The 57,671-nt window shown below is 70.7% G+C and carries 50 protein-coding genes and 1 pseudogene (2 of these 51 cut by a window edge); 30 read left to right on the top strand and 21 right to left on the bottom strand.

Translation table 11 applies throughout. The annotated features are described in order from the left end of the window. Positions 1-971: the end of a serine/threonine-protein kinase gene (locus OIE67_RS41420; protein ID WP_326630792.1), read on the top strand. The gene continues 1,210 nt to the left of window position 1, outside the view; 971 of the gene's 2,181 nt are visible here — the last part of the coding sequence; its start codon lies beyond the left edge, outside the window; it ends in the stop codon at positions 969-971. Between the two features lie 58 nt (positions 972-1,029). Continuing rightward, positions 1,030-2,016 (top strand): malate dehydrogenase, encoded by a 987-nt coding sequence (locus tag OIE67_RS41415; RefSeq protein WP_106236313.1) that lies wholly within the window; start codon positions 1,030-1,032, stop codon positions 2,014-2,016. Between the two features lie 128 nt (positions 2,017-2,144). On the opposite strand, the gene OIE67_RS41410 is transcribed toward OIE67_RS41415, so the two are convergent. After that, complete coding sequence (locus OIE67_RS41410; RefSeq protein WP_181307144.1) at positions 2,145-2,297, bottom strand: hypothetical protein; 153 nt, start codon at positions 2,295-2,297, stop codon at positions 2,145-2,147. 38 nt (positions 2,298-2,335) lie between these two features. Then, positions 2,336-3,283: a UDP-glucose 4-epimerase GalE gene (gene galE / locus OIE67_RS41405; RefSeq protein WP_326630788.1), complete on the bottom strand. Its 948-nt coding sequence runs from the start codon at positions 3,281-3,283 to the stop codon at positions 2,336-2,338. A gap of 86 nt (positions 3,284-3,369) precedes the next feature. On the opposite strand from galE, the gene OIE67_RS41400 reads away from it, so the two are divergent. Both OIE67_RS41400 and trpS read left to right on the top strand, forming a co-directional pair. Further along, positions 3,370-4,683 carry a hemolysin family protein gene (locus OIE67_RS41400; RefSeq protein ID WP_326630786.1) on the top strand — a complete coding sequence of 438 codons (1,314 nt, stop codon included), beginning with the start codon at positions 3,370-3,372 and terminating at the stop codon, positions 4,681-4,683. Positions 4,684-4,697: 14 nt separating this feature from the next. Beyond that, the gene (gene trpS, locus OIE67_RS41395; protein ID WP_181307146.1) at positions 4,698-5,702 is read left to right on the top strand and encodes a tryptophan--tRNA ligase; all 1,005 of its coding nucleotides are present in this window, start codon (positions 4,698-4,700) and stop codon (positions 5,700-5,702) included. A 101-nt stretch (positions 5,703-5,803) separates the two neighbouring features. Here the strand turns inward: trpS and OIE67_RS41390 are convergent, their stop codons facing one another. From OIE67_RS41390 to OIE67_RS41380, 3 genes are all read right to left on the bottom strand, one after another. After that, positions 5,804-5,998, bottom strand: a complete 195-nt coding sequence (locus tag OIE67_RS41390; RefSeq protein ID WP_146178077.1) for a hypothetical protein — start codon at positions 5,996-5,998, stop codon at positions 5,804-5,806. Positions 5,999-6,135: 137 nt separating this feature from the next. Next, positions 6,136-7,302, bottom strand: a complete 1,167-nt coding sequence (locus OIE67_RS41385; protein ID WP_326630782.1) for a helix-turn-helix domain-containing protein — start codon at positions 7,300-7,302, stop codon at positions 6,136-6,138. Positions 7,303-7,522: 220 nt separating this feature from the next. After that, positions 7,523-8,032, bottom strand: a complete 510-nt coding sequence (locus tag OIE67_RS41380) for a MarR family winged helix-turn-helix transcriptional regulator (protein ID WP_326630779.1) — start codon at positions 8,030-8,032, stop codon at positions 7,523-7,525. A gap of 61 nt (positions 8,033-8,093) precedes the next feature. On the opposite strand from OIE67_RS41380, the gene OIE67_RS41375 reads away from it, so the two are divergent. Beyond that, positions 8,094-9,368, top strand: a complete 1,275-nt coding sequence (locus OIE67_RS41375; protein WP_326630777.1) for an amidohydrolase family protein — start codon at positions 8,094-8,096, stop codon at positions 9,366-9,368. A 38-nt stretch (positions 9,369-9,406) separates the two neighbouring features. Next, positions 9,407-10,444, top strand: coding sequence for a YihY/virulence factor BrkB family protein (locus OIE67_RS41370; protein ID WP_326630775.1), 1,038 nt, complete (start codon positions 9,407-9,409; stop codon positions 10,442-10,444). Between the two features lie 6 nt (positions 10,445-10,450). On the opposite strand, the gene OIE67_RS41365 is transcribed toward OIE67_RS41370, so the two are convergent. Continuing rightward, positions 10,451-11,569, bottom strand: a complete 1,119-nt coding sequence (locus OIE67_RS41365) for a D-alanyl-D-alanine carboxypeptidase family protein (protein WP_326630773.1) — start codon at positions 11,567-11,569, stop codon at positions 10,451-10,453. Positions 11,570-11,652: 83 nt separating this feature from the next. Here OIE67_RS41365 and OIE67_RS41360 point away from each other — a divergent pair, with 83 nt between their 5' ends. Then, entirely contained in the window at positions 11,653-11,913 is a 261-nt protein-coding gene (locus OIE67_RS41360) for an SCO4848 family membrane protein (protein WP_326630771.1), read from the top strand. Here OIE67_RS41360 and OIE67_RS41355 read toward each other — a convergent pair. Then, positions 11,885-13,237 carry a peptide ligase PGM1-related protein gene (locus OIE67_RS41355; protein WP_326630769.1) on the bottom strand — a complete coding sequence of 451 codons (1,353 nt, stop codon included), beginning with the start codon at positions 13,235-13,237 and terminating at the stop codon, positions 11,885-11,887. The genes OIE67_RS41360 and OIE67_RS41355 overlap by 29 nt on opposite strands. A gap of 534 nt (positions 13,238-13,771) precedes the next feature. On the opposite strand from OIE67_RS41355, the gene OIE67_RS41350 reads away from it, so the two are divergent. Beyond that, a complete protein-coding gene (locus OIE67_RS41350) occupies positions 13,772-14,995 on the top strand; it encodes a M20 family metallopeptidase (RefSeq protein WP_326630767.1) in 1,224 nt (407 codons plus the stop codon). A 133-nt stretch (positions 14,996-15,128) separates the two neighbouring features. Here the strand turns inward: OIE67_RS41350 and OIE67_RS41345 are convergent, their stop codons facing one another. Further along, positions 15,129-17,024 carry a Xaa-Pro dipeptidyl-peptidase gene (locus OIE67_RS41345; protein ID WP_326630765.1) on the bottom strand — a complete coding sequence of 632 codons (1,896 nt, stop codon included), beginning with the start codon at positions 17,022-17,024 and terminating at the stop codon, positions 15,129-15,131. Between the two features lie 289 nt (positions 17,025-17,313). On the opposite strand from OIE67_RS41345, the gene OIE67_RS41340 reads away from it, so the two are divergent. From OIE67_RS41340 to OIE67_RS41315, 6 genes are all read left to right on the top strand, one after another. After that, positions 17,314-18,381, top strand: coding sequence for a BMP family lipoprotein (locus OIE67_RS41340; RefSeq protein ID WP_326630763.1), 1,068 nt, complete (start codon positions 17,314-17,316; stop codon positions 18,379-18,381). Positions 18,382-18,468: 87 nt separating this feature from the next. Next, positions 18,469-20,076, top strand: a complete 1,608-nt coding sequence (locus tag OIE67_RS41335; RefSeq protein WP_326630761.1) for an ABC transporter ATP-binding protein — start codon at positions 18,469-18,471, stop codon at positions 20,074-20,076. Beyond that, entirely contained in the window at positions 20,076-21,218 is a 1,143-nt protein-coding gene (locus OIE67_RS41330) for an ABC transporter permease (RefSeq protein ID WP_326630759.1), read from the top strand. Before OIE67_RS41335 ends, OIE67_RS41330 begins: the two co-directional genes overlap by 1 nt. Continuing rightward, positions 21,215-22,495: an ABC transporter permease gene (locus tag OIE67_RS41325; protein ID WP_326630757.1), complete on the top strand. Its 1,281-nt coding sequence runs from the start codon at positions 21,215-21,217 to the stop codon at positions 22,493-22,495. The genes OIE67_RS41330 and OIE67_RS41325 overlap by 4 nt, the downstream gene beginning before the upstream one ends. Beyond that, positions 22,492-22,887: a cytidine deaminase gene (locus OIE67_RS41320; protein ID WP_106236335.1), complete on the top strand. Its 396-nt coding sequence runs from the start codon at positions 22,492-22,494 to the stop codon at positions 22,885-22,887. Before OIE67_RS41325 ends, OIE67_RS41320 begins: the two co-directional genes overlap by 4 nt. Beyond that, complete coding sequence (locus OIE67_RS41315) at positions 22,887-24,167, top strand: thymidine phosphorylase (RefSeq protein WP_326630754.1); 1,281 nt, start codon at positions 22,887-22,889, stop codon at positions 24,165-24,167. Before OIE67_RS41320 ends, OIE67_RS41315 begins: the two co-directional genes overlap by 1 nt. A gap of 91 nt (positions 24,168-24,258) precedes the next feature. Here OIE67_RS41315 and OIE67_RS41310 read toward each other — a convergent pair whose 3' ends face one another. After that, complete coding sequence (locus tag OIE67_RS41310) at positions 24,259-24,645, bottom strand: MarR family winged helix-turn-helix transcriptional regulator (RefSeq protein WP_326630752.1); 387 nt, start codon at positions 24,643-24,645, stop codon at positions 24,259-24,261. An 87-nt stretch (positions 24,646-24,732) separates the two neighbouring features. Here OIE67_RS41310 and OIE67_RS41305 point away from each other — a divergent pair, with 87 nt between their 5' ends. The 5 genes from OIE67_RS41305 to OIE67_RS41285 all read left to right on the top strand — a co-directional run bounded on the left by OIE67_RS41305 (position 24,733) and on the right by OIE67_RS41285 (position 29,005). Next, complete coding sequence (locus tag OIE67_RS41305) at positions 24,733-26,142, top strand: MFS transporter (protein WP_326630750.1); 1,410 nt, start codon at positions 24,733-24,735, stop codon at positions 26,140-26,142. 92 nt (positions 26,143-26,234) lie between these two features. Continuing rightward, on the top strand, positions 26,235-26,864 hold the full coding sequence (locus tag OIE67_RS41300) for an AMIN-like domain-containing (lipo)protein (protein ID WP_326630748.1): 630 nt from the start codon (positions 26,235-26,237) through the stop codon (positions 26,862-26,864). 4 nt (positions 26,865-26,868) lie between these two features. Further along, positions 26,869-27,219 (top strand): cupin domain-containing protein, encoded by a 351-nt coding sequence (locus OIE67_RS41295; RefSeq protein ID WP_326630746.1) that lies wholly within the window; start codon positions 26,869-26,871, stop codon positions 27,217-27,219. 104 nt (positions 27,220-27,323) lie between these two features. Then, the gene (locus OIE67_RS41290) at positions 27,324-28,397 is read left to right on the top strand and encodes an adenosine deaminase (RefSeq protein ID WP_326630743.1); all 1,074 of its coding nucleotides are present in this window, start codon (positions 27,324-27,326) and stop codon (positions 28,395-28,397) included. Next, positions 28,394-29,005, top strand: coding sequence for a PH domain-containing protein (locus tag OIE67_RS41285; RefSeq protein ID WP_326630741.1), 612 nt, complete (start codon positions 28,394-28,396; stop codon positions 29,003-29,005). Before OIE67_RS41290 ends, OIE67_RS41285 begins: the two co-directional genes overlap by 4 nt. A gap of 54 nt (positions 29,006-29,059) precedes the next feature. Here OIE67_RS41285 and OIE67_RS41280 read toward each other — a convergent pair whose 3' ends face one another. From OIE67_RS41280 to OIE67_RS41270, 3 genes are read right to left on the bottom strand one after another with little or no spacing between them, the layout of a single operon-like run. Then, positions 29,060-29,791 (bottom strand): enoyl-CoA hydratase/isomerase family protein, encoded by a 732-nt coding sequence (locus OIE67_RS41280; protein WP_326630739.1) that lies wholly within the window; start codon positions 29,789-29,791, stop codon positions 29,060-29,062. Beyond that, positions 29,788-31,341 (bottom strand): AMP-binding protein, encoded by a 1,554-nt coding sequence (locus OIE67_RS41275; RefSeq protein WP_326630736.1) that lies wholly within the window; start codon positions 31,339-31,341, stop codon positions 29,788-29,790. Before OIE67_RS41275 ends, OIE67_RS41280 begins: the two co-directional genes overlap by 4 nt. Further along, positions 31,301-32,002, bottom strand: coding sequence for a TetR/AcrR family transcriptional regulator (locus OIE67_RS41270; protein ID WP_326630734.1), 702 nt, complete (start codon positions 32,000-32,002; stop codon positions 31,301-31,303). The genes OIE67_RS41275 and OIE67_RS41270 overlap by 41 nt, the downstream gene beginning before the upstream one ends. 180 nt (positions 32,003-32,182) lie before the next feature. Here OIE67_RS41270 and OIE67_RS41265 point away from each other — a divergent pair, with 180 nt between their 5' ends. Further along, positions 32,183-32,668 carry a GyrI-like domain-containing protein gene (locus OIE67_RS41265; RefSeq protein ID WP_326630732.1) on the top strand — a complete coding sequence of 162 codons (486 nt, stop codon included), beginning with the start codon at positions 32,183-32,185 and terminating at the stop codon, positions 32,666-32,668. A 23-nt stretch (positions 32,669-32,691) separates the two neighbouring features. Here the strand turns inward: OIE67_RS41265 and OIE67_RS41260 are convergent, their stop codons facing one another. The 6 genes from OIE67_RS41260 to OIE67_RS41235 form a co-directional block, all read right to left on the bottom strand. Beyond that, a complete protein-coding gene (locus OIE67_RS41260; RefSeq protein WP_326630730.1) occupies positions 32,692-33,678 on the bottom strand; it encodes an ATP-binding protein in 987 nt (328 codons plus the stop codon). An 80-nt stretch (positions 33,679-33,758) separates the two neighbouring features. Continuing rightward, a complete protein-coding gene (locus OIE67_RS41255) occupies positions 33,759-34,475 on the bottom strand; it encodes a hypothetical protein (RefSeq protein ID WP_326630728.1) in 717 nt (238 codons plus the stop codon). A 163-nt stretch (positions 34,476-34,638) separates the two neighbouring features. Further along, a complete protein-coding gene (locus OIE67_RS41250) occupies positions 34,639-36,312 on the bottom strand; it encodes a phospho-sugar mutase (protein ID WP_326630726.1) in 1,674 nt (557 codons plus the stop codon). Further along, a complete protein-coding gene (locus OIE67_RS41245; RefSeq protein ID WP_326630723.1) occupies positions 36,309-37,133 on the bottom strand; it encodes a purine-nucleoside phosphorylase in 825 nt (274 codons plus the stop codon). Before OIE67_RS41245 ends, OIE67_RS41250 begins: the two co-directional genes overlap by 4 nt. A gap of 2 nt (positions 37,134-37,135) precedes the next feature. Next, positions 37,136-38,440, bottom strand: a complete 1,305-nt coding sequence (locus tag OIE67_RS41240; protein WP_326630721.1) for a M20/M25/M40 family metallo-hydrolase — start codon at positions 38,438-38,440, stop codon at positions 37,136-37,138. Beyond that, positions 38,437-39,462 carry an Lrp/AsnC family transcriptional regulator gene (locus tag OIE67_RS41235; protein WP_326630719.1) on the bottom strand — a complete coding sequence of 342 codons (1,026 nt, stop codon included), beginning with the start codon at positions 39,460-39,462 and terminating at the stop codon, positions 38,437-38,439. The genes OIE67_RS41240 and OIE67_RS41235 overlap by 4 nt, the downstream gene beginning before the upstream one ends. A gap of 111 nt (positions 39,463-39,573) precedes the next feature. Here OIE67_RS41235 and OIE67_RS41230 point away from each other — a divergent pair, with 111 nt between their 5' ends. Then, entirely contained in the window at positions 39,574-40,878 is a 1,305-nt protein-coding gene (locus OIE67_RS41230; protein ID WP_326630717.1) for an MFS transporter, read from the top strand. A gap of 3 nt (positions 40,879-40,881) precedes the next feature. On the opposite strand, the gene OIE67_RS41225 is transcribed toward OIE67_RS41230, so the two are convergent. Further along, the gene (locus tag OIE67_RS41225; protein WP_106236366.1) at positions 40,882-41,331 is read right to left on the bottom strand and encodes a gamma-glutamylcyclotransferase; all 450 of its coding nucleotides are present in this window, start codon (positions 41,329-41,331) and stop codon (positions 40,882-40,884) included. A gap of 70 nt (positions 41,332-41,401) precedes the next feature. Here OIE67_RS41225 and OIE67_RS41220 point away from each other — a divergent pair, with 70 nt between their 5' ends. The 7 genes from OIE67_RS41220 (at position 41,402) to OIE67_RS41190 (ending at position 51,771) form a co-directional block, all read left to right on the top strand. Further along, entirely contained in the window at positions 41,402-42,790 is a 1,389-nt protein-coding gene (locus tag OIE67_RS41220) for an NAD(P)H-quinone dehydrogenase (protein ID WP_106236368.1), read from the top strand. Between the two features lie 125 nt (positions 42,791-42,915). Continuing rightward, positions 42,916-45,201 carry a TIM-barrel domain-containing protein gene (locus OIE67_RS41215; protein WP_326630712.1) on the top strand — a complete coding sequence of 762 codons (2,286 nt, stop codon included), beginning with the start codon at positions 42,916-42,918 and terminating at the stop codon, positions 45,199-45,201. Between the two features lie 17 nt (positions 45,202-45,218). Beyond that, a complete protein-coding gene (locus OIE67_RS41210) occupies positions 45,219-46,526 on the top strand; it encodes an ABC transporter substrate-binding protein (protein WP_326630710.1) in 1,308 nt (435 codons plus the stop codon). After that, positions 46,527-47,390 carry a carbohydrate ABC transporter permease gene (locus OIE67_RS41205; RefSeq protein ID WP_326630708.1) on the top strand — a complete coding sequence of 288 codons (864 nt, stop codon included), beginning with the start codon at positions 46,527-46,529 and terminating at the stop codon, positions 47,388-47,390. It abuts the gene before it with no gap. Continuing rightward, complete coding sequence (locus OIE67_RS41200; protein WP_326630706.1) at positions 47,387-48,208, top strand: carbohydrate ABC transporter permease; 822 nt, start codon at positions 47,387-47,389, stop codon at positions 48,206-48,208. Before OIE67_RS41205 ends, OIE67_RS41200 begins: the two co-directional genes overlap by 4 nt. A gap of 70 nt (positions 48,209-48,278) precedes the next feature. Next, positions 48,279-51,131, top strand: a complete 2,853-nt coding sequence (locus OIE67_RS41195; protein ID WP_326630704.1) for a glycoside hydrolase family 3 protein — start codon at positions 48,279-48,281, stop codon at positions 51,129-51,131. A gap of 148 nt (positions 51,132-51,279) precedes the next feature. Next, positions 51,280-51,771, top strand: coding sequence for a DoxX family protein (locus OIE67_RS41190; RefSeq protein WP_326630702.1), 492 nt, complete (start codon positions 51,280-51,282; stop codon positions 51,769-51,771). Between the two features lie 40 nt (positions 51,772-51,811). Here the strand turns inward: OIE67_RS41190 and OIE67_RS41185 are convergent, their stop codons facing one another. Further along, on the bottom strand, positions 51,812-52,582 hold the full coding sequence (locus OIE67_RS41185; RefSeq protein ID WP_326630700.1) for an SDR family NAD(P)-dependent oxidoreductase: 771 nt from the start codon (positions 52,580-52,582) through the stop codon (positions 51,812-51,814). A 194-nt stretch (positions 52,583-52,776) separates the two neighbouring features. Here OIE67_RS41185 and OIE67_RS41180 point away from each other — a divergent pair, with 194 nt between their 5' ends. Then, the gene (locus tag OIE67_RS41180; protein ID WP_326630698.1) at positions 52,777-55,440 is read left to right on the top strand and encodes a cellulose binding domain-containing protein; all 2,664 of its coding nucleotides are present in this window, start codon (positions 52,777-52,779) and stop codon (positions 55,438-55,440) included. Between the two features lie 82 nt (positions 55,441-55,522). After that, positions 55,523-55,726: pseudogene (locus OIE67_RS41175) on the top strand (acetamidase/formamidase family protein); the annotation flags it as partial. A 9-nt stretch (positions 55,727-55,735) separates the two neighbouring features. Here the strand turns inward: OIE67_RS41175 and OIE67_RS41170 are convergent. Next, on the bottom strand, positions 55,736-57,671 hold the 3' portion of the coding sequence (locus tag OIE67_RS41170) for an AAA family ATPase (RefSeq protein ID WP_326630696.1). 938 nt of this gene lie beyond the right edge of the window; the window shows 1,936 of its 2,874 coding nt (coding positions 939-2,874); its start codon lies beyond the right edge, outside the window; it ends in the stop codon at positions 55,736-55,738.

Genomic DNA, 57,671 nt, shown 5'->3' with positions numbered 1-57,671 from the left:
AGGCGGGGGCGGGCGCGCCGTACGCCGGGCCCGCGCCGCAGGAGGGAGGCGGGCCGCCGTACCCGATGGGCGAGCCCGCCGGGCCCGAGCGCAGCCGGCGGGCGCGGGTGTGGCTGGCGGTGCTCACCGCAGTCGCGCTGCTGGCCGCCGCCGCGATCGCGCTGTTCGTGAACGGCTGGAGCCCGCTGGCGTTCACCGGGGACACGACCCCGGACCGGACGTCCGGCAGGGGTCCAGGCACCGGCCTGTCCTCGGTCGTGGACAAGGTGGCCGAGACCGGGAAGATCGTCATCGGCGTCAAGGGCGACCTGCCCGGCGTGGGGCTGCAGAACGGCGACGCCTTCCAGGGCTTCGACGTCGAGATCGCCAAACGCCTGGCGACGGGGCTGGGGGCCAAGGAGACGACGTTCGTCAGGGTCGGGCGCGACGACCGCGCGTCGTCGCTGGCCGAGGGCGAGACCGACCTCATCGTCGCCACCTACTCGATCGACAAGAGCCAGACCCAGTTCGCCGGCCCCTACTACCTCGCCCACCAGGACCTCCTCGTCCGCGCGGGCGCCGGCATCGACGAGATCGGCGACCTGAAGGGCAAGCGGATCTGCGCGCCCAACAGCCCGTCGGTCGGCGCCGTCCAGGACCGGGTGAAGGTCCAGCCGGTGGTGACCAGCGACTACGCCGCCTGCATGGACCTGCTCAGGAGCGGCAAGGTCGACGCGGTGCCCGGTGACGACCTGATCCTGGCCGGCTTCGCGGCCAGGGAGAACATGCGGTACAAGATCCTCGGCGCGAAGCTCACCAACGAGCGCTACGCCGTCGGGATCAGGGACGGCGACGTGAAGACCTGCAAGGCGGTGAAGGCGGTGATCGCCGACCTCTACGCCAAGGGTGTCGTCGAGCAGCTCCTGACCAGCCATTTCGGCAAGGTCGACTTCAAGGCGGAGCTGAAAGTGCCCGCGATGGAAACCTGCTGATGACGAGCGGGTAACATCCCCAACGTCAACGAATCACGCTGCGAGTTAGGGGAAGGCCATGGCGTCGTCAGCCACTGTGCCCGTCAAGGTGACCGTCACCGGAGCCGCCGGCCAGATCGGCTACGCACTGCTGTTCCGCATCGCGTCGGGGCAGCTGCTCGGCGCCGACGTGCCGGTCAAGCTCAGCCTGCTGGAGATCCCCGCGGCGGTGAAGGCGGCCGAGGGCACCGCGATGGAGCTGGACGACTGCGCGTTCCCGCTGCTGTCCGGGATCGAGATCACCGACGACCCGAACGTCGCCTTCACCGGCGCAAACGTCGCGCTGCTGGTCGGCGCCATGCCCAGGAAGGCCGGCATGGAGCGCGGCGACCTGCTCGGCGCCAACGGCGGCATCTTCGGCCCGCAGGGCAAGGCGATCAACGATCACGCCGCCGACGACATCAGGGTCCTGGTCGTGGGCAACCCGGCCAACACCAACGCGCTCATCGCCCAGCAGAACGCGCCCGACGTGCCGGCCGACCGCTTCACCGCGATGACCAGGCTCGACCACAACCGCGCGCTGTCGCAGCTGGCGGCCAAGCTCCAGGTGCCGGTCACCGAGATCAAGAAGATGACGATCTGGGGCAACCACTCCGCCACCCAGTACCCCGACCTGTTCCACGCCGAGGTGGGCGGCAAGGTCGCGGCCGAGCAGGTCGACTCCGAGTGGCTGAGCGGCACGTTCATCCCGACGGTGGCCAAGCGCGGCGCCGCCATCATCGAGGCCCGCGGCGCCTCGTCGGCCGCCTCGGCCGCCAACGCCGCGATCGACCACGTCTACGACTGGGTCAACGGCACCGAGTGGACCTCGGCCGCCGTGGTCTCCGACGGCTCCTACGGCGTGCCCGAGGGGCTCATCTCGTCCTTCCCCGTCAGGGCGGCGGACGGCAGGTTCGAGATCATCCAGGGCCTCGAGATCGACGCCTTCTCCCGCGAGCGCATCGACGCCAGCGTCCGCGAGCTGGCCGAGGAGCGTCAGGCGGTCAAGGAGCTGGGCCTCATCTGAGCGTCAGGCGGCACGAGGAGCCGGGCCTCGGCTGAGCGTCCCGTCGTCGCATCGAGCGCGCGCGTCCCGTCGGCGGGGACGCGCGCGTTCCGCTGTGCGGGAGACCGCTCTTGCCGCGCGGAGGCCGGTCATCCTGGGCTCGCCTCGTCGCAGGGCCACGGGAGGATCGCCGCGGCGGACTGGGGAGTGGCGAAGATGACGCCGGCCGCGGCCAGGAGGCTGCCGGCCACGATGAGGGCGCCGAAGATCAGCTTCGTGACTCTAGGTGAAAAGGTCCTCACATTTCGGTATCACAGCACACATTGCCCTGCCGTATGACTCATTTCCCGGAAAGCGCTCCCCAGGCGTCCGAGACGATGTCGCGCAGCGACGCCCGTTCCGGCTTCCAGCCCAGCTCGCGCTGGATCCGCGCGGACGAGGCGACCAGGACGGCCGGGTCGCCGGGACGCCGCTCGCCCACGACGGCCGGGATCTCGTGCCCGGTGACCTCGCGGCAGACCGAGATCACCTCCTGCACGGAGAAGCCGGTGCCGTTGCCCAGGTTGTAGATCCGGTGCTCGCCGGGAGTGATCGCGCCGAGCGCCAGCAGGTGGGCCCTGGCCAGGTCGGACACGTGGACGTAGTCGCGCACGCAGGTGCCGTCGGGGGTGGGGTAGTCGGTGCCGAACACGCTCACCGACTCGCGCTCGCCGGTCGCGACCTTGAGCACGTTCGGGATGAGGTGGGTCTCGACGGCGTGCCGCTCGCGGAAGCGGCCCTGGGCGCCCGCCACGTTGAAGTAACGCAGGCTCACCGCGCCCAGCCCGCGCAGCCCCGCGTAGGCGCTCAGGGTCGTGTCCACGGCCAGTTTCGAGGCGCCGTAGGGGTTGGTCGGGTGCGTCGGGTCGTCCTCCTCGATCGGGGAGCGCTCGGGCTCGCCGTACGTGGCCGCCGTCGAGGAGAACACGATCGAGCCCACGCCCGCGTCGCGCATGGCGTCCAGCAGGGCCAGCGTGCCGCCCAGGTTGTTGGCCCAGTAGAGCCCCGGCTGCCGCACCGACTCGCCCACGAGCGACTTGGCAGCGAAGTGCAGCACCGCGTCCACACCGGCGAGCGCCGGCCCGGCCTCGTGGATGCCGGCCCGGACGAACCTGGCGCCCTCCGGCACCGCGTCCTCGTGCCCGGTCGACAGGTCGTCGAGCACGGTCACCTCGTGTCCCGCCTCGACGAGCTGCGCGGCGACGACACTGCCGACGTATCCGGCACCACCGGTGACCAGCAGCCTCATGTGTACTCCTGTTCAAATATGTTTGATTTTGTACGGCTTGCCGTTCAGCATACGCGGGAAATCCGGCGAGTACGCTGCCAACCACCATGTTTGACACCGTCGCGGCCAACATCGCCCTGGTCCTGCTCTTCATCCTGATCGGGGGCTTCTTCGCCGCCGCAGAAATCGCCATGGTCTCCCTGCGTGACAGCCAGGTCCGCAAGCTCTCGCAGCGCGGGCGCCGGGGCGAGCGCGTGGCCAAGCTCGCCCGTGACCCCAACCGGTTCCTGTCGGCCGTGCAGATCGGCGTGACCGTGGCGACCATGCTGTCGGCCGCGTTCGGCGCCGACCGGCTGGCCGCGCAGCTCGTCCCCGTGCTCACGGGCTGGCGGGTGCCCGAGGCCGTGGCGCCCGTCCTCGCGCTGGTGCTGGTGACGCTGGCCATCTCGTACGTGTCGCTGGTGCTCGGCGAGCTGGCGCCCAAGCGGCTGGCCCTGCAACGGGCGGAGGGCCTGTCCCTGTACGTGGCGCCCTTCCTCGACCGCATCGCCTCCCTGTCACGCCCGATCATCTGGATGTTGTCGAAGTCCACCGACGGCGTGGTCAGACTGCTCGGCGGCAACCCGAACGCCGACCGCGAGGAGGTCACCACCGAGGAACTGCGTGACATGGTGGTCGGGCACACCGACCTGACCGCCGACGAGCGCAAGCTCATCGGCGAGGTGTTCGCCGCGGGCAAGCGGCAACTGCGCGAGGTGATGCTGCCGCGCACGGAGGTGGAGTTCATGGAGGCCGACACGCCGCTGAACGACGCCGCCAGGCTGGCCGCCACGCTCCCGCACTCGCGCTTCCCCGTCTACCGCGGCTCCTACGACGAGGTGGTCGGCTTCGTGCACGTACGCGACCTGCTCGACCCGGAGCTGATCGGGCGGGTCGAGCCGATCAGCGCGGTCGTGCCGATCAGGGCGGCCAAGTTCGTGCCCGCCTCCAAACGCCTGCTCACCACGCTCAACGAGATGCGCGACGAGGGCCAGCACCTGGCCATCGTGGTGGACGAGTACGGCGGCACGGCCGGCATCGTCACCATGGAGGACCTGGTCGAGGAGCTGATCGGCGACATCAGGGACGAGTACGACGTCGAGGAGGACGTCGTCATCCTGCCCGCCGGTGAGATCGAGATCGACGGCCTGACCAACCTCAACGACTTCGCCACCGAGACCGGCATCCGGCTGCCCGACGGCCCCTACGAAACCCTGGCCGGCTTCGTGATGGCCATGCTGGGCCATCTGCCCGAGGAAGGCGAGCGGGTGGAGCTGGCCGGGCTCGAACTGACCGTCACCGAGCTGGACGGCCGCCGGATCGCCCGGGTACGGGTGAAACGCCGACCGGTGACCGAGTCGCCGCCCGACCAGGATTCCTGACACAATTGCCTGCTATGGCCAGACCTCGTGTACTCTCCGGCATCCAGCCCACGGCGGACTCCTTCCATCTGGGCAACTACCTGGGTGCCGTCCGCCAGTGGGTCACCCTGCAGGAGACCCACGACGCGTTCTACTGCGTGGTCGATCTCCACGCGATCACCGTGCCGACCGAGCCCGCCGCGCTGCGCCGCCGCAGCCGCGTGGCCGCGGCCCAGCTCTTCGCCGCGGGGCTCGACCCCGAGCGCTCCACCGTCTTCGTGCAGTCGCACGTGCGCGAGCACACCGAGCTGGCGTGGGTGCTGATCTGCCTCACCGGCATGGGTGAGGCCGCCAGGATGACGCAGTTCAAGGACAAGTCGGCCAAGTTCGGCGAGAGCGCGGCCAGCGTCGGGCTGTTCACCTACCCGATCCTCCAGGCCGCCGACATCCTGCTCTACCAGGCGAACCGGGTCCCGGTCGGCGCCGACCAGAAGCAGCACCTCGAACTCACCCGCGACCTGGGGCAGCGCTTCAACCACCGGTTCGGCGACACGTTCACGCTGCCGGAGCCGCACATCCTCAAGGAGGTCGAGAAGATCACCGACCTCCAGGACCCGACGGCGAAGATGTCGAAGTCGTCCTCCAGCCCGGCGGGCATCCTCGACGTCCTGGAGCAGCCGGGGCCGCTGCGCAAGAAGGTCATGCGCGCGGTGACGGACACGGGCTCCGAGGTCCTCTTCGACGAGGAGAACAAGCCCGGCATCTCCAACCTGCTGCGCATCCTGTCCGCGCTGACCGCCACGCCCATCCCCGAGCTGGTCGCCCGCTACGAGGGCCAGGGCTACGGCACGTTCAAGAAGGACGTCGCCGAGGCCGTCGAGGCGACGTTCTCGCCGATCAGGGAGCGCACCGAGAAGCTGCTGTCCGACGAGGCCGAGCTCGACCGGATGCTGGCGATCGGCGCCGAGCGCGCCGCCGCGGTGGCCAAGGAGACCATGGCCCTGGTGCGCGAGCGGGTGGGCTTCCTGCCCACGCTCTGACCCCTGCGGCCGTCGAGGGCCGGGCGCGCCGATCGACCGGCGCGCCCGGCCTTCTTCACGCCCCGCTCCCCGGGCCCGCGCCGGTCCGGGGGACGGGCCGGTCATCTCCTCCGCGTCGCCCGGTGCACGCGCAGCAGGGCCCGCAGGGCCGCCAGGCTGGGCCTGGTGAGACGTACGTCGCCACGGACGGCGGTCCAGCCGGACGGATCCCGTTCGAAGGTCCATCCGGAGAACTCGCGGTTCGCCTCCTGCAGCAGGTGTTCCATGACGAAGTCGGCACTCGGCGCTCTAGACATGAACGCACAGTCGCATCGAAACGCCGGTGCGTGACGAACTCGGGCGAAGGATCTCCCCGTTCGCGCCGACCGAACTCAGAGTTCGGAGCGCCTCCGACGGAGCACCCTCAGATGGGATGCCTCAGACGGGGGATGCCTCAGATGGGGATGTCGTGCCGTTCGGCCAGATAGCGGACCTCGGGCGCCCACGACGGCCGCGCCCGGCGCGCCAGCGACCGGACCATCTCCCGCAGCAGCAGCTTGTGCTCCAGTTCCTCCGGGCACTCCCGCTCGATCCGCAGCAGGTGGAGCAGGCTGGCGGCGTCGTCGCCCAGGTCCTCGCAGGCGCGGGCGACGTGGCCGAGGTGGGTGGTGCGCCGCTCGATGGACGGCGTACGCCGCAGGTCGATGTCGTCGGCCAGGCGCAGCACCGCCTCGGGGCGGCCGGTGTCGTGCTCGATGCTGGCCAGGTGGATGGCGACGTTGGTGGGCCCGAAGAAGGCCAGGTCGTAGGTTCCGGAGAAGTCGTCCACCCGTTCGGCCAGGCGTGCGGCCGGCCCGCGGACGCGCTCCTTGGCGCCGTCGTCGTCGCCCATCCTGGCCTCGCCGATCGCGGCGAGCAGGTGCAGCGCGCCGAGCGCCTTGAGATGGCGCTCGTCGCCCTCGCCGACGTGCGGTTCGAGCAGTTCGATGCCGCGCCGGCCGACGTCGTACGCGATCTCGTGCATGTCGTCGGAGAGCATCGACTGCCCGAGGTTCCAGTACGCCCACGCGATCATCAGCGGGTCCTCGGACTCCTCGGCGAAGCGCATGGCCCGGTCGGCCGCGAGATGCGCGAGGTCCACCCGCCGCAGATGCTTCAGCACCCCCCTGGCCAGCAGGTACGCGTCCGTCGCCACGCTGTAGGAGCCCGGGGTGCGGTCGAGCACCAGGTTCTCGGCGTCGGAGACGATGGAGGGCAGCGCGGCCATCAGGATCGAGTAGCGGCGGGTCGAGGTGAACCAGGCGTTGCGCGCCGCGGCCACCCGTTCGGAGAGCTGCTCGGCGTCGGGCGGCTCGATGTCGGGCGCCAGCGACCGGCAGGTGAACAGGGCCCGTTCGATGTCGCCGATCTGCGGCCTGCTGGGCTCGTGGGAGTCGCGCGGGGTTTCGCCTAAGAGCACCGCGGTGCGGACGCCGAGCACCTTGGCGATCTCCCGAAGGAGAGGCAGCGACGGTGTTCGCTTGCCGTGCTCGATCAGTTCGATGTGCCTCGGGGTGCACCCGGACTGGGTGGCCAGCGCGGTGGTGCTCATGCCCCGCCGTTCGCGCTGAAGCCTGACCATTTGCCCGGTGGCTATTTCGGACATTGGCGTGACGCCTCCTGGATCGGTCCCAACACCCCACAGGTTAGGGCTCCCGATGTCCGCCCGTACGGGTTTCCGCCCTGCTCAGGCCGTACCGGATGGAGAACGGCGGACCGGCGGACGCGCCAGGAGAACGCGTAGAAGATTCATGTTTTCGGTCGCGGTCAGGAGCGCGAAGAGGCCGTCCTCATCGGCGCGTTCAGCGGTAGCGGCGCCGGCCCACGTGGGTCAGCAGCTCGCGGAGCACGTCCGCGGCCTGGCGCACCGTCTCCTCCGGCAGGGTCGCGGTGATCTCGGTGTGGGCCCTGGTCGAGGCTTCGAGGGCCGCCCTGGCCTGGCGCCGTCCCTCGTCCGTCAGCCGGACCCAGCGGCTGCGCGCGTCGCCCGGGTCGGCCTCGCGCTCGACGTATCCGGCCGCCGCCAGCCGCTGCAGCACGTTGCTGATGCCGCCCGAGGTGAGCATCAGCGACTTCGACAGCTCGCTCGGCTTCATCCCGTGCCGGGGATCGTCGGCCCGGCTGAGCGTCGTCAGCACGTCGAACTCGGCGTAGGTCAGCCCCAGCTCCGACAGCTCCGCCTTGATCGCCTGCTCGAACAGCAGATGGAGGCGGGTGACCCGCTTGCCCAGCTCCAGCGTGGCGATGAGCGACGGCGACAGCCCCGCCTCTTTCCAGCGGGGCACGAGCGCGTCGATCTCATCCGGTTTCACGTCATCGAGGATACTCAGCAGCAGATTGCTTTCTGAAAAGCTTCTTAATAAGCTTTTCAGTATGCATAGTCTGATCAAGAACGGCCTCGTCATCGACACCGAGCCGGAGCCCGTCGTCCTCGGCCACATCGACGTGCTCGTCGAGAACGGCGTGATCGCCGAGGTGGGCCGGGACCTGCCCGCGCCTCCGGGTGCGGAGGTGATCGACGCGACCGGGCGGATCGTGCTGCCCGGCTTCGTCGACACCCACCGTCACACCTGGCAGGCGGGCATCAGGGCGGTCGCACCCGACATCGACTTCCCGCAGTACATGGATCGCGTCTTCGCCGAGCTGGCTCCCCGCCACCGCCCCCAGGACGTCTACGCGGGCACCCTGGCCGGGGCGCTGGAGTGTCTGGACGCCGGCATCACGACGCTCCTCGACTGGTCGCACGTCCAGTTCACCCCCGAGCACACCGGGGCCTCCGTCCGGGCGCTGCGCGACTCCGGCATCAGGGCCGTCTTCGGCTACTGCTACGGCGGCCCGCCCGGCGGGCTCGTGGCCGAGACCCGCCGGGTGCGCGAGACGCTCTTCGACACGCCCGGCCTGGTCAGCATGGTGATCGCGGCACTCGGCTCCGAGATCGCCGGTGAGGGGCGCGCCCTTGAGGAGTGGCGGCTGGCGGAGGAGCTGGGCCTGCCGGTCACCGCGCACCTCGGCGGGCACGGCAGGGAGAGCGCGGCCAAGGGGCTCGCCTTCCTGGAGGAGCACGGGCTGCTGGCCGTCCCCACCACGTTCGTGCACGCCCTGCACTACACCGACGAGGAGTTCCGGCGCATCGCCGCCGCGGGCGGCACCGCCTCGGTCTCGCCGGTCGACGAGATGAACCTCGGCCTCGGCTACCCCACCACCGGCCGGGCCAGGGCGGCGGGCATCCCGACCAGCCTGAGCGCCGACACCGTGGTGTGCGCCCCCGGCGACATGTTCAGCCAGATGCGCACCGCCCACCTGCTCGAACGCGGCCGCCCCGGCGGCGCGGGGCTCGGCTTCACCACCCGCGACGCGCTGCGCCTGGCCACCATCGAGGGCGCCGAGGTGCTCGGCCTGGCCGAGGTCGTCGGCTCGCTGCGGCCGGGCAAGCAGGCCGACCTCGTCCTCCTGCGTACGGACACGTTCGGCATGGCCGCCGCCCACGACCCGATCGGCGCGGTCGTGCTGAACGCCGACACCGGCGTGGTCGAGACGGTCATGGTGGCCGGGCGTGTGGTCAAGCGCGGTGGGCAGTTGCTGCACCACGACGCCGCCGCCGTGCTCGCGGCCCTGGCGGAGACGGCGTCCGCCGTGGCAGGGGCGTGATCACGGGGTAGGAGCATCCCCGGGAAGAGGGGCGGGCGATGGCGAGTCTGACGGAACGCGTCCGGTCGGTGAAGGCGTGGCGCCGGGCCAAGGTCGACCAGTGGCGGGTACGCAGGCTCTGGCTCGACCACCTCATCAGGGCGCTGCGGCGCTACCAGGCGCAGTCCGGCGACCTGCTGGCGGGCGCGGTCACCTACTTCGCGTTCCTGTCCTTCTTCCCGCTGGTGGCGCTGTCGTACGCGGTGCTCGGATTCGTGGTGGCGACCAGCGAGACCACCAGGGACGCCCTGCAGCAGGCGATCGAGGAGCGGCTGCCCGGCATCGCCGAGAACCTCGACCTGGCCGGCATCGCCACCGCCAGGGAGGCGGCCGGCATCATCGGCCTGCTCGGCCTGCTCTACGCCGGGCTCGGCGCGCTCGACGCGCTGCGCACGGCGCTGCGGGAGATGTCGATGACGACCACGCCGCCGCTCGGCTTCCTGGCCGGCAAGCTGCGCGACCTGGCCGCGCTGATCATGATCGGCGTCACGGCCATCGCGTCGGTGCTGGTCGCCGGGTTCGCCACGACGGCCACCGACAAGGTCCTGCACTATCTGTTCGGCACGTCACCGCTGGCCGGGCTCGGGCTCAGGGCGGCCGGGGTGGTGGCGAGCGTGGGGGCCGACTGGCTGCTGTTCGTGATCCTGCTCGGCTGGGTGGCGCGCTCGGCCCAGCCGTTCCGGGAGATCGCCAAGGGGGCGCTGCTCGGGGCGATCGGCTTCGGCGTGCTCAAGCAGGTAGCGACGCTGCTGCTGGCGAGCACGCTGGGCAACTCGGCGCTGTACGGCACGTTCGCGGTCATCGTCGGCCTGCTGGTCTGGATCAACTTCTCGGCCCGGCTCGTGCTCCTCGTCGCCGCCTGGACGGCCACCGCCGGGCTCAGCCCGCCACCCTCCCCGACGCCGATCCCAGGTGCCGGCTCGGGGGAGCCGGAGGCGGCGCCGCACGAGCCGGGCGCGGAACCGGGCGAGCCGCGCACGGCCCCGCACGAGCAGGGCGCGGCCCCGCGCGAGGCGGGCCGGCCGTCGGAGGCGTGAGGGCCGTCAGAGGCGTGAGCGGGCGCGCCGGCGGTAGATGCCGTACCCGAGCCAGATCAGCCCGAACAGCAGCCCGCCGCCGATCACCAGCGAGCCGACCGTCCTGGTGGAGTCGGTCTGCCGGCCGGCCGCCGAGTCGAGCAGCGGCGGCTGCGCGGCCGGCGTGACCGAGGTGCCCGGCGAGGGCGCCGCGGAGGCGGCCGGCTGCTGCGCGGCGACCGGGAGCGGGTTGACCAGCTGCCCCACGGGCGCGGCCTTGCCCCGCACCGAGAAGCCCCAGTCGAGCAGCGAGGCGACCTCGTCCCAGAAGAAGCCCTCGTGCCGCATGATGCTGACCACGATGGTGTGGCCGCCGCGGGTGGCCGCGCCGACGAAGCTCGCGCGGGCCTTGGACGTCCAGCCGTTCTTGACGCCGACCATGCCGTTGTAGCGCCAGAGCAGCTTGTTGTGGTTGCTGATCTCGTAGTGCCCCTTGGGCGCCGGGAACTTCGTGGTCTTCGTGCTGATGTAGCGCTTGAAGTCCGGGTTGGCCAGGCCGGCGCGGGCGATCAGCGCCAGGTCGTACGCGGAGCTGCTCTGCCCCGGCTTGTCCAGGCCGCTCGGCGTCTTGGCCACGGTGTCGAACGCCTGCAGCCGCTTGGCCTCGGCGTTCATGTCGCTCATGGTCTTGTCGAGGCCGCCGTTCGTCTCGGCCAGAGCCATGGCGGCGTCGTTGCCGGACGACATCAGCAGGCCCTTGAACAGGTCGTCGACCTTGTACGTCGCCTTGACCGACAGCCCGACCGCGCTGCCCTCCTGGTTGCAGGCGTTTCTGCTGGGCCGGATCTTGCGCTCCTTGTCCAGCTTCGGGATCAGCGTGAGCGCGGTCAGCGCCTTCAGCGTGCTGGCCGGCAGATAGCGCCCGTGGGCGTCCTTCGCCGCCAGCACCTGCCCCGTCTCGGCGTCCGCGATGACGTACGAAGTAGCCTTGCTCTTGGGCGGCTTCTTGACGCCCGCGGGGGCGACCAGTCCGCGGCTGCCCAGCGCCTCGCCGCCGACCGGGGTCGTCGGCGCGGCGTACGCGGTCCCGCTGGTGAGCGAGGCCGCGGCGATGAGTGCCGTGACCGGCACGAGTTTCGTCCACATGGCGGTCTCAGCGTAGCTCCGTGTTAATGCCCATGTGGCGACACATCCCCCGAAGATCCACCTTCGATACTAGAGAGGCGCATGTGTCACGAAAGCTCGCCGCATTCCTCATCATCCTGGGCGTATTCATGATCTTCGAGTGGGTGAATCTCGGGTTTAACTTGGCCGACGGGCATCCGACCGCCTTCTACGTCGTGCACGGCATCCTGATCGCGGTGAACGTCGTCCTCGGGGTCGTGCTGGGCGTCATCGGCTGGCGCGGCCTGGGTGGATGGCGCGGCCTGCGCGGTCCCGGCTCCGGTGGCGGTGCCGCGCTCAGGGGCCGCAGAGGAGCCGGCGGGTGAGGGCGTGCAGCTCGTCGGCCTCCTCGCGGGAGTCGCCGATCGAGGTGAAGCCCAGCTTGCCGTGCTCGGGCAGCGCGCCGAGCAGGTGGAAGACGTTCCCGGTGCGCCGGTTCGCGTCGAAGCCGATCCCGAGGCGTTCGGCCGTCCGCATCACCTCGCCGGGCGTACGCCCACGCAGGCATGACGAAGCGCAGTTGTCGGTCGCGGTGTAGAACTTCGGCTGATTTCCGGACATGAGATGACCGGTGGCCTCGTCGTACGTGGCCCCGGTCGTCAGCACGGCGGCCCCGAACGGATGCGTGGTGCCGCCGATCCGCAGGTTGATCTCGCACAGCAGCGCCGCGTACCCGGCGTCGGCCTTCAGCGCGAAGAAGTCCATCCCGAACAGCCCGACCACGCCCCGCCCGGCCAGCACCTCCGCGATCCGCCGCGCCGACGAGCCCACCTCGGCGCGGTACTCGGGCGCGGCGGGGAACGTGCAGCCCTGGTAGACCTGCCCGTTCGGACCGCCGAGCACCTGGTCGTGGGTGGCGAGCACCTGGGCCTGCCCGCCCGGCGTGATTTGAGCCAGCGCGCTCGGGTAGTAGAGCGGGCGATGTTCGATGTACTCCTCAACCACAGCCCCCCGGTCGCGGATCTTCGCGGTGAAGCTGCCCCAGCTCTCACCCGCCGCCGAGAAGCTCGTCATCGCCCGGTCGGTCTTCGGGACGATCACGTTGCCGAGCCCCGAATACCCGTCGTTCAGCTTGACGATCACCCGCTCGCCGGGCAGCGCCTCGATCGCCTCCTCGATCTGGAGCTCGGTGCGCACGTCGCCGAACCCCCGCGCCATCGGCACGCCGGCCTCGTGTCCCACTTCCCTGGCCCCGCTCTTGGAGCCGTAATAGGAAAGGGACGTCGCCGGTCCGTAGAGGGGCACGTTGAGTGACGACGCGAGCTGCTCCTCCAGCTCGCTCAGGACGAACGGCACCAGCCAAGCGTCACCGTCGATCGCCGATCGTAACCGCTCGATGGCGTCGGGACGGTCGAGCAGGTTCCTGGTCAACGGCTGGGACCAGGGCTCGTCGAGGCTGATCAGCGTCAGACGCTTGGCGGCGTCATCCGGATCGGGCAGGAAGCCGAGGTAGTAGTCCACGATCTCGGGATCCACCGGGGCCGAGGACAGGTAGACCACCTTGACGCCGGGCTCGCGGAGCGTCAGGAGCAGGAAGAGCAGGCGCTCCTCGTACGACCTGGCTCCCGTGATCCGGCGCAGCTCATCCTGCGGAAGGGAGAGCGAGGGCACGACCACCAGGGTCCCCTCACTCGGCTCGAAGATGCTCAACCCAGCATTCTTCTCCCCGAACGGGATATTAGTGATCATATAGCGAGTGAAACACGCATTCTTCTCAAAGACAGCCAGCGCTAGAGTGTGATGACCATGACAGAAGGTGACAGGATTCGAAATCGCTGACCACGTTTGAACTGACAGCATCGGGTCACGATCTACTGATCCCTTGTGACTATTTCCGGGTCAGCCCTGCCTGTACACAACGTGACGACCTGCGGTTACGGTCATGCCATCAGGTAACTTTTGGTGTGACTGTCGGCGCGAAGCGGCACGAGAGCGATAAAGTCGAAGCATCGCCATCGGGCTCACGGCCGACCGCTGTGCTCCCGGCCGGAGCGGCACTCGCGACGATATACGCGAAGCCCGTGCTGACGATCTCGCGCACCGAAACCAGTGGGTGTGTCTTTGGATTCGCCGAGCGGCCGCTCCAACCGGGTGGCCACCACGGGATGGGATGTCTTTTGGAGCGCATGAGCCGCGATGGCCGACACGTGTGGGGCCGCGCGGCATGGGACGGGATGGTGACATATGCGGGGACGTGAGCTTCGGGGGGAACTCGACGCGTTCCTGGCGGAGATGGAGCAGGACCTCGTGGCCTTCCGCCGCGACCTGCACATGCACCCCGAACTGGCCTTCGCCGAATATCGCACCACGCAGCGGATCGCCGAGCGGCTCACCGCCGCCGGGCTGACCCCTTCGGTGCTGCCGCGGGGCACGGGGCTGATCTGCGACGTGGGCAGCGGCGACGGGCCGACCATCGCGTTGCGGGCCGACATCGACGCGCTGCCGCTGCAGGACGAGAAGGACGTGCCCTACCGCTCGACCGTGGCGGGAGCCTGCCACGCCTGCGGCCACGACGTGCACACCACGGTGCTGCTCGGCACCTCGATCTTCCTCGCCCAGCAGGCCGCCGCCGGGCTGCTGCCCGGCCGGGTACGCCTGATCTTCCAGCCCGCCGAGGAGCTGCCCGGCGGCGCGCTCGAGGTCATGGCCCAGGGCGGCATCAGCGGCGTCGACCGGATCTTCGGCCTCCACTGCGACCCGCGGGTCGACGTCGGCCAGCTCGGTCTCAGGAGCGGGCCCATCACCTCCGCCTGCGACAAGATCGCGGTGCGCGTGTCCGGGCCCGGCGGCCACACCGCCCGTCCCCACCTGACCGCCGACCTCGTCTTCGCGCTGGCCAAGATCCTCACCGAGCTGCCCGCCGCGCTGTCGCGCCGGGTCGACCCGCGCTCCTCGCTCAGCCTGGTCTGGGGCAAGGTCGTCGCGGGCTCCGCGGCCAACGCCATCCCCGACGACGGGGTGGCCGAGGGCACCGTGCGCTGCCTCGACGAGAACGCCTGGCACGCCGCCCCCGATCTGATCAAGTCGCTGCTGGAGTCGGTCGCGAGCGCCTACGGCGTCGAGGCCACCCTGGACTACACCCGCGGGGTGCCGCCGGTGGTCAACGACGAGGTCAGCGTCGAGATGCTGAGCGAGGCGGCCGAGCAGGCGCTGGGCGCGGGGGCGGTCGTCCCCACCCAGCAGTCGCTCGGCGGCGAGGACTTCGCCTGGTACCTGGAGTCGATTCCCGGAGCGTTCGCCCGGCTCGGCACGCGCTCGACCGACGGGATCACGTACGACATCCACCAGGGCACGTTCGACGTGGACGAGCAGGCGATCGCCATGGGGGTCAGGGTCATGGCCACCACGGCGCTGACCTCGCTGTGGGAGGTCGGGCCGCTCGACTCGATCACCAGCGCCATGGCCTGAGACGGCCTGAGCTCCGACCGGCCGTCCCGGAGACACCCGTCCCCGCCGGCCCGCTCCCTCTCCGCCGGTACGCCGGCGGAGATTTCCTGGGGGAGCGGGCGGCGGGGTCGTTCTCTTTCCCGAGGGCCGGCGCTCAGAAGAGCTTGCCGAGCACCACCGGAAGGTGCAGGGCCGACTGGCCGGGGGAGACGGTGACCTTGGTGCCGGCGGGATAACGCAGGGTGTAGTCGTAGTCGGTGGAGATGATCACCAGGCCCAGCCGGTGCCCCTTCTTGAACAGGTAGTCGGTCGGCTGGAAGTCCCAGGTGAAGGAGTACTCCTTGCCGGCCCGCAGCGGTTCGGTGCGGTCGGCGCGGTGGCGGTTGCGGACGTCGAGCCAGCCCCTGGTGACGATCTTGTACGGGGTGGTCGAGGTGCCCAGGGTGCGCAGGACGGTGCAGCCGGTGTCACCCGGGATGCCCTGGCCGTAACAGTAGTTCTGGCCGGTCGAGAGCAGCGTCCCGTTGGGCCGGACGTCGGTGCCGTAGTCCACCAGCAGCGCCGTCAGGTACGGCGAGGCCCCGTCCTTCATGGAGGCCCGCACCGACACCGTCGGCGTCCCCGATACGCGCACGTCGGCGGGCAGGACCTCGGTCGTGTACGCCAGCCGGTTCGGGTCCGCCCCCATCGACTCCACGAGCTGCTCGGCGGTCCTGGTCTTCTGGTCCACGAACGACTCCTTGGCCGTGCGCGGGCGCGGCAGCAGTCCCAGCGACGAGCCGGGCCCCGGGTGGAGCGGCACGGTGACGGTGCCGGGCAGCGGCCAGGAGGCGTGCTGTCCCCACTGACCGGCCGCGATCTCCACGTCGGCCTGCGGCTCACGCATGATGCCCGAGTCGATCTGGTACAGCCAGTGGTCGAACCAGCCGTGCAGCTGGCGCAGCCACTCCTCCGTGCGCAGGTTGAAGGGGTTCATGTGGGTGCCCTGGTGCAGCCAGATCTTGCGCGGCACGTGCCGCTTGGCCAGGGCGTACCACCACTGCGCGAACTGCTTGGTCTTGACGTTCCAGTCGTTGAGCCCGTGCACGACGAAGACGCTGGCCTTGACCTTGTTCACGTCGTTCAGGTAGTTGCGGGCGTCCCAGAGTGGGCTGTAGTCGCCGGTGATCCGGTCCTGCGTGGCGGTCAGCCGGTCCATCAGGGCACCGCACACCTCCTGGCCGTTCTCCCTGGTCAGCACGTACTTGGCGAGCACGTCGAGGTCTTCGCCCTGGAAGCCGCCGGGGGCCAGGACGCCGCCGTTGGCGCGGTAGTAGTCGTACCAGCTGGAGATGGCGGCGATCGGCACGATCGTCTCCAGGCCCTTGACGCCGGTGGCGGCGACGGCGTTCGGCAGCGTGCCGTTGTAGGAGACGCCGATCATGCCGACCTTGCCGGTCGACCAGGTGGCCTGGACCGGGTTACCGGCGGCGTCGAAGCCCTTGGCGCGGCCGTTCAGCCAGTCGATGGCGGCCTTCGGGCCGGCCGTCTCGTTGCGGTCGCCCGAGGTGGGGCAGCCGGTGGCCCGGCCGCTGCCGATGTTCTCCACCAGGGCGATGGCGTAGCCGCGGGGCACGAAGTAGTTGTCGTAGTAGCCGTCGAACGGCTCGGCGGCCAGCTTGGGCGAGGCGGCCCGCAGGGCGGGCAGCGGGTTGCCGTTCGCGTCCACGTCCACGGGGTGGTTGGCGACGTCGTTGCCGCCCGCGTAGTACGGGCTCGCCTCCATGATGACCGGGACCTTCAGCCCCTGGTCGGTCTCCTTGGGGCGCAGGATGTCCACGGCCACCCGGTCCGGCCGGCCGTCGTTGTCGCTGTCGGTTCCTGCGACCTCGACGAACACCGTCTGGCTGATGGCGTCCGCCCGGGAGAAGACGGGCTGGGTGGCGTTGTTCTCGACTTTGATCGCCGGGGTGGCCGGTGTGGCCGCGGCGGGTGCCGTTCCCGCCAAGCTCGCCACGAGCAGGGCGGTCAATGGCACGATGAGCTTGGCTAAGGTCTTGCGTGGGTGCATGCGGGGCTCCGATATGAGGTTTCCACCGTCGGTGGGAATCTCTGACACGATGAGCTTCGGGGCAAGGGGTGATCGTGCACCAAAGTTGGGCAAAATTTCGTGGAACCCCTGCTGTGTCACAAAACCGCGACACAGGTCACGGACGCGACTGATGTCGATAACGGACAGGTTGCGACCCTGTGTCCCGGTTTGGTTGGCCCTGGTCAAGCAACTATCTTCCGTGCAGGTGCCGTACGTTTCTTCGCGCCCGCGACGAGATTCGGCGGCGGGGAAATGGAAGGGAGTCGCCTTGCTCGGCAAGCGATTCAACAGGATGGCGCTCGGCTCGGTCGCCGGCGTCATGCTCATGGCAGCGGCCGCCTGTGGTGGCGGCGATGGTGGGGGCACCACGGCGAGTCAGGAGCCGACCGGCGCGAGCAGCGAGGCGCCCAAGGACGCGCTCAAGGTGGGTCTCGCGTTCGACGTCGGCGGGCGAGGTGACAAGTCCTTCAACGACGCCGCCTACACCGGCCTGGAGAAGGCCAAGACGGACCTCGGCGCCGAGATCAAGGAGCTGAGCCCGTCCGCCGACGGCTCCAACCGCGGCGACCTGCTGCGTCAGCTCGCGGACGCCGGCTACAACCCGATCATCGGGGTCGGCTTCGCCTACGCCGAAGACGTCAAGAAGACCGCCGAGGAATACCCCGACCTGCAGTTCGCGGTCGTCGACTCCGCCTCCAACGCGCCCAACGTGACCGGCCTGCTGTTCGCCGAGGAGCAGGGCTCCTACCTGGCGGGCGTCGCCGCGGCGACCAAGTCGGAGAGCGGCCACGTCGGCTTCGTCGGTGGCGTCGAGTCCGACCTGATCAAGAAGTTCGAGGCCGGCTTCGTGGCCGGCGTGAAGTCGGTGAAGTCGGACGCCAAGATCGACGTCACCTACCTCACCCCTGACGGCGACTTCAGCGGCTTCAAGGCCCCCGACAAGGGCAAGGTCGCGGCCGAGAAGATGTACCAGGACGGCGCGGACATCGTCTACCACGCCTCCGGCGACTCCGGCCTCGGCGTCTTCCAGGCGGCCGCCGCGGCCAAGAAGAAGGCCATCGGCGTCGACTCCGACCAGCGCCAGACGGTCAAGGAGAGCGACCTGCAGTCCGTCATCATGACCTCGATGCTCAAGCGCGTCGACGTCGGCGTCTTCGAGTTCGTCAAGGCGTTCCAGGGTGGCGCCAAGGGCGGCTCGAACGTGACGTACGACCTCAAGGTCGACGGCGTCGGCCTGTCCACCACGGGCGGCGAGATCGACGACATCAAGGACAAGCTCGACGCTGCCAAGCAGGACATCGTCGACGGCAAGATCACGGTTCCTGCCAAGCCGTAACTGGGGTATGAGTGACAGATGAGGGCCCGGAGTCCGTAAACTTCGGGCCTTCTGTCTATGTCGCCCACCCGCTCTAGGAGAGGCGAAATGAGTGCTGACACCCTGGCCACGGCGCGACCCGCCGTAGAGCTGGAGGGCATCACCAAGCGTTTCCCCGGTGTCGTCGCGAACCACGACATCCGCATCACCGTCCAGCCCGGCACGGTGCACGCCATCGTCGGGGAGAACGGCGCGGGCAAGTCCACCCTGATGAAGATCCTCTACGGCATGCAGAAGCCGGACGAGGGGACGATCAAGGTCAACGGCACGGAGGTCAGCTTCCGTACGCCGAGCGACGCCATCGAGGTCGGGATCGGCATGGTGCACCAGCACTTCATGCTCGCCGACAACTTCACGGTGCTGGAGAACATCATCCTCGGCGCCGAGCCGAAGCGGGCCGGGCGGCTCGACACGGCCGCGGCCCGCAAGCGCATCACCGAACTGGCCGCCGCGCACGGCCTGCGGGTCGACCCCGACCGGCTGGTGGAGGACCTCGGCGTCGGCGACCGCCAGCGCGTCGAGATCCTCAAGGTCCTCTACCGCGGCGCCCGCATCCTCATCCTCGACGAGCCGACCGCCGTGCTCGTGCCGCAGGAGGTCGACGAGCTCTTCCAGAACCTGCGCGAGCTCAAGGCCGAGGGCCTGACGGTCATCTTCATCTCCCACAAGCTCGACGAGGTGCTCGGCATCGCCGACGCCATCACCGTGATCCGCCGCGGCACCACCGTCGCCAGCGTCGATCCGGGCGACGTCACCGCGCGCCAGCTCGCCGAGCTGATGGTGGGCAGCGAGCTGCCGACCCCCGAGACCCGCGAGTCGACGGTGACCGACACGGTCGCGCTGCGGGTCTCCCAGCTCACCGTGGAGGCCGACGGCCACCACGCCCTGCCCAAGGGCGTCTCCGCCGGGGAGTACGCCGCCAGGCTGCGCGACGAGGGCAAGCGGCTGCTGCTCGACGACGTGACGTTCCAGGTGCGCAAGGGCGAGATCCTCGGCATCGCCGGCGTCGAGGGCAACGGTCAGTCCGAGCTGATCGAGGCCATCATGGGCATCCGCGCCGCGCACGGCCGCGTCGAGCTGAAGGGGCGCGACATCAGCGGCTGGTCCACCCTGCGGCGCCGCGAGGCCGGCATCGGCTACATCCCGGAGGACCGGCACCGGCAGGGCCTGCTCCTTGAGGCCTCGCTCTGGGAGAACCGGGTGCTCGGCCACCAGACCAGGAAACCCGCGCGCAACGGCATCTGGGTGGACCGGCGCGCCTCCAAGGCCGACACCCAGCGCATCGTCGAGGCGTACGACGTCCGCACGCCCGGCGTCGACACGCTGGCGCTGGCCCTGTCGGGCGGCAACCAGCAGAAGCTGATCGTGGGCCGCGAGATGAGCGGCGATCCCGCGTTCCTCATCGCCGCGCACCCCACGCGCGGTGTCGATGTCGGCGCCCAGGCCGCGATCTGGGACCACCTGCGCGACGCCCGCGCCGCCGGGCTGGCCGTGCTGCTCATCTCCGCCGACCTCGACGAGCTGATCGGCCTGTCCGACACAGTCCAGGTCATCTACCGGGGCCGGCTCGTCGCCGGGCTCGACCCCCGCGAGATCACGCCCGAACAGCTGGGCGGTTACATGACCGGCGCCATCGCCGGAAACGAGGAGATGTGATGCCCGCCGGGCTCAACCGGGCACTGCTCACCGTCGCCGGTGCCGCCATCGCCGTCGTGCTGGCGATCGCCATCTGCAGCGTGGCCATCGTGGTCGCGGGCGGCAGCCCGCTTGACGCGCTGTTCGCCTTCTTCGACTTCGGCAACAGCGCGCGGGCGGAGTCGAACTCCGTCGCCACCTTCCTCAACAGGGCCGTGCCGCTGTTCATCGCCGGTCTGGCGGTGGCCGTCGGCTTCCGGATGAACCTCTTCAACATCGGCGTCGAGGGCCAGTACCGCATCGCCGCCATCTGCGCGGCGTTCGTGGGCTCCACCTTCACCGCCCCCGCCCCCATCCAGATCGGGATCATCATCCTGGTCGCGGCCGCGGTCGGCGGCCTGTACGCGCTCATCCCCGCCGTCATGAAGGTGACCAGGGGCGTGAACGAGGTCATCTCCACGATCATGCTCAACTACATCGCGATCGCGCTGTCGGCGTACCTGCTGCGCGAGCCGTTCGCGGGTGAGAGGGCGGCGGGCCAGCTCAACACGACGACGCCGCCGCTGCCCGAGTCGGGCATGTTCCCCGACCTGAACTTCGTCTTCGAGTGGTTCGGCATGCTGCCGCCCACCCGCAACGGCGGCCTGTGGGGCTTCCTGCTCGTGGCCGTGGCGCTGGGCGTGGTCATCTGGGTCGTACTGGAGCGCACCCGGTTCGGCTTCACCATCAAGGCCAGCGGGCTCAACGGCCCGGCCGCCCTCGCCTCCGGCGTCAACCCCAAGAAGATGATCATCGCCGCCATGGTGCTGTCGGGCGCGATCGCCGGGCTCATCGGCCTGCCCGAGATCCTCGGCGACCGGGGCGCCTACACCAACAACTTCACCGCCGGCCTGGGCTTCCTCGGCATCGCGGTGGCGCTGCTCGGCCGCAACAAGCCCGTCGGCATCGCGTTCGCCGCGCTGCTGTTCGCCTTCCTCGACCGGGCCCAGGGCGCGCTGCAGTTCGCCGACATCCCCGCCTCCGTCGTCACCATCATCCAGGGCGCGATCGTGCTGCTGGTCGTCGTGGCCAACGAGGTGACCAACCGCGTCGCGCTCAGAATCGAAGAACGGCGAGCGGCCCAGCAGCTCGGCAGGAACACTCCCGTTGAGGTGGCAGCATGACCAGGGTCCGCACGTACCACCTCGCGCTGATCGGCGTCGCCGGGCTCATCCTGCTGGTGTCGCTGGTGCGCGTGCTGACCGGCTTCGACGACCTCACCTCGTCCGGCACGGTCGGCGCCGCGCTGGTCCTGGCCGTGCCGATCGCCCTGGCCGGTCTCGGCGGCCTGTGGGCCGAGCGGGCCGGCGTGGTCAACATCGGCCTCGAAGGCATGATGGTGCTCGGCACCTGGTTCGCCGGCTGGGCCGGCTACCAGTGGGGTCCCATGGCCGCGGTGGCCGCCGGGCTGCTCGGCGGCGCGCTCGGCGGGCTGCTGCACGCCGTCGCGACCGTGACGTTCGGCGTCGACCACATCATCAGCGGCGTCGCCATCAACCTGCTCGGCCCCGGCATCACCCGCTTCCTGTCGGAAGTCCTCTACAAGGAGGGCACGCCCGCCTCCGAGGCGGGCGCCGGCATCACCGGCTCGCCCGCGGTACGTGGGGAGACGCCCACGTTCGACCTGCCGTTGCTGTCCTCCGGGCCCGACCTGCTCGGCAAGCTGGAGAGCACCCACTGGTTCCTGGTGGCCGATGTCGCGGGCGTGCTGCGCGGGCTCACCCACGGCATCAGCGTGCTGATGATCGTGGCCGTGCTGCTGCTGCCGCTGACGTTCTTCGTGCTCTGGCACACCGCCTTCGGCCTGCGGTTGCGCTCGGCCGGTGAGAACCCGTGGGCGGCCGAGTCGCTCGGCGTCAACGTCTACCGGATCAAGTACGTCGCCGTCGTCCTGTCCGGCGCCTTCGCCGGGCTCGGCGGCGTGTTCCTCGTCTTCTTCAACGACAAGTACGTCGAGGGCCAGACCCAGGGGCGCGGCTTCATCGGCCTCGCCGCCATGATCTTCGGCAACTGGCGGCCGGGCGGCCTGGCCGGTGGCTCCGCCCTGTTCGGCTACGCCAGCAGCCTGCAGTTGCGCAGCTCCCAGACCGTCACCACCTTCTTCCTGTTCGGCGCGGTGCTCCTGCTGGCCTACCTCGTCCTGCGGATCCGCCGCCTGACCGCGCCAGACCGGCCCGCCGAGCTGGCCGCGCCGGGCGTCAGGCAGTATGTGCTGATGGCCGTGGCCGTCCTGGGCGCGGCCGTGCTGTTCTGGCTCTGGCTGGTCATCGACAAGCTGCCGAACGACTTCGTCTTCATCACGCCACACGTGCTCACGCTGCTCGTGCTCCTGGTCGCCTCGCAGCGCCTGCGGATGCCCAAGGCCGACGGCGTCAGCTATCGCCGGGGGGAACAACATTGAACATCGACTGGGACGGCCTGCGGGACGAGGCCAGGGAAGCCATGCGGTACGCGTACGCGCCGTACTCGAAATTTCCCGTCGGGGCGGCCGCCCTGGTGGACGACGGGCGGATCGTCACCGGCTGCAACGTCGAGAACGCCTCCTACGGCCTGGGCCTGTGCGCCGAGTGCGGCCTCGTCTCGGCGCTGCAGCGCTCGGGCGGCGGCCGGCTGGTGGCCTTCACCTGCGTGGACGGCCACGGTGAGCTGCTCATGCCGTGCGGGCGCTGCCGCCAGCTCCTGTACGAGTTCGGCGGCGAGGACCTGGTGCTGGAGACCGAGGACGGCCCGAAGCGGATGGCCGAGATCCTGCCGTACGCGTTCGGGCCGCAGGACCTCAGCAGGAGCGCGTGATGGACGCCATCGAGGTCATCCGCGCCAAGCGTGACCGGGGCGAGCTGACCACGGAGCAGATCGACTGGGTGATCGGCGCGTACACGCGCGGCGACGTCGCCGACGAGCAGATGTCCGCGCTGGCCATGGCGATCCTGCTGAACGGCATGAACCGGCGCGAGATCGCCGACTGGACCCAGGCCATGATCCGCTCGGGCGAGCGCATGGACTGGTCGGAGCTGGACCGGCCCACGGCCGACAAGCACTCGACCGGCGGGGTCGGCGACAAGATCACGCTGCCGCTGGCGCCGCTGGTGGCGGCCTGCGGGGCGTACGTGCCGCAACTGTCGGGCCGCGGGCTCGGCCACACCGGCGGCACCCTGGACAAGATGGAGGCGATCCCCGGCTGGCGGGCCTCGCTGTCCAACGACGAGATGCTGGGCGTGCTGCGCGCGGCGGGCGCGGTCGTGTGCGCCGCCGGCTCCGGGCTGGCCCCGGCCGACAAGAAGCTGTACGCCCTGCGCGACGTCACCGGCACCGTCGAGTCGATCCCGCTGATCGCCTCGTCCATCATGTCGAAGAAGATCGCCGAGGGGACGGGCTCGCTCGTCCTCGACGTGAAGGTGGGCTCCGGCGCGTTCATGAAGAACGTCCCCGACGCCCGGGAGCTGGCCGAGACCATGGTCGCGCTCGGCACTGACGCGGGCGTGCGCACGGTCGCGCTGCTGACCGCGATGGACCGGCCGCTCGGGCGGGCCGTGGGCAACGCGCTGGAGGTCGAGGAGTCGGTCGAGGTGCTGGCCGGCGGGGGCCCCGCCGACGTGGTCGAGCTGACCGTACGGCTGGCCAGGGAGATGCTGGCGGCCGCCGGGGTGTCCGCGGGCAAGGACCCGGAGACGGCGTTGAAGGACGGCTCGGCGATGGACGCCTGGCGGCGCATGATCGCGGCTCAGGGCGGCGACCCGGACGCGCTGCTGCCCAGGGCGGCCGAGACGATGACCGTGGAGGCGCCCGCGTCCGGGGTCCTGACGCGGCTGGACGCGTACGCGGTGGGGCTGGCCGCCTGGCGGCTCGGCGCCGGGCGGGCGCGCAAGGAGGACCCGGTCTCGGCGGGTGCCGGGGTCGTGCTGCACGCCAAGCCGGGCGATCTGGTACGGGCCGGGCAGCCGCTGCTGACGTTGCACACGGACGAGACGTGGCGTTTCGATCGGGCGGTCGAGGCGCTGGAGGACGCGTGCGCGGTGGGTGAGGCGAGCGGCGAGCAGCTGCCGCTGGTCATCGACCGCATCACCGCCGCCTAGCCCTTCGCGATCACCGGGCGGGGACCGTTCGCGGTCACCGGTCCGGGACCTTCAGCGATCATCGGCCCCGATTTGAGGACCGGGCCGGTGATCAGTGGGCCGGGATCGGGGCGTCGGCGAAGATCTCGGTGAGGACGGCCCGCTGCGTCGGCAGGGCTTCGGCGTGGCGGGAGCGGCCCTCGTCCGTGATGCAGACGAAGACCCCGCGCCGGTCCGCGTCGCACACCCCGCGTGAGACCAGCGACGCCTTCTCCAGCCTGGCCACCACCCGCGACAGCGCGCTCTGGCTCAGGTGGACCTCTTCGCACAGCTCCTGGATGCGCAGCTTTCTGTCGTGATGGACGATCCGGTCGAGGACCTCGAACTCGCTGGGCCCCAGGCCGTGCCGATCGCCCAGCTCCCGCTCCAGCGCGCACATCGCCTTGGCATGCCTGCCCAGGACGTAATGCCAGGTGTCGACCACGAGCTGCTCGTCCATGTCGCGGAGGTTACCACTTCCGTAAATCTCATGCAACGACATTAAATGCGCTTGCATTAGATGTGCGTGCATGTATTGTTCTGACTCATGTCCTCTTCCTCATCCCGCTGGGGCGCGCTCGCCGTGCTCTGCGCGGTGATATTCCTTGACGCTCTTGACGTGTCGATGGTCGGCGTCGCCCTGCCGGCCATCCAGCATGATCTGAATCTTGATACCTCCGCCCTGCAATGGGTGGTCAGTGGCTACGTGCTCGGCTACGGCGGTCTTCTTCTGCTCGGGGGCAGGACCGCCGACCTGCTCGGGCGGCGCAGGGTGTTCCTGGTCGCTTTGGGTGTCTTCGCCGTGGCGTCGTTGCTCGGTGGCATCGTGGACGACGGCGCCCTGCTGATCGTGGCCCGGTTCGTCAAGGGCGTGGCCGCCGCGTTCACGGCGCCCGCCGCGTTGTCGATCATCACGACCACCTTTGCCGAGGGGCCCGAGCGCAACCGGGCGCTGAGCTTCTTCACCGCCTCGGGAGCCAGCGGCTACTCGCTCGGCCTCGTGCTGTCCGGCCTGCTGACCGAGATCGGCTGGCGCTGGACGTTGCTGATGCCGGTGCCGGTCGCGATCATCGCGCTGGTCGCCGCGTTGAAGGTGCTGCCGCGCGGCCGGGAGGAGCGGGCCGAGGGCGGTCACGACCTCGTCGGCGCCGTGACCATCACCGCGTCGATGTTGCTGCTGGTGTTCACCGTCGTGCAGGCCCCCGAGGTGGGCTGGGCCTCCGTGCGCACGATCGGCTCGCTGGCGGGCGTGGCCGCGCTGCTCGCGCTGTTCGTGGTGACCGAGCTCAAGGTGCGGCACCCGCTGGTGCGGCTGGGCATCCTGCGCTCCGGCCACATCGTGCGGGCCAACCTGGGGCTGCTCATCCTCATGGGCTCGTACGTGTCGTTCCAGTTCGTGGCCATGCAGTACTTCCAGAACCTGCTCGGCTGGTCCGCCCTCGGCACCGCCATGGCGTTCCTGCCCGCCGGCGTGCTCGTCGCGGTCACCTCGACCAAGATGGGCGACTTCGCCGACCGGTTCGGCACCGCCAAGCTGATCGTCATCGGCGCCGCCGCGCTGGCCGGCGGGTACGCGATCTTCCTCGGCATCGACCGCACCCCCAGCCTGGGCGGCATGGTGATCCCCGGCATGGTCCTGCTGGGCATCGCGTTCGCGCTGTCGTTCCCCTCGCTGAACATCCAGGCCACCAACGGCGTGAGCGACGACGAGCAGGGGCTGGCCTCCGGCCTGCTGAACACCTCGGGGCAGGTGGGCGGCGCGATCGTGCTGGCCGTCGTGACCGCCGTGCTCACCTCGGGCGGCGAGACCCTGTCCATCGAGGCGCTGCGCGCGGCGATCGTGGTGTCGCTGGTGCTGGCCCTGGTCGGCCTGGCCATCTCGGCCACCGGCCTGCGCGCCCGCAAGGCGGTGCCGGCCGCCGAACCGCAGGAGGCACGGGTGTACGAGGCCGTCTGACCGTGGCGGCATGCCGGGCGGGTGTGATCGCGGCGACGCAAAGCCGGGCGTGGCACGGCGTGGCGGGCCCGTACGCTGGGCATCTACCCGGCATGTGCTCGTCATCACCGTCCGCCGGCCGGTCGCCGCGCACCCGTGCGGCCGTCGTGCGGGCCTGTCTGGCCGTGATCGCCGCAGCGCTCACCGCAGGGCTGGCCGCGTGCGGCACCGTCCGGCAGGCCACGCTGCCGCAGACCCCGGCCACCACGGAGACCGGCGGCACGGGCTCACCTTCTGCCGCCGCTCCCGGCGCTCCGACCAGCACCGCCGAGGTGGAGGTCGACCGGAGCGGCACCGAGCCGGCCGTGGTGACGGGGGTGCGCTTCGCCGCCCACGAGGGCTACGACCGGCTGGTGGTGGACCTCAAGGGCGGGATGCCCGGATACAACGTGAAATGGGTGGACGAGTTCGTTCAGGACGGCTCGGGCAAGCCCATGGGCGTGCGCGGCGGCGCGTACCTCCAGCTGACGCTCTTCCCCGCGAACGCCCACGACGAGGACGGCGAGCCCACCTGGAGCGGCGGGCCCGTCTACGCGGCCGGCCTGGCCAACCTGGCCGACGTCGTCAGGACCGGCGACTTCGAGGGCCGCGTCGGGATCGGGCTGGCGCTGGACCGGCAGGCGGCGTTCCAGGTCACGGAGCACAGGTCGCCGAACCGCCTGGTCCTGGACGTGGCACACTGACCTGGTGGTCAGAAAGATCGGGGCTCCGGCCCGCATTCCCGTACCAGGCGGCAAGCTCATCGACGAGCACGTGGGCCGCGTCAGCAGCGGCGACGAGGCGATCTCCATCGCCCACATGGTCGCCCCGCCCGGCTGGGAGGAGCCGCCGCAGACGCCGGTCTTCACCGAGTACACGGTGGTGCTGCGCGGCACGGTGATCGTGGCGCACGACGAGGGCACGACGCTGGTCGAGGCCGGGCAGTCGGTGGTGACGTCGCCGGGGGAGAAGGTCCGCTACAGCGCCGGGCCCGAGGGCGCCGAGTACATCGCCGTGTGCCTGCCCGCCTTCTCCCCGGACGGCGCCGGCCGCGACTGACGGGACCGATCCGGTACGGACGGACCGACTGGGACGGGGCCGATCCGGTACGGCCCGCCCGACGGGGCTGACCGGGTGGTGGGCGGTGCTCATATCATTGCCTGATGAGGCCCACGCTTGACGAGATCCGGCGGGCTCCCAAGGTGTTGCTGCACGATCACCTCGACGGCGGGCTCCGCGCCGAGACGATCGTCGAGCTGGCCAGGGAGACCGACTACGGCCGGCTGCCCACCCACGATCCCGACAACCTGCGCCAGTGGTTCGGGGAGGCGGCCGACTCCGGCTCGCTCGAACGCTACCTGGAGACGTTCGACCACACGGTCGGCGTCATGCAGACCCGCGAGTCGCTGGAGCGCGTGGCCGCCGAATGCGCCGAAGACCTGGCCGCCGACGGCGTGGTCTACGCCGAGGTGCGCTTCGCGCCCGAGCAGCACACCACCACGGGCCTGAGCCTCGACCAGGTCGTGGAGGCGGTGCTCGAAGGGTTCGCGCGCGGCTCGGAGGGGCGCGGCATCCGCGTCGGCACCCTCCTGACGGCCATGCGGCACCAGGCGCGCTCCAGGGAGATCGCCGAGCTGGCCGTGCGCTACCGCGACGGCGGCGTGGTGGGCTTCGACATCGCGGGCGCCGAGGCCGGCTACCCGCCCACCCGCCACCTCGACGCCTTCGAATACCTCCAGCGGGAGAACGCCCACTTCACCATCCACGCCGGCGAGGGCTTCGGGCTGCCGTCGATCTGGCAGGCCATCCAGTGGTGCGGCGCCGACCGGCTCGGCCACGGCGTGCGCATCATCGACGACATCTCCGTGTCCGGCGACGGGTCGGCCAAGCTGGGGCGGCTGGCGGCCTACGTTCGCGACAAGCGCATCCCGCTGGAGATGTGCCCCACGTCCAACCTGCAGACCGGAGCCGCCGCGTCGATCGCCGACCACCCCATCGGGCTGCTGCGGCGGCTGCACTTCCGCGTCACCGTCAACACCGACAACCGGCTGATGAGCTCGACCAGCCTGGCGCTGGAGTTCCACAAGCTGGTCGAGGCGTTCGGCTACGGCTGGGACGATCTGCAGTGGTTCACGGTCAACGCGATGAAGTCGGCGTTCATCCCGTTCGACGAGCGGCTGGCGCTGATCAACGGCCGGATCAAGCCGGGGTTCGCGCAGCTGAAGTGGCAGCCGTGAAGCAGAGCTACCGGTCCAGGACCGCGTTCGTGCTGGCATGGGTGTGGCTGGCCTTCGTGGCCTTCAACGTCGTCGACCTGATCGTCCGCTACAGCGGCAAGCCGTCGCTGGTGGCGCTGGCCGTGCTGGGGGCGCTGACGGCGCTCGTCTACGCGGTCGCGCTGCGCCCCGCCACCGTGCTCACGGAGGCGGGGCTGGTCGGGCGCAACCCGTTCCGCACCACGTTCGTGCCGTGGGCCTCGATCGAGGACGTCACGGTGTCCCACTCCATCAACGTGCACCACGGCGACGAGCAGGTGCTGCGGCTGTGGACGCCGATGAGCAGCGCGCGTGAGCGGGCCAAGGCGCAGCGGCGCGGCGCCCCCGCGCGACAGCGGGGGCGCTTCAAGACCGAGCCGACCCTGTCGAAGGGCGAGCAGGCGGCGGCGGAGGCGTTCGCCGGCAAGACGCACGCCGACTGGGTGGGCGACCAGATCCGCGAACGCGCCGAGTCGGCCAGGCGCCGCGACGAGCAGGCGGGGCCGGCCCGGGTGACGTGGTCCTACGACGCGATCGCGGTGCTGGTGGTCGCGGTGGCGCTGGTGGTCGCCGCGATCGTCGTCGCCTGACCGGCGCGGCGCCTGTCGACGGTCGCCTGGTCCGCGCGGCCTGTCGGCCGTCGTCTAGTCTGCTCGCTTCCTGTTGACGAAGGCGTCCATGCCGGCCTGGGCGATGCCGGACGCCTCCACCTGCTTGGCCGCCTCGGTCTCCACCTGGAAGGCCCGCTCGACCTCCGCCAGCGGCGGGCGCAGCAGGGCGAGGTGGACCGCCGTGGCGGTGCCGGTGGCGCTCCAGTGGCGTACACGGGCGATCGCCGTCTCCACCAGCGCTTCCGGATCGACGATCTGATCCAGCAGGCCGACGGCGAGGGCGTCCTCGGCGCTCATCCGGGTCGAGTCGAGCACCAGCCGCAACGCCCTGCCGCCGACGAGGCGGGGGAGCAGGTAGCTGGCGGCGTTGGAGATCGACAGACCGATGTGGTTCTCCGGCAGGAAATACTCGGCCGCCGGCGTGCCGATGCGGGCGTCGAAGCAGAGCGTCCACTCGGCGGCGCCGCCCACGGCCAGGCCGTTGACCGCCGCCACCACCGGCACCCGGGTCTCCAGCACGGCCCTGGTCATGTCGTGGAACAGCTCCACCTCCTCGACCAGCGACCGGCCGACGGCCTGGTTGATGTCCTCGCCGGCGGAGAACGCCCGGCCGGTCCCGGTGACCACGATGCCCCGGCCGCTTCCGCCGTGCTCGCGGACGGCGGCGGCGAGGTCCGCGCGCATGGCGGCGGTGAGGGCGTTGAGCTTGTCGGGCCGGGCGAGGGTGATCACGGCCACCTCGTCGCGTACGGTCACGTCGATCATCTCTGCTCCTTGTCGGCCTGAGTGGCGAGGTCGTCGCGCTCGGGGTGGGCCTGGACGGCGGGCGCGGGGCGCCGGTCGCGGCCGGGTTCGACGTCGATGGCGGGGGCGGCGCGCTGGTCGCGGCCGGGGCGGAGGAGGTGGCGTTTCTCGACGCGGGCGGACGGGGTCAGCGGGAACTCCTCGACGAACTCCACGTACGCCGGGATCTTGAACCGGGCCAGCCGCTCCCTGGCGTGCTCGATCACGCTCGCGGCGGTCTCGGCCGTGGCCGGATGGCCAGGGCGGAGCTGGAGGAACGCCTTGGGCAGCTCGCCGAACAGCTCGTCGGGGATGGGCACCAGGGCGGCGGAGACGACGGCGGGATGCTCGGCCAGCACGTGCTCCACCTCGGCGCAGGAGATGTTCTCGCCGCCCCTGCGCACCATGTCCTTGATCCGCCCGGCGTGCCTGATCCGGCCCAGGGAGTCGCGGACGCCCAGGTCGCCGGTGTGGTACCAGCCGTTCCTGAAGGCGTGGGCGGTCGCCTCGGGATGGTTCCAGTACCCCCGCATCATGGGCTCGCCCCTGACCAGGATCTCGCCGGTGCCGGGGTCCAGCTCGACCTCCTTGCCGGGCGGCGGGACTCCCATGGCGCCGGTGCCGACCGTGCCGGTGTCGTCGAGGGGCGAGAGCAGGTCGGTGCCGCTCTCGGTGGAGCCGTACAGCTCCCGCCACGGCGCGCCCCAGCGCTCCTCGTACGCGCGGTGCAGGTCCGGCTGGATGCCCGAGCAGAGCACCGCGCGCATGCGATGGGCGCGGTCGAGGGGGTGGGGCGGCTGTTTGTGCAGGAGGAGGGGCATCGTGCCCAGCACGTACGTGAGCGTCGCCCCCTGCTCCCTGGCCGAGGCCCAGAAGCCGGAGGCGGAGAAGCGGGGGAGCACGACGAGCGGGATCCCGCCCATGAGGGCGAGCAGGGTGACCCACTGGGGGTCCATGTACGAGAACGCCTGGGCGATGATCAGCACGTCGTCGTCGCGTAGACAGACCTGGTCGGCGACGACGGCGGCGGACCTGAGCCAGTAGGCGTGGGTGAGCATGCAGGCCTTGGGAAAACCGGTGGTCCCCGACGTGTACTGAAAATTAGCGACATCGTCGGCTTTAGAGGGGTTGGTGCGGGGAGCTCCGCCGGTGAGCTGGTCGAGAAGATGGACTGTGCCGGGGATGTGCGGGGCGTACCCGGCGGTGGTGATCGTGGCCACCGCCCCTGAGTCGCGCAGGACGTGCTCCAGGTCGGCGGCCCGGTAACGGACGTTCACCGGCACGGTGATCGCGCCCGCCTTGAGGATCGCCAGCCAGCTCAGCGGCCAGCCGGGCACGTTGTCCATCATGATCGCCACCCGGTCGCCGGGCCGCACGCCCTGGTCGGCCAGCGCTCCGGCCAGCCGGTCCGACCGCTCGTCGGCCTCGGCGAAAGTCAGGGAAACGGGTGAGGGGTCGGGGAAACGGAGGAACTCGCGCGCGCCGTACGTGTCAGCGGCGTGCCTCATCAGGTCGGGGATCGTTGCTTGCATGCGGCGGCTCCCACGGGAACTCGGGCAGCAGAGTGAAGTCGGCCGTCACAAAAGCTTCGGCGGGGGCGCGGACGGCGGCCAGGCCGATCGCGACCAACTCGGCGCACACCTGCTCCAGCGTGGAGTCCCCGTCGGGGCGGTACCACTCGCTGGTGCCGGTGCACATGGACATCAGGGCGAGCCGGGTCAGCTTCTCGTCGGCGACCCGGAAGACGCCCTGCTCGACGCCGTCGGCCAGGGCGTGCTTCCAGTGGTCCTCGTACGCGTCGCGCAGGGCGATGATCTCGGCGTGGGCGGCGGAGCCGGGCGTCAGGGAGCGCAGCTCGCCGTCCATGACGCGGCTGGTCATGGGGGTGAGGGCGTGGACGGCGGTGAGTGAGCTGATCAGCAGGGCGAGGCGGTCGCCGGGCCGCTCGTACGGGGCCAGCATGCGCTCGGTGGCCTCGATGAGCTCGCGCTGCGCGGCCCGCATGAGGTCGGCCAGCAGCGCTTCCTTGCTGGTGACGTGGTGGTAGATCCCGGCGTTGGTCATGTTGACCGCCTTGCCGAGGTCTCTGATGCTGGTGGCGGCGTAGCCCCGCCGCGCGAACAGCAGCACGGCCGCGGTCCTGATCCGCCGGCCGGCGTCGGTGTCGCGGTCGGTGAGGTCGACGATCATCATGCCCTACCGAACGTTCGGTTGCCTCTTAGATCCGAAAAATACCCCATATATTCCGAAATCGCCATAGGTTGTCCCGGACGCCTCCGGCCCGCGCACGTAGACCCGGCCACCGATGTCCGAGCCACCGATGAGTTCCGCAGCCGACCTTCGTACAAAGATGTGCGAAGGAGGCTACGACCCATGCCACAGATCATCGAATTTCCGCCGCGCCCGTACCTCGGGGTGCGCCGTACCATCACCATGACCAGCTTCCACCTGGTCGCCGACCGGATCGGCGAGATCATCGGCCGGCTGGCCGAGCGCGGCACGGCCCCCGCGGGAGCGCCGTTCCTGCGCTACCACAGCATCGACATGGCCGCCGACCGGCTGGTGGTGGAGGCGGGCGTCCCCGTACCGGCCCCGATGGACGCGGAGGACGACCTCCTCGCCGCCACCCTCCCCGCCGGCCGCTACGTCACCGTCACCCACCACGGCCACCCGGACCAGCTCGCCGGCGCCGTCGAGTCACTGCTGCGCCGGGGCCGCGAGCAGGGCCTGGAGTGGGACCTGACCGAGAAGGACGGGGTCGAGCACTGGGGCTGCCGCCTGGAGCTGTACCGGACGGACCCCCGCGTCGAACCCGACATGAACAACTGGGACACCGACCTCCAACTCCGCCTGACCTGACATCCGGCCAACGGAAGCGGGCGTCACCGCCACGCGTCGAGCAGTTGCTCCGGATCGACGTGGGTGACACCGTCCACGTCGCAGCCGCTGCGGGAGACGGCATAGAGCGGTGTGGTGGTGCCCGCTCCCTCGATCTGGGCATGGTGGGCGATGAGCTCGCGCAGGTCGTGCTCGTCGAAGGGCCGGTTCTCCAGCCATTTCACCGACCCGACGAAAGTGATCTTCTTGGCGACCAGCTCTCTGTCCGCCCCTATCAGGTCGATCTCCGGGTTGTTCGTCCTCGTCCAGTACCCTCCGATCGCCTGGGTGTTCCAGGGCAGCCCGTCCATGCGACGGAGCGACTCACGGACGAAAGGCTCGACCGCGGCGCCGCGCCAAGCCGTCCACGACCGTTCTATCCGCTGGAGGACGAGGTCGCCGCGGTCGCGGTCGATCGCGGTCATGTTCGGTTCGATGAACGAGAGCCAGAAGCGCAGGTGCGTGTCCGTGATGTGGTGGCGGTGTTCCCGCGACGGCCGTACGGACAGCGGCAGCTCCGCCGTCACCATGCGCTTCTCCTGGAGGATCTGCAGACCGGGCGCGATCGACGTGCCGGGCAGGCCGGACGCCTTGGAGATCGACGAGTACGTACGCCGGCCGGAGCCGATGGCGCGCAGCAGGACGCCCGCCCGGGCTTCCGGCGGGAACTCGGCCGCCATGGCCCGCACGCCGCTCACCGTCAGCGCCGAACCCGGCATCGGGACGGCCGTCTCCAGGAACTCCTCGACGGAGGCGCCGGCCGGCCATTCGTCCAGGATCTGCGGCAGGCCGCCGGTGATCAGGTGCGCGTCCACGGCCTCCGCGGCGGGCAGGCCGAGCTTGTCCGCCACGTCCGCGGCGGTGAGCGGGTTGACCACCATCTCCGACGCGCGCATGAGGACGGCGCGGCCGGGACGATCGCCGGTCCTCACCCGGCTGAAATACCGGCTGAGCTGAGCCAGCTCAGGCCGCCGCCCGATGAACCCGTCCACCTGAACCCCTCCCTTGCGGACACCCAACTGTGGTGGTCCCAACTTTGGGGCTACCAAAAATGGTTGCTACCCAGCGAAGATCAGCTGGTGCCGCGCATGAAGGGCAGGTCGTCGCCCCAGGAGTCCAGTTCGGGGCCGTGGCCGGCGGCGCGGGCGTGGGGTTCGAGGGCGTTCAGGAGTTCTCGGAGGGCCGTCGGGGCGTCGTCGGACAGGGCGGACTCCAGGCGGGGCAGGAGGGCGGCGGCGGGCCAGCCGGTCAGGGGGTGGTGGCGTAGCTCCCACTCCAGGTACTTGTTGTACGGCCGTACCCGTCCGTGCAGGGCGAACAGATGGCTCAGGCAGGCCGGCACCGCCTCGGCCCCGTCCAGGCGGACGCCGAGGAGGTTGCCGTCGCGTGCGTTCTTCATGCACCGGTACACGCTGTTGAGGAACCCGCCCAGCGCCTCGCGCCCGACGGCGAAGGCCTCGTCAGGGGTGAGCGTGCCCTTGGCGGCGACCAGGGAGGCGATGCCGCCGGTGTCCTTGAGCACCTGGGCGTGGGTGAAGGCGTACCGGTTCCACTCGGTGCCGGAACCGGGCATGGCGTGGGCGCGGAACTCGTCGAGCGTCATCACCACCAGGTCCACCAGCGCGTCCCTGCGCGGCTCGAACGGGGCCCCGTCGGCGGCGATCAGGTAGAGGTCGTGGTCGGAGCGGGCGGTGGCGGTGCCCGCACGGGCCTGCGACCCGCTCAGCACCAGGCCCAGCACCCGGGGATCGGGCAGGGCCCTGGACAGGAAGATCTCGTACGTCTCCACGCGGCCAGACTGCCACGACCTTCATCGCCACGCGTGTCGAGCTGCTGTCTCCTCGTCTTGGCCTCAACGCTGATACCAACGTGACGTATTGGTATCAGGGCGTGGACGTGGTGGCCCTCGCCGCCGTGTCGGTCTCGCCTGAGACCAACACGTTCTGTGCGGGCTAGAGGGCCAGGCGGGTCTCCAGGTCCGTACGGATGCTCGCCAGTTGCTCCCCAGCCCGGGCCCGGGCCTCGGTCGGGGTGGTGGTCACCGGGACGACGGCCTCCAGGTAGCACTTGAGTTTGGGTTCGGTGCCGGAGGGGCGGATCACCACGCGGGCGCCGCCCTCCAGGAGGTAGCGCAGGCCGTCGGTCGGGGGGAGGCCGCCGTCGCCGCGGGCCAGGTCGTCGGCTCGCTCGACCGGCAGATTGCCGAGGGTCGCCGGTGGGTCGGTGCGCAGGCGGGACATGGCGTTCGTGATCAGCGACAGATCCGACACGCGGAACGAGAGCTGTGAGGTCGCGTGCAGGCCGTAGCGGCGGGCCTGGTCGTCGAGGAGGTCGAAAAGGGTGCGGCCGTCGCGCTTGGCCGCCGCCGCGATGGCGGCCACGGTCAGCGCCGCGCCGATCCCGTCCTTGTCCCTGACCGGCAGGCCGGCGTCGGAGCCGACGCTGTAGCCGATGGCCTCCTCGTAGCCGAAGACCAGCCCGGGGCCGGCCTTGATGATCCACTTGAAGCCGGTGAGCGTCTCGCCGTACCGGACGCCGTGCGCCTGGGCGATCTTGCCGAGCAGGGTGGAGGAGACGATGGTGGTGGCCACCATGCGGTCGCCGGTGGTGTGGGTGATCACGTGCTCGGCCAGCAGGCCCCCGACCTCGTCGCCGGTCAGCATGCGGGCGCCGCCGCCGGGCAGCGGGACGCCCACCGCGCACCTGTCGGCGTCGGGGTCGTTGGCCACGATGAGGTCGGCCTCCGTCTTGGCGGCCAGCACGATCGCCAGGTCCATCGCGCCCGGTTCCTCCGGGTTGGGGAAGGAGACCGTGGGGAAGTCGGGGTCGGGCTCGCGTTGCTCCTCGACCATCAGCGGGCCGTCGAAGCCGGCGGCGAGGAAGGCGGCGTCCAGGGTGGCCGCCCCGACCCCGTGGAGCGGGGTGTAGGCGACGCGCAGGTCGCGGGCCTCGCCCAGGGGGAGGGAGGTCACGGCCCGGAGGTAGGCATGGACTACTTCCTCGCCCAGCTCGGTCAGTGTCCCCGGCTCTGTCCGGGTGGTGAGGCCACCCGGGGGAGGATCTGTCGTGGGGCCGCCCAGGGGGAGGTCGTCCACGCGGCCGACCGCGTCGATGGCGGTGGAGATCTCCGTGTCGAGGGGTGGGACGATCTGCGAGCCGTCGCCCCAGTAGACCTTGTAGCCGTTGTCGCGCGGCGGGTTGTGGCTGGCGGTGACCGTCACCCCCGCGTCGGCGCCGAGATGGCGGACGGCGAAGGCCAGTACGGGCGTCGGCAGCGGGCGCGGCAGCAGCGAGGCACGCAGGCCGGCGCCCGTCAGCACCGCCGCCGTGTCGCGGGCGAACACGTCGGACTTGTGCCTGGCGTCGTAGCCGATGACCACGTGCTTGCCCGGCCCGAGGACGGCGGCCAGGCCGGCGGCGGCGCGCATGACGGTGACCCGGTTCATCCGGTTGGGGCCCGCGCCCAGCTCGCCGCGCAGCCCGGCGGTGCCGAACTCCAGCTTGGCGCCGAAGCGCTGCTCCAGGGCGGCCAGGTCCTCGCGTTCGAGCAGGGCGGACAGCTCGGCGCGCGTGTCGGGGTCGGGGTCCTGGGCCAGCCACTCTCGCGCCCGCCGCAGCACGCTCACAGCCGGTCCACCACCTTGGCCAGCAGCACGCCCATGCGGGCGGCCGTGGCCCGGCCCACCTCCAGGACCTCCTCGTGGTTGAGCGGCTCGCCGGACAGGCCCGCCCCCGGGTTGGTGACCAGGGAGATGCCGAGCACGTCGAGGTTCGCCTCGCGGGCCGCGATGGCCTCCAGCACCGTGGACATGCCGATCATGTCGCCGCCCAGCGTGCGCAGCATGCGGATCTCGGCGGGCGTCTCGTACGTGGGGCCGCGGAAGGCGACGTAGACGCCCTCGGCGAGGGTCGGGTCGATCTCGCGGACGAGGGCGCGCAGGCGGCGCGAGTAGACCTCGGTGAGGTCGATGAACGTGGTGCCGGTGATCGGGTTGGCCCCGGTCAGGTTGATGTGGTCGCTGATCAGGACCGGGTCGCCGACGTTCTGCGTCTCGGGGCGCAGCCCGCCGGCCGCGTTGGTGAGCACCAGCGTGCGTACGCCGGCCGCCGCCGCGGTGCGGACGCCGTGCACGACCGCGTCCACCCCGAGCCCGGACGGCGACTCGTACAGGTGGGTGCGCCCGAGGAAGATCAGCGCGTGCCGGCCCGCGGCGGTGCGGACGACGCGGATCTTGCCGCCGTGACCGGCCACGGCGGGCGCGCGGAAGCCGGGCAGGTCGGTGAACGGGATCTCGCGCACCGTCTCGCCGATCGCGTCGGCGGCGGGCACCCACCCCGAGCCCATGACGAGCGCGACGTCGAAGGCGGCGTCGGAGAGGTCGAGGCCGGCCGCGGCACGCAGCGCCGCGGCGGCCTCACCGGCCAGGGTGTACGGGTCTTTGCTCACCTTCAGTAGTTTAGGAGCAGCCTGTCCAGGACCCGCACCCCGAACTGCAGGGCGTCCACCGGCACGCGCTCGTCCACGCCGTGGAACATGGAGGCGAAGTCCATGTCGGCGGGCAGCCGCAGCGGCACGAAGCCGAACCCGCGCACGCCCAGGTCGGCGAAGAAGGTCTTGTTGTCGGTGCCGCCGGACATGCAGTAGGGGATGGCGCGGGCGGCCGGGTCCTCGGCCTTGAGCGCCGTGATCATCGACTCCACGAGCGCGCCGTCGAACGTGGTCTCCAGCGCGATGTCGTGGTGGACGAACTCGCGCCGCACCTTCGGCCCGAGCAGCCCGTCGATCGTCTTGAAGAACTCCTCCTCGAAGCCCGGCAGGAAGCGCCCGTCGACCACGGCCGTGGCCTGGCCGGGGATGACGTTGGACTTGTAGCCGGCGCCGAGCTGGGTCGGGTTGGTGGTGTTGCGCAGCGTCGCGCCGACGAACCGCACCAGCGGCCCGATCTGGTCCAGGATCGGCTGCGGGTCGTTCTCGTCGAACGGGACGCCGAAGGCGCCCGCGACCTCGGTGAGGAAGCGGCGCACGGTCGGCGTGTACGTCAGCGGCCAGTCGTGCCCGCCGATCCTGGCCACGGCCCTGGCCACCTCGGTGACGGCGTTGTCGTCGTTGAGCATCGAGCCGTGGCCCGCGGTGCCGTCGGCGACCAGCTTCATCCAGGCCAGGCCCTTCTGGGCGGTCTCGATCAGGTAGAGCCGCAGCGACGGGTCCACCTCCAGCGAGTAGCCGCCGACCTCGCTGATCGACTCGGTGACGCCCTCGAACAGGCCGGGGTGGTTGGCCGTGAGGTATTTGGCGCCGTAGACGCCGCCGGCCTCCTCGTCGGCCAGCCAGGCGAAGACCATGTCGCGCCGCGGCCTGAGCCCTTCGCGCTTGAAGCGGCGCAGCACGGCCAGCATCATCGCGTCCATGTCCTTCATGTCCACGGCACCGCGGCCCCAGATGTAGCCGTCGCGCACCTCGCCCGCGAACGGGTCCACCGACCAGTCGGCGGCGTTGGCCGGGACGACGTCGAGGTGGCCGTGGACGAGCAGGGCGGGCAGCGACGGGTCGGTGCCCTCGACGCGGGTGATCACGTTGCCGCGGCCCGGCTCGCTCTCGATGTAGGTGGACTCGATGCCGACCTCGGCCAGCCTGGCCATGACGACCTCGGCCGCGGCCCGTTCGCCGGGGCCGCTGCCGTCGCCGTAGTTGCTGCTGTCGGCCCGGATCAGCTCGACGCAGAGGTCGGCGACTTCGAGTTCGGCGGGTGTCATGGTGTTGCCTCCCAATGGTGATCCAGCGTGAGCAGTCCGGACTTGTGCAGGTGGCCGCGCTTGTGCGCGCGGGTGATGAGGGTGAGGTCGACGTCGGTGATCTCGTCGTGCCGGCCGACGACGCCGGTCATGAAACGGTAGAGGGCCGCCTCGTGGGCCGCCACGACCTGCACGATCAGGGAATGCGTGCCCGTCGTGGCGGCACAGTAACGGACGTCGGGATGCGCCGCCAGCCGCTGGCCGACCAGATCGAGGCCGTGGGGGCGCACCTTGAGCCAGAGCATGGCCTCGACCTCCAGGCCGAGCAGGGCGGGCTCGACCTCGGCGCGCGGCAGCAGCAGCCGCCGCTCGATCAGGGAGGTGACCCGGCGGCGCGCGGTGGGCACGGAGATGTCGAGCCGCTCGGCGACCGCGGTGAAGGCGATCCGGCCGTCGGCGGCGAGGAGGTCGGCGATCTCCTGCTCCAGCGGCGACAGGCCCTCTTCGTCCCGCTGCTCCAGAGGTGACGGGCCGGTCTCGCCGGGCAGCCGGTCGGGGTACGGGGCCGGCCGCAGCTCGGCCACCTCGTGCTCGGTCAGGAAGGGCGCGTGCCATTCGGCGACGGTTCTGAACGTGTGCAGGACGACCTGGGTCTGGGTCTGCAGGACGCCGTCGATCTCCGACACCTGTGCCGACAGGATGCGGTGCAGGGCCTCGCGGGAGGGGGAGACCAGCTCGCAGCCGAGGTCGGCGGCCCCGGTCAGGGAGTAGACCGAGCGCGTGTCGCGGCGCTCGGCCAGCGCCTTGGCCACCTGCGTGGCGGTGCCGGGCCGCACCTGGACGTGCAGGTGCACGGGCCGGCCGTGGCCGGTGCGCAGGTCGTCGTAGATGGCCGTGACGCGGACGAAGCCCTCGGCGATGAGCCGCTGCAGCCGCCGGGCGACCGTGCGCTCGTGCTCGCCCACGGCCCGGCCGATCTCCCCCCACGAGGCTCGTGGGCTGACTTGCAGCGCGGCCACGAGCCGGCGGTCGAGAACGTCCACGGTTGCCCGTTCCTGTGTCGGGATTGTAAAAATCGGCTTAAACATTTGACTGTTTCGGTCGTCCGAATGCAGAGTAAGCCATTACCGCACTTGTCAGCAAAGGAGCCCTTCGTGGCGACTTCCCCCGTGGCGCACTCCCCACTCGGCATCCCCAAGAGCCGCGTCCGGCAGCTCATGGCGGCCAGCATCGGCAACGTCGTCGAATGGTACGACTGGTACGCGTACACCTTCCTCGCCGTCTACTTCTCCGACCAGGTCTTCCCCAAGGCATCGGACAACAGCCTCGTCCCGCTGCTCAGCTCGTTCGCCGTGTTCGCGGTGGGCTTCTTCATGCGTCCCCTGGGCGGCCTGCTGGTCGGCGCGTTCGCCGACCGGTACGGCCGCAAGTCGGCCATGACGTTCACCATCGTGCTGATGGGCGCGGGCTCCCTGCTGGTCGGCCTGACCCCCACCTACGCGGCCGTCGGCCTGCTGGCGCCGGTCATCCTCACCCTCGCCCGGCTCATCCAGGGCCTGTCGGTGGGCGGCGAGTTCGCCGCGGCGACCACGTTCCTGGTGGAGTCGGCCCCGCCCGGCCGGCGCGGCCTGTTCTCGAGCTTCCAGTACGTGAGCACCACCATCGGCCAGCTCATCGCCTCAGGACTGGCCGCGTTGCTGGCCACGAACCTGATCGAGGCCGACATGGACTCCTGGGGCTGGCGCGTGCCGTTCGTGGTGGGCGCGGTGCTGAGCCTGGTGGGCCTGTGGATCCGCAAGGGCGCCGACGAGACCTCGGCGGTGGCGGAGGAGATCCAGCGCGGCGAGGCCACCCGGCCCAAGCTGTTCGAGTTCCTGCGGCTGCACCCGAGGTCGGCGGCGACGATCGTGGGCATCACGATCGCCGGCACGGTGGCGTACTACACCTGGACCAGCTTCCTGCCCACGTACGCGCAGATCACGGTGGACTTCGACAAGGCCGAGTCGCTCCAGATCGGCACGATCTCGCTGGTCTTCTTCATGATCCTGCAGCCGCTGCTGGGCATGCTGTCGGACCGGATCGGGCGCAAGCCGATGCTGATCACCTTCGGGTTCGGCTTCCTCATCCTGCCCGTGCCGCTGCTCGGCCTGCTCACCGACGCCTACTGGAGCCTGCTGGTCGTGCAGCTCGTCGGCATGGTCTTCCTCGGCTGCTTCACCGCGATCTCGGCCGCGGTCAACTCCGAGCTCTTCCCGACGCGGGTGCGGGCGGCGGGCGCCGGGTTCCCTTACTCGCTGACCGTCGCGCTCTTCGGCGGCACCGCGCCGCTGATCGGCACGGCGCTGCAGGAGGCGGACAACCCGGGCCTCTTCCCGTGGTACATGTCGGCGCTGGCGCTCATCTCGACGCTGGTCTACATCTTCGTGCTCAGGGAGACGAAGGACGAGCCGCTGCGCTAGCCGTCAGCCGAACGAGGTGCAGGGGCGCTCCCGCAGCTCCTTGACGTAGTCGTCGGGGGCGCCCGCCCGCTCGGCCGCCTCGGCCAGGCTGCCCAGGTAGCGGGCCGAGGGCAGGCCGCCCTCGTAGCCGTCGAGCACGTAGAACCAGGCCACGACCTCGCCGTCGAGCGTCTGCACCCGCAGCCGGACCTTGTGGTAGGCGCCGCGCACCGCGCCCTCCCACTGGTCGAGCGAGTGCTCCTCCCAGTCGGGCACGTCGTAGAGGACCACGAAGACGTGCTCGTCGGGGTCTTCGACGATCGTGGCGACCGCGCCCTCCCACTTGAGGTCCATGCCTCCGAAGGTCAGCCGCCAGCCCGGCAGCCAGCCCACACCGCGGATCGGCGAGTGCGGGGCACGCATGGCCATCTGCTCTGGGTCCATGTTGCTGCCATAGGAGGCGTATACAGGCACAGCGGCAAGACTAGCGCCTGAGACCGCGCCCCGTTCGTCAGCAGCTCGGGGCATGCGGGAGAATGGTGGTGTGACGAGGATCGTGATCATCGGCGGCGGACCAGGCGGCTACGAGGCGGCGCTGGTGGCCGCCCAACTAGGCGCGCAAGTCACGATGGTCGAGCAGGACGGCCCCGGCGGGGCCTGCGTGCTCACCGACTGCGTGCCGTCCAAGACGCTGATCGCGACCTCCGTCCGCAAACAGGCCCTGCTCGACGCCCCCTCGCTGGGGGTGGCGTTCTCCGGTGGCCTCGACGGCGACGCCGGGGTGGCGCAGGTCGATCTGCCGCTGGTCAACAAGCGCGTCAAGGAGCTGGCCCAGGCGCAGTCGGCCGACATCGCGACCCGGGTCGAGGCCGAGGGCGTCGAGATCGTCAAGGAGCGCGGACGGCTGGTCGATCCGCAGGTGGTCAGGGCCGGCGACCGGACGATCAGGGCCGACGTCGTGCTGGTGGCCACGGGGGCGACGCCGCGGGTGCTGCCGGGGGCCGAGCCCGACGGCGAGCGCATCCTCAACTGGCGTCAGCTCTACGACCTCGAAGAGCTGCCCGAGCACCTGATCGTGGTCGGCTCGGGGGTGACGGGGGCCGAGTTCGCCGGGGCCTACCGCTCGCTCGGGGCGGAGGTCACGCTGGTCTCCAGCCGCGACCGGATGATGCCCAACGAGGACGCCGACGGCGCCGAGGTGCTCGAAGAGGTCTACCGGCGCCGCGGCATGAACGTCATGGGCCGCTCCAGGGCCGCCTCCGTCAAGCGCACCCACGACGGCGTGGTGGTGACGCTGGAGGACGGGCGCACCGCCGAGGGTTCGCACGCGCTGATGACCGTCGGCATGATCCCCAACACCTCCGGCATCGGGCTGGAGGAGGCGGGCGTGCAGCTCGACCGGGGCGGGTTCGTCAAGGTCGACAAGGTCTCCCGCACGTCGGCTCCCGGCGTCTACGCGGCCGGCGACTGCACCGGCGTGCTGATGCTGGCCTCCGTCGCCGCCATGCAGGGCCGGATCGCGGTGTGGCACGCGCTGGGCGAGGCGGTGCAGCCGCTGCGGCTGGCCACCGTGGCCTCCAACATCTTCACCGACCCCGAGATCGCGGCCGTGGGCGTGGCGCAGCGTGCCATCGAGGCGGGCGAGATCGAGGCCAACGTGGTCAAGCTGCCGCTGGCCACCAACGCGCGGGCGAAGATGCAGGGCTTCAACGACGGCTTCGTGAAGCTGTTCTGCCGCCCGCACACCGGGATCGTGCTGGGCGGCGTGGTCGTCGCGCCGCGGGCCTCCGAGCTGATCCTGGCGGTGTCGGTGGCGGTGCAGCAGCGGCTGACCGTCGACCAGCTGGCCCACACGTTCGCGGTCTACCCGTCGCTGTCGGGGTCGGTCACCGAGGCGGCCAGGCGGCTGATGCAGCCGGGGGTCAACATCTAGGAGTCCTCTGCGAAGCAGGGCGCGCGGTGGTCCGCGCGCCCTTTTCTGTGCCTCTGACCGTTGACCTTTGTTGGTATGGACACCAAACTAAGTCACGAGTTGGCGCAGCGTTCGAAGGAGCTTCCATGCCCTATCGCCCTCCCCTGGTCGCGCACGAGTACTTCGTCGCGGACCCGCCGGAGTTGCCGGTCCGCGTACGAGGCGAGGGCGGCCTTTCGGCGCTCACCGCCGCCGAGCTGGTCGCGGCCGACGGCGCCGAGGTGCTGCTCAAGGCGGTCACCTCGGCGGAGGAGACGCTGATCGTCCAGGTGGGCGCGGCGGGCGAGGGCGTGATCAGGGTGCGGCTGTCGGAGGACGCCACCGCCCGGCCGCGCTCGGAGCGCGCCATCGCGCTGGTGAGGCCGGGCACGTACGCGGGGGCACGGGTCGTGGCGGAGCCGGGCGCGCCGATCGTGGTGGACGCCGGGTCGCTGCGGGCCGAGATCACCCTGTCGCCGTGGCACCTGCGCTTCACCGACGCGGGCGGGGCGACGCTGGTCGAGCAGGACCGGGGGCACACCGACATCAGCGGGCGCCTGCGTACGCTGCCGTTCGGCCGCAGCGCCTCGGGAGGCGCGCCCGTCGCGTACCACGAGAGCTTCGCCGCCGCGCCCGACGAGGCGTTCTCCGGCTTCGGCGAGTCGTTCACCCGGCTGGACAAGCGCGGCCAGCGGCCGCTCATGTGGAACTTCGACGCCTTCGGGGCCGAGTCGCAGCGCGCCTACAAGAACATCCCCCTGTACGTGTCCAGCCGGGGCTACGGCGTGCTGGTCGACAGCGGCGCACCCCTGGAGTTCGACGTGTGCCAGTCCACGCACAGCGTGGTGCAGATCCTGGTGCCCGACGACGTCATGGACTACTACGTGATGGCAGGGCCCGCTCCGTCGGAGGTGCTGGACCGCTACGACCGGCTGACCGGCCGGCCCTCGCTGCCGCCGAAGTGGGCGTTCGGCACCTGGATCTCCTCGGGGTTCTGCGTGGACAGCCGGGAGCGGGTGCTGGCCAGGGCGCGCACGATCAGGGAGCGCGGCATCCCGTGCGACGTGCTGCACCTGGACACCTACTGGCAGAGCGACGGGCACTGGTCGGACATGCGCTGGGATCCGGTGAACTTCCCCGACCCGGAGGGCATGCTGGCCGAGCTGGCGGAGATGGGGTTCAAGGTCTGCCTATGGATGAATCCCTATATTTCGCACCTTAGCCCGGCGTTTCGGGAGGCCGCCGACGCCGGATACCTGCTGCGCGACCCCCAGGGCGAGCCGTACGTCGCCGACTGCTGGCACGGCTCCTTCCCCGCCTGCGGCATCGTGGACTTCACCCACCCGGGGGCGGTCGAGTGGTTCAAGGGCCTGCTGCGCCCGCTGCTGCGCCAGGGCGTGGCCGCCTTCAAGACCGACTTCGCCGAGGGCGTGCCGGCCGACGCGGTGGCCGCCAACGGCATGAGCGGCACCGACCTGCACAACGTCTACACCCTGCTGTTCAACGACGCCGTCGTGGACGTCACCCGCGAGGTCAACGGGCACGAGCTGGTCTGGGCGCGCTCGTCGTACCTGGGCGGGCAGCGCCACAGCGCCCAGTGGGGCGGCGACACCTACACCAGCTACGCCGCCATGGGCAGCACGATCAGGGGCGGCCTCGCGCACGGCCTGTCCGGCGTCCCGTTCTGGAGCCACGACGCGGGCGGCTTCACCGGCCGTCCCGCCGACGACCTGTACGTGCGCTGGACCCAGTTCGGCGCGCTCTCCCCGCTGCTGCGCCTGCACGGCACCACGACCCGCGAGCCATGGGAGTTCCCCGAGGTCGAGGAGCAGGCGGTCGCGGCGCTGAGGCTGCGGTACCGGCTGATGCCCTACCTGTACTCGGCCGCTGTCGAGGCCGCGCGCACCGGCGCGCCGATGATGCGGGCGCTGTGCGTGGACCATCCGGACGATCCGGTCGCCTGGCAGGCCGACCTGCAGTACCTGCTCGGGCACGACCTGCTGGTGGCCCCCATGACCGGGCCCGAAGGCGTCAGGCAGGTGTACCTGCCGCGCGGCCGGTGGGTGGACTACTGGACCGCCGAGGTGCTGGACGGCGCCCGTTACGTCCGGGTGGCCAAGCCGCTGGGCCAGATCCCCCTCTTCGCCCGGTACGGCGCGCTCATCCCCGTACAGGAGCAGCGGGACACGGTGGACGTGCCGGCCGAGATCGCACTCGTCGCCTTCGGCTCCGGCGGCGGGAGCGCCGAGATCCACGACGCCGACGGCGTGACGGTCGCCGTCGCCACCAGGGACGGCGACGTGCTGCGTGTCGCCGTCACCGGCCCGAAGCGGGTCACCGGGGTCGAGCTCGTCCCGGTGCCCGGAGCTCCCGCGCGGGCCGTCATCTCGTAACACCCCCTGGAGGGATCATGGTCAAGTCAACAGGCGCGGCGGTGCTGACCGCCGCCGTGCTCGCCCTGTCGGCCTGCGGCTCGGGCGGCGGTTCTGCGAGCCCGAGCCCCGGCGGAACCGAGCCGCGCGTGCTCAAGCTCTGGCACTACGAGACGGCCGACAGCGCCATGGGCAAGGCGTGGGCCGAAGCGATCAAGAAGTTCGAGGCGTCGCACCCGAACGTGACCGTCGCGTTCGAGGAGAAGGGCTTCGAGCAGATCCAGAAGACGGCCGCCATGGTGCTCAACTCGGACGAGGCGCCCGACATCATGGAGTACAACAAGGGCAACGCCACCTCCGGCCTGCTGTCCAAGCAGGGCCTGCTCGCGGACCTGAGCGAGGAGGCCACCAAGCGGGGCTGGGACAAGCTGCTGCCGGGCGGCCTGCAGACCACCGCGAAGTACGACGACCGGGGCGTGATGGGCTCCGGCAAGTGGTACGGCGTGCCCAACTACGGCGAGTTCGTGATGGTCTATTACAACAAGGACCTCTTCGACAAGCACCAGGTCAAGGTCCCGGCCTCGTACGAGGAGTTCACCGCCGCGCTCGACACCTTCGTCAAGGCCGGCGTGACCCCCATCTCCAACGCCGGCGCCGAATACCCGGCGCAGCAGATCTTCTACCAGCTCGCGCTCACCAAGGCGCAGAAGCCGTGGCTGGACGCCTTCCAGTCCTACAAGGGCAAGGTCGACTTCCACGGCCCCGAGTTCACCTACGGCGCCGACACGTTCGCCGACTGGGTGAAGAAGGGCTACATCCCGAAGAACTCCTCCGGCGTCAAGGCCGAGGACATGGGCGTGGCGTTCATGAACGGCAAGTTCCCCGTCATGATCAGCGGCAGCTGGTGGTACGGCCGCTTCGCCTCGGAGATCAAGGACTTCGAGTGGGGTCACTTCCTGTTCCCCGGCGCCACCATGTCACCCGGGTCGAGCGGCAACCTCTGGGTCGTCCCCGAGAAGTCGGAGAACAAGGACCTGGCCTACGACTTCATCGACATCACGATGAGCAAGGACATCCAGAACCTGCTCGGCAACTCCGGCGGCGTCCCCGTGGCCGCCGACGCCGCCGCGATCACCGACGCCAAGAGCAAGGAGCTCATCGAGTCCTTCAACAAGCTGACCGCCGCCGACGGCCTGGCCTTCTACCCGGACTGGCCCGCGCCCGGCTACTACGACGTGATGGTGGCCGGGGTCCAGGAGCTCATCAACGGCAGCAAGACCTCGGCCGAGGTGCTGGACGAGCTGGCCAAGCCGTACGAGGACAACCTCGCCGACATTGGCAACTAGATGAGGGCTCGCACGAGGGGGTACTGGCTCTACCTGGTCCCCAGCCTGCTGCTGTTCCTGGCCGTCATCGTGGTGCCGTTCCTGATGAACGTCGGCGCCAGCTTCACCCGCTGGTCGGGGGTGGGCACGCCGCGCTGGATCGGGCTGGACAACTACGCCAGGCTGCTGGAGGACGAACGGTTCTGGGAGTCGTTCCAGCACAACGTGGGGCTGATCGTGGCCATGGCCGTGGTGCCGACGGCGATCGGGCTCGTGCTGGCGGCGGCCCTGTTCGACTACATCGGCAAGCGGTTCGGGGCGCGCACGGCCTCCGCGCTGCGCGCGGCGTACTACCTGCCGCAGGTGCTGCCGGTGGCGGTGGCGGGCGTGGTGTGGGGCTGGATGCTGCACCCGTCGTACGGCGCCGTCAACCAGATCTTCGGCCTGGACCTCGACTGGCTCGGCGACCCCGATCTGGCGCTGGCCACGGTCATGGCGGTCATGGTCTGGTTCCAGCTCGGCTACCCGGTCGTGATCTTCATGGCCGGGTTGCAGCGGGTGGACCCGGCCTACTACGAGGCGGCCGAGATCGACGGGGCCTCGTGGTGGCGCAAGTTCTGGCACATCACGATCCCGCAGATCCGGCCGGAGATCTTCGTGGTGCTGCTGACGTGCACGATCGCCGCGCTGAAGGTGTTCGGGCCGATCTTCGTGCTGACGCGCGGCGGGCCGGGGAACGCGACGATGGTGCCGTCGTACTTCTCGTACCTGAACTTCTTCCAGAAGGCCAACGTCGGGTACGGCTCGGCCATCGCCACCGTCCTGGCGCTGATCATCATCGTGGTGACGTTCCTGTTCCTGCGCGTGCAGGAGCGTGACGCATGAGGGGCCCGGGACGCTGGGCGGTGCTGTTCGCGCTGGTCGTGCTGGCCGTGGTGATGATCTTCCCGTTCGTCATCGTGGCGATGAACGCGGTCAAGTCGCCGGCCGAGTACAGCTCGAACGGCCCGCTGAGCCTGCCCGAGGGGCTCTACCTCCAGGGGATCGTGGACTTCTGGAACCGGGTGGAGTTCGGCGTCAAGCTCTGGAACAGCTTCGTCATCAGCGCCTCGGTGTCGGTGCTGGCGGTGGTGCTGTCCGTGCTCAACGCGTACGCGCTGGGCATCGGCCGGGTGAAGGGCCGGCTGTGGATCCTGGTGCTGTTCCTGGTGGCCAACACGCTGCCGCAGGAGGCGCTGGCCTATCCGCTGTATTACCTGGCCAAGGCCGCCGGCCTGTACGACACCCGGCTCGCGGTGATCATCGTCATGACCGCGATCCAGGCGGCGTTCGGCACGTATCTGCTGAGCGCGGTGCTGGGCCAGTTCCCGAAGGAGATCCTGGAGGCGGCCTCGATCGACGGCGCGGGGCGGCTGCGCTCGTTGCTGCGGATCGTGGTGCCGATCAGCCGGCCCACGCTCAGCGTGCTGCTGATCTTCTTCTTCATCTGGACCTGGAACGAGTTCTTCCTGCCGCTGATCTTCCTGATCTCGAACGACACCCAGACGGTGCCCGTCGCGCTCGGTGTCCTGCAAGGCCAGAGGTACATGGACGCGACCATGTCCAGCGCCTCGGCCCTGCTCGGCATCGTTCCGGCGGTCGCCTTCTTCCTGATCTTCCAGCGCACGCTGACCCGAGGTGTGACGGTCGGCGCCATCAAGTGACGGAGAACCATTCAAGATGCGAAAAGTCCCGTTATTAGCGGTTGTTTCGCTGGCCGCGGCGTTATGTGGCGTGCCCGCCGCCCAGGCCGACCAGGTCGCTCAGGCCGCCCGGACCGCTCAGGCGTACCCCTTCCAGAACCCGGCCCTGCCGCTCGACCAGCGCGTCACCGACCTGCTCGGCCGGCTCACCCTCGACGAGAAGCTGAGCCTGCTGCACCAGTCGCAGCCGGCGATCCCGCGCCTCGGCATCGCCTACCACAAGAACGGCACCGAGGCGCTGCACGGCGTCGCCTGGTCCAACCACCGTGACGACGACTGGAACCAGAAGTTCGCCGCCGGCACCGTCTTCCCGCAGGCGGTCGGGCTGGCCAGCACCTGGGACCCGGCGCTGATCAAGAAGGTCGGCTCAGCGGTGGGTGACGAGACGCGCGGCTACAACGCCGTCGATCCCGTCCTGTGGGGCCTGCAGGTGTGGGCGCCGGTGGTCGACCTGCTGCGCGACCCGCGCGCGGGGCGCAACGAGGAGGGCTACTCCGAGGATCCGCTGCTCACGGGGGCCATCTCGACCGCGTACGGCAAGGGGCTGCAGGGTGACGACCCCTTCTACCTCAAGACCGCGCCCGTGCTGAAGCACTACCTGGCCTACAACAACGAGACCGACCGCAGCCTCACCTCCTCCAACCTGACGCCCAAGCTCAAGCACGAGTACTACGAGCCGGCCTTCAAGGCGGCGATCTCGGCCGACGCCGCGACCGGGGTGATGGCGTCGTACAACCTGGTCAACGGGCGGCCCAACCACGTCAACCCGGACCTGAACGACGTGGTCAGGACCTGGACCGACCGGACGCTCTACCACCCGAGCGACGCCTGGGGCCCGCACGCGCTCACCGACCTGGAGCGCTACTACGACGGCAAGCCCGAGGCGTTCGCCGCGGTGCTGAAGGCCGGGCTGGACAGCTTCACGATCGACGGCAGCGACCTCGGGCCGATGCTGACCAACCTCAAGGCCGCGCTCGACCAGGGCCGCATCACCGTGGCCGACGTGGACAAGTCGGTACGCCACGTGCTGTCCATCCGGACCCGGCTGGGCCACTTCGATCCGGACGGCGGGCCGTACGCGCGGATCACGGCGGACGTGATCGGCAGCGCGGCGAACAAGCGGCTCAACCGGGAGACCGCCGGCAAGGCGGCCGTGCTGCTGAAGAACTCCGGCGTGCTGCCCCTCGGCAAGCCCAAGTCGGCCGCCGTGGTGGGGCCGCTGGCGGATCGGCTGTACCGGGACTGGTACTCGGGGCAGCTCCCGTACCAGGTGACGCCGCTCGACGGGATCAAGGAGCGGGTCGGCTCCGTCACCACCGGCGAGGGCCTGGAGCGCGTCGCGCTCAGGCACCTCGACTCCGGCAAGTACGTCACCGCGACCGGCACCGGGCCCGACGACAACGCCGGGCTGATCGACACCGCGCCGGGCGCGGCGTCGCAGTGGGACCTCACCGACTGGACCGGCGGCGTCTCCACACTACGCAACGCGGGCAACGGCCGGCTGCTCGGCGGCGACTGGCGCTCGCTCGACACCGACGACGCCGAACCCGACGGCTGGTACGTCTCCCAGCAGTTCGCACTGGAGAAGCAGGCCGACGGCAGCCACCTCATCCGCTACGCCGGATACGAGACGGTCGAGAGCTGGTTCGGCCTGCCCGACGCGTACGTGGGCGTCACCGACGGCGCGCTCGCCCTGGTGCCGAAGGCGCAGGCGGCGAAGTTCGCCAAGGAGGTCGTCTCCGACGGCATCGCCGCGGCCGCCGCGCGCGCCGCCGAGGCCGAGGTCGCGGTGGTCGTGGCGGGCAGCCATCCCTTCGTCGCGGGCCGCGAGTTCCACGACCGCGACGATCTGCGGCTCGGCGCCGGACAACTGCGGCTGATCGAGGCCGTCCGCAAGGCCAACCCGCGCACCGTGGTCGTCCTGGAGACGAGCTATCCGGTCGTCGTGGACGCCCCGACCCTGCTGTGGACCACGCACGCGGGCGCGGAGACCGGGCACGCCGTCGCCGACGTGCTCTTCGGCGACGTCAACCCCGGCGGCCGGCTCACCCAGACCTGGCCCGCGGCCGGCGCGCTGCCGAGCCTGCTGGACTACGACCTGGTCAAGACCGGGATGACGTACCTGTACGGCAAGGACAAGCCGCTCTACGCCTTCGGCCACGGCCTGAGCTACACCTCCTTCGGCTACCAGGGCCTGCGCGCGCACGGCGACCAGGTGAGCGTCAAGGTCACCAACACCGGCAGGGTGAAGGGCGACGAGGTCGTCCAGCTCTACACCCACCAGCGCGACTCCCGCTTCGCGCAGCCGGTCAAGCGGCTGCGCGGCTTCCAGCGGATCACGCTCGCCCCGGGCGAGACGCGGACGGTCACCTTCCCGCTCAAGCGGTCGGACCTGGCCGTCTGGGATCACACCCGGGGCAGGTGGGTGGTCGAGGAGGCCACCCACGACGTCCTCGTCGGCTCCGCCTCCGACCGGATCCGTCAGCGCACCACGCTGCGCGTGCCCGGCGAGACCGTCCCCGTGCGCGACCTGACCAGGACGACGCGGGCGATGGACTTCGACGACTACGCGGGCGTCGCCTTCGCCGACGAGAGCAAGGCGCGGGGCGAGGTGGTCGAGGGCTCGGCCGGTGACTGGGTGGCGTACACCGGGGCTTCGTGGGGCTCGCGCCTGACGGCCGCGGTGGCCTCGGTGGGCGGCGGCTCGTTCGAGGTGCGCCGCGGCTCGCCGACCGGCGCGCTGCTGGCGACCGTGCCGGTGCCCGCCACGGGTGAGATCTACACGTACGGGACGGCGAGCGCTTCGGTGCGGGCCGGCACCGGGAGCGTCTACCTGGTGTTCAAGGGCGATCTGCGGATCAGGGACTTCGCACTCGCCCGATGAGGACACACGCCTGTTGAGGACACTCGCCCGATGAGGACTCCGGCGGGCGGCCGCGAGCATGGTCGTGGCCGCCCGCCGGGCTTGCCCTCCATTGGATAGTCGTGTTATCTATTACTTGGATAACACGACTATCCAAAAGAGGTGTCTCATGACCGTGATCGTTCTGCTGGTCGCCACGCTGGCGTTCCGGCTGCTGGGAGTGCTGGGTGTGGGCCGGTTCGGCACGTGGCGGGTGAGCGCGGCCCATGGCTTGGCCGTCATGCTGGTCATGACCGCCGGCGCCCACTTCGTCCCGGCTGGCGTGACCTTCATGCCCAACTACGCCGACATGCTGGCCATGGTGCCGCCGTTCGTGCCGTTCCCCGGCTTCATGGTGTATCTGAGCGGCGTGCTGGAGCTGGCCGGGGCGGCCGGGCTGGTGCTCGGGCGCACCCGCAAGGCCGCCGGGATCTGCCTGGCGCTGCTGTTCCTGGCGCTGCTGCCGGCGAACGTGCACGTCGCCGAGGCCGGCCTCGTGGTCTCCTCGCCGCTCTGGCAGCGCATCCCCGAGCAGGCGCTGTACATCGCGATCGCCCTGTGGGCGGCGCTCCCGTTCACCGCCCGCTCGGAGGCCGCGCCCGTGGAGCGGGTGAGTGCCTGACGGGCCGTCCGGCCGCCGAGGACGGGAGTGGGTGGGCTGCCTAGCGGACCGTCCAGCCGCCGTCGATGACCAGTGTGTGTCCCGTGATCAGCGACGCCGCGGGGGAGGCGAGGAAGAGCACCGCCCCCGCGACGTCAATGGGCTCGCCGATGCGGTGCAGCGCCGCGATCCGCTCGATCACGTCGGCCTCGAACTCCGGGTCCGACAGGGCGGGCGCGGTGCCGGGGGTGCGGATGAACGTGGGGGCGACGTTGTTGACCGTGACGCCGTGCGGGCCCCATTCGACGGCCAGGCAGCGGGTCAGGTGGGCGATGGCCGCCTTCGTCATGCAATAGACGGACTCGCCGGGCAGGGCCACCTCGCCGGCCTGTGACCCGACGTTCACGATCCGCCCGTACCCCTGCTCGATCATCACCCGGCCCGCCGCCTGGCTGGCCAGGAACGTGCCCTTCAGGTTGACCTGCACCGTCCGGTCGAAGTCGTCCTCCGTCACCTCCTCGGCCGGGTTGCCCGGGGCGATGCCGGCGTTGTTGACCAGGATGTCGATCCGGCCGAACCGCTCCACCACCGCGCGCACGGCTGCGGCGATCTGGGCGGGCGCGGTCATGTCCATCTGCAGCGGCAGCGCGGCCCGGCCCAGCCCGCGGACCTCGCCGGTCAGCCCGCCGTCGGCTTCGGCGTCCCGGAAGCCGAGCGCGACGTCGGCGCCGGCGTTCGCCAGGGCCAGCGAGATCGCCCGGCCCAGACCCCGTGCCGCGCCCGTGACCAGCGCGATCTTTCCGTCCACGCGGTAGTCGGGAAACGTCGTCATGCGTGCCTCCTTGGTGGGCATTAATTCGTTGTCTATCCAAACTATTGACCGTGGGTGCGCGCGTGTGTGAGCCTGCTGATGAGCTCATGCGCGAAGGCGCGGCGACGGTCAGGGTCCTGCACTCTGCTCGTGCATGGCGGTCGTCTGACGCCTTGGGGACGCCTGCCGGCGTGCCCGGAAAGGAAGAGCCGCGCATGCGAAGAAGATTATTCGTCATGCTCACGACCGTCGCCGTGCTGATCGCGGCGGCGATCGTCCGGATGTCGCCGGTCTCGGCGGTCGCCTCGGATCCGTACGCGTACCAGAACGTCAGGATCGACGGCGGGGGCTTCGTGCCCGGCATCGTCTTCAACCCGTCCGAGCGGAACCTCATCTACGCCCGCACCGACATCGGCGGCGCGTACCGGTGGAACCAGTCCACCAAGTCGTGGACCCCGCTGCTCGACTGGGCCGGCTGGGACAAGTGGGGCTACAACGGGGTGATCAGCCTGGCCACCGACCCCGTGCAGACCAACCGGGTGTACGCGGCCGTCGGCATGTACACCAACAGCTGGGACCCGAACAACGGCGCCGTCCTGCGTTCCACGGACAAGGGCGACACCTGGCAGGTCACGCCGCTGCCGTTCAAGCTGGGCGGCAACATGCCCGGCCGCGGCATGGGTGAGGCGCTGTCGGTCGACCCGAACGACAACCGGATCCTCTATCTCGGCGCTCCCAACGGCAACGGCCTGTGGCGCAGCACCGACTACGGCGCGACCTGGTCGAAGGTGACCGGTTTCCCGAACGCGGGCAACTATGCGCAGGACCCCGGCGACCCCAACGGTTACCTGAGCCACCGTCCCGGCGTGGTCTGGGTGACCTACGACAAGCGTTCGTCGACCGCGGGCAGCGCCACCAGGACCATCTACGTGGGCGTCGCCGACAAGGAAAACACCGTCTACCGCACCACCGACGGCGGCAGCACCTGGTCGCGGCTGGCCGGCCAGCCCACCGGGTACATCGCGCACAAGGGGGTGCTCGACACCGTGAACGGCTACCTCTACCTCGCCACCAGCGACACCGGCGGCCCGTACGACGGCGCCAAGGGCGACGTGTGGCGCTACGCCACCGCCACCGGCACCTGGACCCAGATCAGCCCCGTCCCGTCCTCCAGCGCCGACGACTACTTCGGTTACAGCGGCCTGACCGTCGACCGCCGGAATCCGGGCACGATCATGGTGGCCACGCAGATCTCCTGGTGGCCCGACGTGATCTTCTTCCGCTCGACGGACTCCGGCGCCACCTGGACCCGGGTGTGGGACTGGACGTCGTACCCGAGCCGCAGTTTCCGCTACACGATGAACATCTCCGAGAACCCCTGGCTCACCTTCGGCGCCGACCCGCAGCCGCCCGAGGTCGCCCCCAAGCTCGGCTGGATGACCGAGTCGCTGGAGATCGACCCGTTCGACTCCGACCGGATGATGTACGGCACCGGCGCCACCATTTACGGCACCGAGAACCTCACCCGGTGGGACGCCGGCTCCCAGTTCACGATCAGGCCGATGGCCAAGGGGCTGGAGGAGACGGCGGTGCTCGACCTCATCAGCCCACCCAGCGGCGCGCCCCTGGTCAGCGGGCTCGGCGACATCGGCGGGTTCCGGCACACGAACCTGGACGCCGTACCGCCGATGATGTTCACCGCGCCGGTCTTCACCTCCACCACCAGCCTCGACTACGCGGAGAAGGCGCCCTCGATCATGGTCAGGGCGGGCAACTTCACCGACGCCGACCGCCCGAACGACAGCCACGTGGCCTTCTCCACCGACGGCGGCGCCACCTGGTTCCAGGGCACCGAGCCCGGCGGCGTCAACGAGGGCGGCACGGTCGCCGCCGCGGCCGACGGCTCCCGCTTCGTCTGGGCGCCCAAGGGTGTGACGCCCGTCTACTCGGTCGGTTACGGCAACTCCTGGCAACAGGCTTCCGGCCTGCCGACGGAGGCCGTGCTGGAGTCGGACCGGGTCAACCCGCGCAAGTTCTACGGGCTCGGCGGAGGACGCCTGCACCTCAGCACCGACGGCGGCGCCACCTTCACCGCCACCGCCGCCACCGGCCTGCCCGCGAGCGGCAAGGTCAAGGCCGTGGCCGGCGTCGAGGGTGACGTGTGGGTGGCGGGCGAGGGCGGCATCTGGCACTCGACCGACAGCGGCGCCTCCTTCGCCAAGCTGTCCGGCGTCACGAACGCGGTCAACGTCGGCTTCGGCAAGGCCGCGCCCGGCGCGACGTACCCGGCCGTGTACGCGGTGGCCACCATCGACGGCGTCACCGGCCTGTACCGGTCGGACACCGGCGGGTCGGCGTGGGTGCGCATCAACGACGACCAGCACCAGTGGGGCAACATGGGGGAGGCGCTGACGGGGGATCCGCGCGTGTACGGGCGCGTCTACCTGGGCACCAACGGGCGCGGCATCATCTACGGCGACCGCACGGGCCCGCCGGTGACCGTCACCCCCACACCGACCGTCACCCCCACGGTCACCCCGACCGTGACCCCCACCGTCACCCCCACGACCGGCACCGGCTGCACGGCCACCTACCAGCCCGGTAACTCCTGGCCCGGTGGCTTCCAGGCGAACGTCACCGTCAGCAACACCGGCGCCGCGCCGATCACCGGCTGGCGGGTGACCTGGACCTGGCCGGGAGACCAGAAGATCACCAACCTCTGGGGCGGCACCCCGGCCCAGACGGGCACGAGCGTCACGGTGACGAACGCCGGCTACAACGGCGACGTGGCGGCCGGGGCGACGACGTCGTTCGGCCTCAACGGCTCCCACACCGGCACCAACACCCCACCCACCACCCTCACCTGCACCCCGGCCTGACGGCCTGAAACCACCGAGGACCGCACGGGACTCCACCCCCGTGCGGTCCCGCCGTCCGTGCTGATGATGTCTCGACAGGGACGGGGAGGTGTCGGCCGAGGACGCGACGCCGGCGGCCAGGAACGCGCTGCTGGAGATGATCGACCACCTGGGGGAGCGGGGGTGGAGCGCGCAGCAGGCGTACGCGATCTGCAGCGTGGCGGTGGACCTCAAGGTGAGCCGGCTCGTGGACGTGCCCAGCTTCCTGGTGTCGGCGTTCCTCCCGGAGGACGTCGTCACCGACTAGCGCGGGCGGTCAGAGGTCTTCCAGCAACGCGGCGGGCGTCGGCTCGTCCGCCCGTTCACCCACCGGCTCGTCCGCGTGCCCATTCGACTCGGGCGCGTCGTGGTCGGACAGGCCGGTGAGGATGACGGCGAGCTCGGCCCGCGTGTGGATGCCCAGCTTGCGGTAGATCCGCGCCAGATGGGTGTCCACGGTGCGCTTGCTGATCGACAGGACGGTGGCCACCTCCAGGTTGCTCATCCCGCGCAGCACCAGGTCGGTGACCCGGCGTTCGCCGACGGTCAGTGGATGGCCGTCCTGGCCGTTGGCGGACGGCGCGGCGGGGCGGCGCGGCGCGGTGGCGGCCCGGTGCTTGTCGGCGAGCGCGGCCAGCCGGACGGCGCCGCAGTCGGCGGCCAGCCGCAGCGCCATGGCCAGCGTCTCGTGCGCCTTGCCGGTGTCGCCCGCCTGGCGTTGCGCGATGCCGAGGCGGAGCATCGCCCTGGCCTGTTCGAGCCGGGCGCCCCGGTGGGCCAGCAGGTCCACCGCCTCGTGCAGCATGTCGAGCCGGGTGGCGCCCTCGTGGGCGACGCTGCCCGCGCTGAGCGCGCGGGCGATCGTGGTGGGCGCGCCCCAAGCCCGGGCCAGCTCCAGCTCGCGCTCGGCCACCATGCGGGCGGCCGAGCGTTCGCCGGACAGGGTGTAGGCCAGGATCGTGTTGGTGCCCCAGGGCACGCAGGCCGGGTTGGTGATGCCGGCGGCGGTCAGGCGGCGTCCGCACTCCAGCAGGGTCAGCAGCCCGTCGCGGGGCCGGCCGTGGGAGAGGTGCACGCGTCCCAGCGCGTCCAGGACGTGGCCGGAGATCAGCGGGTGCCAGTCGCCGTACGTCCTGACCGTGCCGAGCGCGGTCTCCGCGGCCTCCAGCTCGCCCCGCTCGACCAGGATCCTGGCGGCGCAGGCGGTGGCGGCGGCGTGGAAGCCCTCAGCCTGGACCTCGCGGGCGCTGGCGATGGCGTCGTTGGCGTCGCGCAGCGCCGCGGCCAGGCTGCCGAGCTGGTAACGCACCTCGGCCCTGGCTAACAGTGCCAGGGCCAGCCTGGTGCTGGAGCCTTCGTCCCTGGTCTCGCTGACCAGCCGTTCGGACCAGTAGGAGGCCTCGTCGAGGCGGTCGCCCCACACGAGGGGCAGCACCGCGGTCACCGGGACCGCGCCCTGGCCGTCCATGCAGCGGCGGGTCTGGGCGAGCATGCGCGGCAGGTTGCGGCCGCGCGCGCCGGTGGCCAGGGCGAGCGCGCTGAGGAACTCCCTGGCGGCGGGGGTGAGCAGCGTGCCGAACGACCGGCCCAGCCGCCGTACCCCGATCTGTCCCGCCGAGCGGCCCCACAGCAGTGCCTGGGCGGCGAACAGCAGGGCCAGGTCGGCGCCGGCGAACTGCGGCGTCGCGGCCGCGGTGGTCGCCGCCTCGGCCAGCACCTCGCCCGCCTCCGCGGAGTTCACGGTGACCAGGAGGTCGGCGAACGGGGTCATCGACATCAGCGCCTGCGGCGCCCGCTTGACCCGGCCGTAGACCGTACGCAGGTGCCGCAGGCAGGCGGGCAGGTCGCGGTGCTTCTCGACGGCGCCCAGCTCGGCGGTGACCTCCAGCACGGTGTCGCGGTCGTCGGTCTCGGCCAGCGCGCGGTGCAGGTAGCCGGTCGCGTCCTGCCAGGCGTGGTTGCCGCCGGCCTCCTCCGCGGCCTCGCGCAGCACGGTCACGGTCAGCGGGTCGCCGGTCGGGCCGGCCGACATCAGGTGCCTGGCCGAGCTGCTCAGCGGCGCGCCGAGCCGGTGCAGCAGCGCCGCGGTACGGCGGTGCAGCCGGTCGCGCTCATCGGGGTCCATGCCGGCCAGCACCGCCTGCTGCACGCCCGGATGCGGGAACCGGCCTGGCGGCGAGCCCGTGATCAGCCCGAGAGCGCGCAGCCGGGCC

This window comes from Nonomuraea fuscirosea, assembly GCF_035917475.1.
Classification (GTDB): Bacteria; Actinomycetota; Actinomycetes; order Streptosporangiales; family Streptosporangiaceae; genus Nonomuraea; species Nonomuraea fuscirosea.
This window is presented reverse-complemented; position numbering and strand designations above follow the sequence as displayed.

Coding starts and splice junctions, on each gene's coding strand:
- OIE67_RS41400 (WP_326630786.1), top strand. CDS start 3,370: ATGTTTGACACCGTCGCGGCCAACATCGCCCTGGTCCTGCTCTTCATC.
- trpS (WP_181307146.1), top strand. CDS start 4,698: ATGGCCAGACCTCGTGTACTCTCCGGCATCCAGCCCACGGCGGACTCC.
- OIE67_RS41270 (WP_326630734.1), bottom strand. CDS start 32,002: ATGATGATCGTCGACCTCACCGACCGCGACACCGACGCCGGCCGGCGG.
- OIE67_RS41185 (WP_326630700.1), bottom strand. CDS start 52,582: ATGACGACGTTTCCCGACTACCGCGTGGACGGAAAGATCGCGCTGGTC.
- OIE67_RS41190 (WP_326630702.1), top strand. CDS start 51,280: ATGACCGTGATCGTTCTGCTGGTCGCCACGCTGGCGTTCCGGCTGCTG.
- OIE67_RS41315 (WP_326630754.1), top strand. CDS start 22,887: ATGGACGCCATCGAGGTCATCCGCGCCAAGCGTGACCGGGGCGAGCTG.
- OIE67_RS41275 (WP_326630736.1), bottom strand. CDS start 31,341: ATGCAAGCAACGATCCCCGACCTGATGAGGCACGCCGCTGACACGTAC.
- OIE67_RS41325 (WP_326630757.1), top strand. CDS start 21,215: ATGACCAGGGTCCGCACGTACCACCTCGCGCTGATCGGCGTCGCCGGG.
- OIE67_RS41280 (WP_326630739.1), bottom strand. CDS start 29,791: ATGATCGACGTGACCGTACGCGACGAGGTGGCCGTGATCACCCTCGCC.
- OIE67_RS41385 (WP_326630782.1), bottom strand. CDS start 7,302: ATGGTCAGGCTTCAGCGCGAACGGCGGGGCATGAGCACCACCGCGCTG.
- galE (WP_326630788.1), bottom strand. CDS start 3,283: ATGAGGCTGCTGGTCACCGGTGGTGCCGGATACGTCGGCAGTGTCGTC.
- OIE67_RS41300 (WP_326630748.1), top strand. CDS start 26,235: ATGTGCTCGTCATCACCGTCCGCCGGCCGGTCGCCGCGCACCCGTGCG.
- OIE67_RS41215 (WP_326630712.1), top strand. CDS start 42,916: ATGCCCTATCGCCCTCCCCTGGTCGCGCACGAGTACTTCGTCGCGGAC.
- OIE67_RS41180 (WP_326630698.1), top strand. CDS start 52,777: ATGCGAAGAAGATTATTCGTCATGCTCACGACCGTCGCCGTGCTGATC.
- OIE67_RS41200 (WP_326630706.1), top strand. CDS start 47,387: ATGAGGGGCCCGGGACGCTGGGCGGTGCTGTTCGCGCTGGTCGTGCTG.
- OIE67_RS41290 (WP_326630743.1), top strand. CDS start 27,324: ATGAGGCCCACGCTTGACGAGATCCGGCGGGCTCCCAAGGTGTTGCTG.
- OIE67_RS41265 (WP_326630732.1), top strand. CDS start 32,183: ATGCCACAGATCATCGAATTTCCGCCGCGCCCGTACCTCGGGGTGCGC.
- OIE67_RS41335 (WP_326630761.1), top strand. CDS start 18,469: ATGAGTGCTGACACCCTGGCCACGGCGCGACCCGCCGTAGAGCTGGAG.
- OIE67_RS41310 (WP_326630752.1), bottom strand. CDS start 24,645: ATGGACGAGCAGCTCGTGGTCGACACCTGGCATTACGTCCTGGGCAGG.
- OIE67_RS41350 (WP_326630767.1), top strand. CDS start 13,772: ATGCGGGGACGTGAGCTTCGGGGGGAACTCGACGCGTTCCTGGCGGAG.
- OIE67_RS41390 (WP_146178077.1), bottom strand. CDS start 5,998: ATGTCTAGAGCGCCGAGTGCCGACTTCGTCATGGAACACCTGCTGCAG.
- OIE67_RS41210 (WP_326630710.1), top strand. CDS start 45,219: ATGGTCAAGTCAACAGGCGCGGCGGTGCTGACCGCCGCCGTGCTCGCC.
- OIE67_RS41305 (WP_326630750.1), top strand. CDS start 24,733: ATGTCCTCTTCCTCATCCCGCTGGGGCGCGCTCGCCGTGCTCTGCGCG.
- OIE67_RS41345 (WP_326630765.1), bottom strand. CDS start 17,024: ATGCACCCACGCAAGACCTTAGCCAAGCTCATCGTGCCATTGACCGCC.
- OIE67_RS41415 (WP_106236313.1), top strand. CDS start 1,030: ATGGCGTCGTCAGCCACTGTGCCCGTCAAGGTGACCGTCACCGGAGCC.
- OIE67_RS41330 (WP_326630759.1), top strand. CDS start 20,076: ATGCCCGCCGGGCTCAACCGGGCACTGCTCACCGTCGCCGGTGCCGCC.
- OIE67_RS41375 (WP_326630777.1), top strand. CDS start 8,094: ATGCATAGTCTGATCAAGAACGGCCTCGTCATCGACACCGAGCCGGAG.
- OIE67_RS41365 (WP_326630773.1), bottom strand. CDS start 11,569: ATGTGGACGAAACTCGTGCCGGTCACGGCACTCATCGCCGCGGCCTCG.
- OIE67_RS41205 (WP_326630708.1), top strand. CDS start 46,527: ATGAGGGCTCGCACGAGGGGGTACTGGCTCTACCTGGTCCCCAGCCTG.
- OIE67_RS41370 (WP_326630775.1), top strand. CDS start 9,407: ATGGCGAGTCTGACGGAACGCGTCCGGTCGGTGAAGGCGTGGCGCCGG.
- OIE67_RS41240 (WP_326630721.1), bottom strand. CDS start 38,440: ATGACACCCGCCGAACTCGAAGTCGCCGACCTCTGCGTCGAGCTGATC.